This window comes from Oleiagrimonas soli (genome assembly GCF_000761445.1).
Classification (GTDB): Bacteria; Pseudomonadota; Gammaproteobacteria; order Xanthomonadales; family Rhodanobacteraceae; genus Oleiagrimonas; species Oleiagrimonas soli.
This window is the reverse complement of sequence record NZ_KN196470.1, coordinates 111,999-169,372: the sequence shown is the minus strand read 5'-3', so window position 1 is coordinate 169,372 and position 57,374 is coordinate 111,999. Positions and strand designations below refer to the sequence as shown.

General features: G+C 64.9%; 55 protein-coding genes (1 of these 55 only partly in view). 27 read left to right on the top strand and 28 right to left on the bottom strand.

Annotated features, from left to right (window positions below; genetic code table 11):
* Positions 1–2,286: DEAD/DEAH box helicase (locus LF63_RS00800; protein WP_235205238.1), on the top strand; the 2,286-nt coding region annotated here is incomplete at its 5' end.
* Between the two features lie 57 nt (positions 2,287–2,343).
* Here LF63_RS00800 and LF63_RS00795 read toward each other — a convergent pair.
* The 3 genes from LF63_RS00795 to LF63_RS00785 form a co-directional block, all read right to left on the bottom strand.
* Positions 2,344–3,045 carry a murein L,D-transpeptidase catalytic domain family protein gene (locus LF63_RS00795; protein WP_425477057.1) on the bottom strand — a complete coding sequence of 234 codons (702 nt, stop codon included), beginning with the start codon at positions 3,043–3,045 and terminating at the stop codon, positions 2,344–2,346.
* A 118-nt stretch (positions 3,046–3,163) separates the two neighbouring features.
* A complete protein-coding gene (locus tag LF63_RS00790) occupies positions 3,164–4,180 on the bottom strand; it encodes a L,D-transpeptidase family protein (RefSeq protein ID WP_043098972.1) in 1,017 nt (338 codons plus the stop codon).
* 148 nt (positions 4,181–4,328) lie between these two features.
* Positions 4,329–5,012 (bottom strand): HAD family hydrolase, encoded by a 684-nt coding sequence (locus LF63_RS00785; protein WP_043098971.1) that lies wholly within the window; start codon positions 5,010–5,012, stop codon positions 4,329–4,331.
* Between the two features lie 298 nt (positions 5,013–5,310).
* On the opposite strand from LF63_RS00785, the gene LF63_RS00780 reads away from it, so the two are divergent.
* The 7 genes from LF63_RS00780 to LF63_RS00750 all read left to right on the top strand — a co-directional run bounded on the left by LF63_RS00780 (position 5,311) and on the right by LF63_RS00750 (position 17,271).
* Entirely contained in the window at positions 5,311–6,315 is a 1,005-nt protein-coding gene (locus tag LF63_RS00780) for a LacI family DNA-binding transcriptional regulator (protein WP_043098969.1), read from the top strand.
* A gap of 193 nt (positions 6,316–6,508) precedes the next feature.
* Positions 6,509–9,082 carry a glycoside hydrolase family 3 protein gene (locus LF63_RS00775; protein WP_081945020.1) on the top strand — a complete coding sequence of 858 codons (2,574 nt, stop codon included), beginning with the start codon at positions 6,509–6,511 and terminating at the stop codon, positions 9,080–9,082.
* Positions 9,083–9,322: 240 nt separating this feature from the next.
* On the top strand, positions 9,323–12,376 hold the full coding sequence (locus LF63_RS00770; RefSeq protein ID WP_043098965.1) for a TonB-dependent receptor: 3,054 nt from the start codon (positions 9,323–9,325) through the stop codon (positions 12,374–12,376).
* 120 nt (positions 12,377–12,496) lie between these two features.
* Positions 12,497–14,041, top strand: coding sequence for a tryptophan halogenase family protein (locus LF63_RS00765; protein ID WP_043098963.1), 1,545 nt, complete (start codon positions 12,497–12,499; stop codon positions 14,039–14,041).
* Between the two features lie 3 nt (positions 14,042–14,044).
* Complete coding sequence (locus tag LF63_RS00760) at positions 14,045–14,737, top strand: SapC family protein (RefSeq protein WP_043098962.1); 693 nt, start codon at positions 14,045–14,047, stop codon at positions 14,735–14,737.
* A complete protein-coding gene (locus tag LF63_RS00755) occupies positions 14,730–15,737 on the top strand; it encodes a cupin-like domain-containing protein (RefSeq protein WP_043098960.1) in 1,008 nt (335 codons plus the stop codon). Before LF63_RS00760 ends, LF63_RS00755 begins: the two co-directional genes overlap by 8 nt.
* A gap of 16 nt (positions 15,738–15,753) precedes the next feature.
* Positions 15,754–17,271: a tryptophan halogenase family protein gene (locus tag LF63_RS00750; protein WP_043098958.1), complete on the top strand. Its 1,518-nt coding sequence runs from the start codon at positions 15,754–15,756 to the stop codon at positions 17,269–17,271.
* An 80-nt stretch (positions 17,272–17,351) separates the two neighbouring features.
* Here the strand turns inward: LF63_RS00750 and LF63_RS00745 are convergent, their stop codons facing one another.
* From LF63_RS00745 to LF63_RS00725, 5 genes are all read right to left on the bottom strand, one after another.
* Positions 17,352–18,185: a pirin family protein gene (locus LF63_RS00745; protein ID WP_043098956.1), complete on the bottom strand. Its 834-nt coding sequence runs from the start codon at positions 18,183–18,185 to the stop codon at positions 17,352–17,354.
* Between the two features lie 189 nt (positions 18,186–18,374).
* Positions 18,375–18,878, bottom strand: a complete 504-nt coding sequence (locus LF63_RS00740) for a hypothetical protein (RefSeq protein ID WP_152569195.1) — start codon at positions 18,876–18,878, stop codon at positions 18,375–18,377.
* Between the two features lie 34 nt (positions 18,879–18,912).
* On the bottom strand, positions 18,913–19,593 hold the full coding sequence (locus LF63_RS00735; protein ID WP_043098952.1) for a YecA/YgfB family protein: 681 nt from the start codon (positions 19,591–19,593) through the stop codon (positions 18,913–18,915).
* On the bottom strand, positions 19,590–20,360 hold the full coding sequence (gene xth / locus LF63_RS00730) for an exodeoxyribonuclease III (RefSeq protein WP_043098951.1): 771 nt from the start codon (positions 20,358–20,360) through the stop codon (positions 19,590–19,592). Before xth ends, LF63_RS00735 begins: the two co-directional genes overlap by 4 nt.
* 36 nt (positions 20,361–20,396) lie before the next feature.
* Entirely contained in the window at positions 20,397–22,439 is a 2,043-nt protein-coding gene (locus tag LF63_RS00725) for a M3 family metallopeptidase (RefSeq protein ID WP_043098949.1), read from the bottom strand.
* Positions 22,440–22,516: 77 nt separating this feature from the next.
* On the opposite strand from LF63_RS00725, the gene LF63_RS00720 reads away from it, so the two are divergent.
* From LF63_RS00720 to LF63_RS00710, 3 genes are all read left to right on the top strand, one after another.
* The gene (locus LF63_RS00720; protein WP_161782308.1) at positions 22,517–24,247 is read left to right on the top strand and encodes a patatin-like phospholipase family protein; all 1,731 of its coding nucleotides are present in this window, start codon (positions 22,517–22,519) and stop codon (positions 24,245–24,247) included.
* An 18-nt stretch (positions 24,248–24,265) separates the two neighbouring features.
* Positions 24,266–24,796: a gamma carbonic anhydrase family protein gene (locus LF63_RS00715; protein WP_043098947.1), complete on the top strand. Its 531-nt coding sequence runs from the start codon at positions 24,266–24,268 to the stop codon at positions 24,794–24,796.
* A gap of 67 nt (positions 24,797–24,863) precedes the next feature.
* On the top strand, positions 24,864–25,931 hold the full coding sequence (locus tag LF63_RS00710; RefSeq protein ID WP_043098945.1) for a proline iminopeptidase-family hydrolase: 1,068 nt from the start codon (positions 24,864–24,866) through the stop codon (positions 25,929–25,931).
* Between the two features lie 40 nt (positions 25,932–25,971).
* On the opposite strand, the gene LF63_RS00705 is transcribed toward LF63_RS00710, so the two are convergent.
* From LF63_RS00705 to LF63_RS00690, 4 genes are all read right to left on the bottom strand, one after another.
* Positions 25,972–26,940 (bottom strand): energy transducer TonB, encoded by a 969-nt coding sequence (locus LF63_RS00705; RefSeq protein WP_152569194.1) that lies wholly within the window; start codon positions 26,938–26,940, stop codon positions 25,972–25,974.
* A 130-nt stretch (positions 26,941–27,070) separates the two neighbouring features.
* Complete coding sequence (locus LF63_RS15070; protein WP_081945019.1) at positions 27,071–27,322, bottom strand: YkgJ family cysteine cluster protein; 252 nt, start codon at positions 27,320–27,322, stop codon at positions 27,071–27,073.
* Between the two features lie 7 nt (positions 27,323–27,329).
* Positions 27,330–28,166, bottom strand: a complete 837-nt coding sequence (gene aroE, locus LF63_RS00695) for a shikimate dehydrogenase (RefSeq protein ID WP_043098941.1) — start codon at positions 28,164–28,166, stop codon at positions 27,330–27,332.
* Between the two features lie 45 nt (positions 28,167–28,211).
* Positions 28,212–28,772, bottom strand: coding sequence for a lipocalin family protein (locus LF63_RS00690; RefSeq protein WP_052394467.1), 561 nt, complete (start codon positions 28,770–28,772; stop codon positions 28,212–28,214).
* 126 nt (positions 28,773–28,898) lie between these two features.
* Here LF63_RS00690 and LF63_RS00685 point away from each other — a divergent pair, with 126 nt between their 5' ends.
* Complete coding sequence (locus tag LF63_RS00685; protein WP_043098939.1) at positions 28,899–29,132, top strand: hypothetical protein; 234 nt, start codon at positions 28,899–28,901, stop codon at positions 29,130–29,132.
* A 54-nt stretch (positions 29,133–29,186) separates the two neighbouring features.
* Here LF63_RS00685 and LF63_RS00680 read toward each other — a convergent pair whose 3' ends face one another.
* Positions 29,187–30,665 (bottom strand): RimK family protein, encoded by a 1,479-nt coding sequence (locus tag LF63_RS00680; RefSeq protein WP_043098937.1) that lies wholly within the window; start codon positions 30,663–30,665, stop codon positions 29,187–29,189.
* 181 nt (positions 30,666–30,846) lie between these two features.
* On the opposite strand from LF63_RS00680, the gene rimI reads away from it, so the two are divergent.
* Complete coding sequence (gene rimI / locus LF63_RS00675) at positions 30,847–31,317, top strand: ribosomal protein S18-alanine N-acetyltransferase (protein ID WP_043102761.1); 471 nt, start codon at positions 30,847–30,849, stop codon at positions 31,315–31,317.
* 41 nt (positions 31,318–31,358) lie between these two features.
* On the opposite strand, the gene LF63_RS00670 is transcribed toward rimI, so the two are convergent.
* Genes LF63_RS00670 through LF63_RS00655 form a run of 4 tightly spaced genes read right to left on the bottom strand, consistent with a single transcriptional unit; the run spans position 31,359 to position 33,319 of the window.
* The gene (locus LF63_RS00670) at positions 31,359–31,709 is read right to left on the bottom strand and encodes a hypothetical protein (RefSeq protein WP_043098935.1); all 351 of its coding nucleotides are present in this window, start codon (positions 31,707–31,709) and stop codon (positions 31,359–31,361) included.
* Positions 31,710–31,762: 53 nt separating this feature from the next.
* The gene (locus tag LF63_RS00665; RefSeq protein ID WP_043098932.1) at positions 31,763–32,182 is read right to left on the bottom strand and encodes a putative signal transducing protein; all 420 of its coding nucleotides are present in this window, start codon (positions 32,180–32,182) and stop codon (positions 31,763–31,765) included.
* A gap of 5 nt (positions 32,183–32,187) precedes the next feature.
* Entirely contained in the window at positions 32,188–32,607 is a 420-nt protein-coding gene (locus tag LF63_RS00660; RefSeq protein WP_152569193.1) for a hypothetical protein, read from the bottom strand.
* Between the two features lie 28 nt (positions 32,608–32,635).
* Positions 32,636–33,319 carry a hypothetical protein gene (locus LF63_RS00655; protein ID WP_043098928.1) on the bottom strand — a complete coding sequence of 228 codons (684 nt, stop codon included), beginning with the start codon at positions 33,317–33,319 and terminating at the stop codon, positions 32,636–32,638.
* A 99-nt stretch (positions 33,320–33,418) separates the two neighbouring features.
* Here LF63_RS00655 and lptM point away from each other — a divergent pair, with 99 nt between their 5' ends.
* The 7 genes from lptM (at position 33,419) to LF63_RS00620 (ending at position 38,847) form a co-directional block, all read left to right on the top strand.
* Complete coding sequence (gene lptM, locus LF63_RS00650) at positions 33,419–33,604, top strand: LPS translocon maturation chaperone LptM (RefSeq protein WP_043098927.1); 186 nt, start codon at positions 33,419–33,421, stop codon at positions 33,602–33,604.
* A gap of 6 nt (positions 33,605–33,610) precedes the next feature.
* On the top strand, positions 33,611–34,453 hold the full coding sequence (gene dapF, locus LF63_RS00645) for a diaminopimelate epimerase (protein ID WP_043098925.1): 843 nt from the start codon (positions 33,611–33,613) through the stop codon (positions 34,451–34,453).
* Positions 34,454–34,523: 70 nt separating this feature from the next.
* Positions 34,524–35,204 (top strand): DUF484 family protein, encoded by a 681-nt coding sequence (locus tag LF63_RS00640; protein ID WP_043102759.1) that lies wholly within the window; start codon positions 34,524–34,526, stop codon positions 35,202–35,204.
* 5 nt (positions 35,205–35,209) lie between these two features.
* On the top strand, positions 35,210–36,109 hold the full coding sequence (gene xerC, locus LF63_RS00635) for a tyrosine recombinase XerC (protein WP_043098923.1): 900 nt from the start codon (positions 35,210–35,212) through the stop codon (positions 36,107–36,109).
* A gap of 100 nt (positions 36,110–36,209) precedes the next feature.
* A complete protein-coding gene (gene hslV / locus LF63_RS00630) occupies positions 36,210–36,764 on the top strand; it encodes an ATP-dependent protease subunit HslV (protein WP_043098921.1) in 555 nt (184 codons plus the stop codon).
* 78 nt (positions 36,765–36,842) lie between these two features.
* A complete protein-coding gene (hslU, locus tag LF63_RS00625) occupies positions 36,843–38,195 on the top strand; it encodes an ATP-dependent protease ATPase subunit HslU (protein ID WP_043098920.1) in 1,353 nt (450 codons plus the stop codon).
* Between the two features lie 55 nt (positions 38,196–38,250).
* Positions 38,251–38,847 (top strand): hypothetical protein, encoded by a 597-nt coding sequence (locus LF63_RS00620; RefSeq protein WP_235205232.1) that lies wholly within the window; start codon positions 38,251–38,253, stop codon positions 38,845–38,847.
* A 686-nt stretch (positions 38,848–39,533) separates the two neighbouring features.
* On the opposite strand, the gene LF63_RS00615 is transcribed toward LF63_RS00620, so the two are convergent.
* The gene (locus tag LF63_RS00615; protein ID WP_043098916.1) at positions 39,534–41,771 is read right to left on the bottom strand and encodes a S9 family peptidase; all 2,238 of its coding nucleotides are present in this window, start codon (positions 41,769–41,771) and stop codon (positions 39,534–39,536) included.
* 141 nt (positions 41,772–41,912) lie between these two features.
* Entirely contained in the window at positions 41,913–42,593 is a 681-nt protein-coding gene (locus tag LF63_RS00610; protein WP_043098914.1) for a glutathione binding-like protein, read from the bottom strand.
* A 524-nt stretch (positions 42,594–43,117) separates the two neighbouring features.
* On the opposite strand from LF63_RS00610, the gene LF63_RS16445 reads away from it, so the two are divergent.
* On the top strand, positions 43,118–43,354 hold the full coding sequence (locus LF63_RS16445) for a helix-turn-helix transcriptional regulator (protein WP_221265681.1): 237 nt from the start codon (positions 43,118–43,120) through the stop codon (positions 43,352–43,354).
* 229 nt (positions 43,355–43,583) lie between these two features.
* On the top strand, positions 43,584–44,117 hold the full coding sequence (locus LF63_RS15645) for a hypothetical protein (protein ID WP_152569192.1): 534 nt from the start codon (positions 43,584–43,586) through the stop codon (positions 44,115–44,117).
* 173 nt (positions 44,118–44,290) lie between these two features.
* Here the strand turns inward: LF63_RS15645 and LF63_RS15060 are convergent, their stop codons facing one another.
* Complete coding sequence (locus LF63_RS15060; RefSeq protein WP_235205340.1) at positions 44,291–44,509, bottom strand: XRE family transcriptional regulator; 219 nt, start codon at positions 44,507–44,509, stop codon at positions 44,291–44,293.
* Positions 44,510–44,955: 446 nt separating this feature from the next.
* Here LF63_RS15060 and LF63_RS15640 point away from each other — a divergent pair, with 446 nt between their 5' ends.
* Complete coding sequence (locus LF63_RS15640) at positions 44,956–45,525, top strand: hypothetical protein (RefSeq protein ID WP_152569191.1); 570 nt, start codon at positions 44,956–44,958, stop codon at positions 45,523–45,525.
* 82 nt (positions 45,526–45,607) lie between these two features.
* Here LF63_RS15640 and LF63_RS15055 read toward each other — a convergent pair whose 3' ends face one another.
* From LF63_RS15055 to rpmH, 8 genes are all read right to left on the bottom strand, one after another.
* On the bottom strand, positions 45,608–46,222 hold the full coding sequence (locus tag LF63_RS15055; RefSeq protein WP_052394459.1) for an Eco29kI family restriction endonuclease: 615 nt from the start codon (positions 46,220–46,222) through the stop codon (positions 45,608–45,610).
* Complete coding sequence (locus LF63_RS16425) at positions 46,219–47,433, bottom strand: DNA cytosine methyltransferase (protein ID WP_043098913.1); 1,215 nt, start codon at positions 47,431–47,433, stop codon at positions 46,219–46,221. Before LF63_RS16425 ends, LF63_RS15055 begins: the two co-directional genes overlap by 4 nt.
* An 11-nt stretch (positions 47,434–47,444) precedes the next feature.
* Positions 47,445–47,858, bottom strand: coding sequence for a very short patch repair endonuclease (locus LF63_RS15050; protein ID WP_052394456.1), 414 nt, complete (start codon positions 47,856–47,858; stop codon positions 47,445–47,447).
* 24 nt (positions 47,859–47,882) lie between these two features.
* Complete coding sequence (locus LF63_RS16440) at positions 47,883–49,199, bottom strand: tyrosine-type recombinase/integrase (RefSeq protein ID WP_081945017.1); 1,317 nt, start codon at positions 49,197–49,199, stop codon at positions 47,883–47,885.
* A 178-nt stretch (positions 49,200–49,377) separates the two neighbouring features.
* Positions 49,378–50,730, bottom strand: a complete 1,353-nt coding sequence (gene mnmE / locus LF63_RS00595) for a tRNA uridine-5-carboxymethylaminomethyl(34) synthesis GTPase MnmE (RefSeq protein WP_043098912.1) — start codon at positions 50,728–50,730, stop codon at positions 49,378–49,380.
* A gap of 46 nt (positions 50,731–50,776) precedes the next feature.
* On the bottom strand, positions 50,777–52,567 hold the full coding sequence (gene yidC, locus LF63_RS00590) for a membrane protein insertase YidC (RefSeq protein WP_052394453.1): 1,791 nt from the start codon (positions 52,565–52,567) through the stop codon (positions 50,777–50,779).
* Positions 52,568–52,677: 110 nt separating this feature from the next.
* Entirely contained in the window at positions 52,678–53,031 is a 354-nt protein-coding gene (rnpA, locus tag LF63_RS00585; RefSeq protein WP_081945016.1) for a ribonuclease P protein component, read from the bottom strand.
* 11 nt (positions 53,032–53,042) lie between these two features.
* On the bottom strand, positions 53,043–53,177 hold the full coding sequence (rpmH, locus tag LF63_RS00580) for a 50S ribosomal protein L34 (RefSeq protein ID WP_043098911.1): 135 nt from the start codon (positions 53,175–53,177) through the stop codon (positions 53,043–53,045).
* A 185-nt stretch (positions 53,178–53,362) separates the two neighbouring features.
* Between rpmH and dnaA the strand changes: the two genes are divergently transcribed.
* The 4 genes from dnaA to gyrB form a co-directional block, all read left to right on the top strand.
* Positions 53,363–54,691 (top strand): chromosomal replication initiator protein DnaA, encoded by a 1,329-nt coding sequence (gene dnaA / locus LF63_RS00575; protein ID WP_043102752.1) that lies wholly within the window; start codon positions 53,363–53,365, stop codon positions 54,689–54,691.
* A 211-nt stretch (positions 54,692–54,902) separates the two neighbouring features.
* The gene (gene dnaN / locus LF63_RS00570) at positions 54,903–56,003 is read left to right on the top strand and encodes a DNA polymerase III subunit beta (RefSeq protein ID WP_043098910.1); all 1,101 of its coding nucleotides are present in this window, start codon (positions 54,903–54,905) and stop codon (positions 56,001–56,003) included.
* Between the two features lie 88 nt (positions 56,004–56,091).
* Positions 56,092–57,171, top strand: a complete 1,080-nt coding sequence (recF, locus tag LF63_RS00565) for a DNA replication/repair protein RecF (RefSeq protein WP_043098908.1) — start codon at positions 56,092–56,094, stop codon at positions 57,169–57,171.
* 124 nt (positions 57,172–57,295) lie between these two features.
* Positions 57,296–57,374 carry the 5' end (the start) of a DNA topoisomerase (ATP-hydrolyzing) subunit B gene (gene gyrB / locus LF63_RS00560; RefSeq protein WP_152569190.1) on the top strand. It continues 2,330 nt past the right edge of the window, so the window shows 79 of its 2,409 coding nt (coding positions 1–79); the start codon lies at positions 57,296–57,298; its stop codon lies off the right edge, out of view.

Sequence of the window (57,374 nt, the reverse complement as noted above, 5' to 3'; positions counted from 1 at the left end):
AGCCTCGCGCCGGAACCCGTGCTGACGCTGCGCGCGCTGACGCGCCACGCGCGACTGGCCGCCGGCACGCCGCCACTGGCCTACGCGCGACTGGCCTTCGACTACGGCGGCGAGCGCCTACCCAGCCGCGGCGGCGAACCGCACGTGCGCCGCGTGCGCGACGGCAAGCTGATCGAATTCACCCGCCAGCGCGCCGACGAACTGGCCGCGATGGAACGTCTGGAAAACGCCGGCCTGACCCCCGCCGTCGACACCGAAGGCCTGCCATGGGACTTGGCCGACACCCTGCCCGACGACGCCTGGCTGTTCCCCGGCACCGGCCACACCGGCGCACTGGAAGTGAACACGCCCGCACGCTGGATGGCGCTGCGCGGCAAGCTCGAGGACGACGGCTTCCTGCTCGACTACGACGCCAGCTTCCCGTTCGAGGTGCTGGAAGGTCCGGTGCACTGGTACGGCGAGGCCAGCACCGGCCGCGATGACGACCGCTTCGAGCTGGAGATCGGCATCGAGGTCGACGGCCAGCGCGTCAACCTGCTGCCGGTGGTGGCGCAGGCGCTGGGCGAACAGCAGATCAGCCTGACGCCGGCCACCAACGAGGCCGAGGACGCGGTCTGGTACGCGCCGGTCGACGACCGCAAACGCGTGCCCGTGCGCCTGCGCGAGCTGCGCGCGATGCTGGCGCCATTGGCCGAATACCTGGAGAAGCCGCGCACCCGCCTGCGCCTGCCGAAAGTGCAGGCCGGTCGCCTCGAGGAACTGGCGCGGGCACTGCCGCCCGACGGCAAGCTGGACGCGCCACGCGCGCTGCGCGGCTTCACCAGCCGCCTGCGCGAAGCCGCCGAGCGCGCCACCGACACCGTGCCCGAAGGCATCCAGGCCACGCTGCGCGACTACCAGCGCGAAGGTCTGCGCTGGCTGAACGCGCTGGACGAAGCCGGCGTCGGCGGCGTGCTCGCCGACGACATGGGCCTGGGCAAGACCCTGCAGCTGCTCGCGCACCTGCAGACCCTGAAGGAAGCCGACCGCCTCAAGCATCCGGCGCTGATCGTGCTGCCGACCAGCCTGATCCCGAACTGGCAAGCCGAGGCAGCGCGCTTCGTGCCCGCGCTCAAGGTGCTGACCCTGCATGGCCCGCAGCGCAGCGACGACTTCGCGCGCATCGGCGAACACGACATCGTGCTGACCAGCTACGCCCTGCTGCCGCGCGACCTCGACACACTGAAGAAACAGCGCTTCGAGCTGGTGGTGCTGGACGAGGCACAGCAAGTCAAGAACCCGCGCACCCAGGCGCGCCGCGCGCTGCTGAAGCTACAGACCGGCCGACTGCTGTGCCTGACCGGCACGCCGCTGGAAAACCACCTCGGCGAATTGTGGTCGCAGGTCGATCTGGCCGTGCCCGGCCTGCTCGGCGACGAGCGCGCGTTCCGCCGTCACTATCGCGGCCCGATCGAGAAGCAGAACGATCAGGCCTGCCAGCAGCGCCTCAACCAGCGCATCGCGCCGTTCATCCTGCGCCGCACCAAGGCCGAAGTCGCCTCCGAACTGCCGGCCAAGACCGAAATCACCCGCCGCGTGGTGCTCGACGGCAAGCAGCGCGAACTGTACGAAAGTCTGCGTCTGTCGCTGGCCGACGAGCTGCGCGAAGTCATCGCCCAGCGCGGCATCGAGCACAGCGGCATCATCGTGCTCGACGCGCTGCTGAAGCTGCGCCAGGCCTGCTGCGACCCGCGCCTGGTCAAGCTCGAAGCCGCGCGCGGCGTGCGCGAATCGGCCAAGATGGACCTGCTGCTGGACATGCTGCCGGCGTTGATCGCCGAAGGCCGCAAGGTGCTGCTGTTCAGCCAGTTCACCGAGATGCTGAAGCTGATCGGCCGCGAACTCGACCGCAAGCGCATCCGCTACGTCACCCTCACTGGCGAGACCCGCGACCGCGCCGAACCCGTGCGCCGTTTCCAGGAAGGCGAGGCGCCGCTGTTCCTGCTCAGCCTCAAGGCCGGCGGCGTCGGCCTCAACCTCACCGCCGCCGATACCGTGATCCACTACGACCCGTGGTGGAATCCCGCCGCCGAGGCCCAGGCCGCCGACCGCGCGCACCGCATCGGCCAGGACAAGCCGGTGTTCGTCTACAAGCTCATCACCACCGGCACGGTCGAGGAACGCATCGAAACCATGAAGGTGCGCAAGGCCGAGCTGGCCGCCGCCGTGCTCGAAGGCGGCGGCAGCCGCGACCGCCTGAAGTTCGATCAGGACGACCTCGACGCCTTGCTGGCCGGCGACGGCTGATCGCAGACACGGCCGGAGGCGGACTTCATGTTCGGCGACGCTGTCGCCAAGCCGCGCTCAGGGCGCGAGGGCCGACGACGCGCCCGTCGATGCATCCGGGCAATCCGCCAGCGTCGGCGCATCCTGCAGCCAGTCCTTGTCGGGATAGTAGGCGAACACCACCGACTGCTTGCGAATGGCGTCGATCAACGGCTTGGCGACGGACTTGCGCACAGCCGGGCAACCCCAGCTGCGGCCGAGTCGGCCCTGCGCCTCGGCGAACTGACGGCTGACGTAGCTCGCGCCGTGGATCACGATGGCGCGCTTTTCGGCCTGATCGTTGAAGCGGCCATCCAGGCCCTTCAGGCGCAGCGAATAGCCGTTGTGGCCGACGTAGGTGCCGTCGGTGACGAAGGTGCCCAGACTCGACATCAGGCTGCCTTCGCGGTTGGAGAAGTGCCTGGCGTACTGCCCTCCGGTGTTGCGGCCATGCGCCACCAGCACATGGAACAGCACCGTGCGGTGCGGCAGATCGAACACCCACAACCGGGGCGTGGTCGAGGGCAGGGAATAGTCGATCACGCTCAGCGTGCGCACCGTGCGGTGCCGGCTCACGCATTTGAGCGCGCGCGTGGCCAGGGCGATGACCCGCGGGTTGGCCTGTGGGGCGGCACGCGCCAGATCCACGGCGAGCGCACGGTCCGATCCGCGATCGGACGCCTGCGCGAACGCGCCCGTGCCCGTCAGTACGAGCAACACGACAAGGCGGAACCACGACAGGCGCGGACGGAGAATATGCATGCTGGGGCGCGACAAGGTGAACGTGCTTATGGCTTATATGTTACCCAGATCCGTCTCCGAGCAGCCTGAGACGCTGTGAATCCGGCGTGGCGTCGGCTCAATGCGCCGGGCGGTGATCGGTGTCGACGGACCCGGATTGCAGCAACGCGCCATAGTGCGGGTCCGGCGCCCGACCGTATCCCGGCAGATCGGTCACGAGGACTGTCGCGCCCGGACGGAGCATGGCGCGCAACCCGCGGCCGAACGCTTGCGGCAGCCGGATCTGCCGCGCCATCCGCTCGGGATCGGGCACCGGCCCGGCGCCGAGAATGCGGTAACCGGTCCAGCGATGCTCCGCTGGGGTCTTCGCAACGTCGTCGGAAGCGGCGCCCATGACGTAGAGCAGCATGCCGCGCACCGGCGCGTCCGAAGCCAAAGTTACCGGGGCATGCGCGACCAGCCGGCCGTTGCGCAGGACATAGGCGATGCCGTCGGCAGTGCTGACGACGATGCTCACGGGCGCGTCCGTGTCGTCGGCGTCCTGCATCGGAAACGCGTTGCTGGAATCTCCGAGCAGCAGGACGGGCTGCCCGGCCAGATCGATCGGCGCCACGGCGGAAGGATGCACGACCGTGGCCGGTGCCACGCGCGCATCGGCCACCACCACCACATCGCCGCGGCGCGTGGCGCCGTACAGACGACTGGCGAAGGCCGGCGGCAAGCGGACGCAGCCGTGCGATGCGGCGCGCCCTGGCAGTGCGCCCGCGTGCAACGCCACGCCATCCCAGGTCAGGCGCTGCATGTACGGCATCGGCGCGTCGTCGTAGAGGTTCGAGTAGTGCTCGCGCTTCTTCTGGAGAATCGTGTACACGCCCGTCGGCGTTTCGTAGCCGGGCTTTCCGGAGCTGATCGAGCTGACGCCGATGGCCACGCCGTTGCGGTACGCATAGAGCTGCTGCTCGTCGAGGCTGATCACGATCACCAGCGGTCCCGCGGGCGCCAGCTCGGGATGCCAGAAGTAGCCGGACGCGGCTTGTTGCGTCGCGGAAGACGCGGCGGGCGCGGCCAGCGCCAGCATGACGCCGAGGATCGCGGCCGCCCCAATGGCGCGAACCGCGTCGGCCGACGCCGTCATCGCTCTTTTCGCGTGGAGCCATGCTGCCTTCATGCGTCCAGACTACGCGCATGCCGATCCGGCGTCTCGCCGCACGTCGCACCGGCATGCCTTCGGACCCAAGGCTCCACCGCCTTCCGACGGGGGCCACAGTCCCTGACGCCGCGCATCAACGCCGCGCCGCCACCTCGTCGATGTGCAGCAGCAGGTCCGCCGGGTCCTCGTACACGCGGAACGCGCCCGCGCTCTGCAGTTCCTCGGCGCCGTAGCCGCCGGACAGCAGGCCGACGCCGAGGCCACGCGCGCGCTTGGCGGCGAGCATGTCCCAGATGCTGTCGCCGATGATCAGGGCGTCGTGGATGTCCACGCCGAGGCGCTCGGCGGCGGCCAGGAACAGGTCCGGGTCGGGCTTGGCGAAGCGCACCTGATCGCGCGTCACCACCGGCACGCGCTCGGGATCGACGCCCAGCGCCTGCAGGTTGTGCGCGGCGGTCTCCATGCGGCCGCTGGTGGCAACCGCCCACGGCAGCTGCTGCTCGGTGAGATAGGCCAGCAGCTCGCGCGCGCCCGGCAGCGGTCGGATCGCGCCTTCGCCGGCCTGGCGCTGGTAGGCCTCGGCGTGAAAGCGACGCAGTCGCTCGACGCGCTCCTCAGTGATATCGACGCCGGTCTCGCGCAGCAGGATGTTGGTGAACAGGCCGCCGCTCATGCCGATCTTGCGATGGATGCGCCACACCGACAGCTCGATCCCCTCGCGGTCCAGCGCCTGCTTCCACGCCAGAACGTGCTGGTAGACGCTGTCGACCAGGGTGCCGTCGAGGTCGAACAGGAAGGCGGTGTCGGGGCGGGGCATGCGGTTTCTCCAAAACATTCCGGGGGACTCCATGATCGCGCAGCAGGATGAAAGCGCAATGGCGTGACGCGGCGTCCACCGCCGCGATTCACGTGCCGGCATTGTCTCGTGCGAAGGCGGACGCTCGCGGCACAATCGGCGACATTTACGCCATTTCGCGGCCTGTAGACGACATTGATCGCCATACGCGGCCGATCGCCGCAGTTCGCACCCGTTCGACCCGTTCGCCTTGTGCTGGCGAAAGTTTGAACGCATAGTGCCGCCTGCGGCCTGACCGGCCACGTCTGGAAAGCCACACATGCGGGTACGTCTCGAAGACGTCGCACGCGCTGCGGGTGTTTCTCCCAAGACCGTCTCGCGCGTGCTCAACGACGAAGCCAACGTCCGCGAATCCACACGCGAACGCGTGCGGGCCGTCGTGGCCGAACTCAACTACCGCCCGCATCTGTCCGCCCGCAGCCTGGCCAGCAATCACTCGTACATGGTCGCCACGCTCTACGACAATCCGTCGTCGAGCTACCTGACCGAGGTCCAGGACGGCGTGCTCGAAGCCTGCGATCAGCGCCACTACAGCATGCTGGTGCGTCCGCTCGATGCCGAGGCGCCGGACTTCGTCGAGCGCGTGGACACCCTGATCTCGGCACACCGTCCCGACGGCCTGGTGCTGACGCCACCGGTCAGCGATCACCCCGAACTGTTGCAGCGGCTGCACGAACGCGGCGTGATCTACGCCAGCGTGTCGCCCAAGCAGCGTGCCGACACCATCGGCGTGTACATGGACGAGCAGGAGGCCGCGCGCGAAATCGTTCGGCATCTGATCCAACTCGGCCACCGCCGCATCGCCCACGCCATCGGCCATACCGTGCACGGCGCCGGCGCATGGCGTCTGGCCGGTTACCGGCAGGCGCTCGCGGATGCGGGCATCGCCATCGAACCGGCGCTGGTGGTGCAGGGCGATTTCTCGTTCGACTCCGGCGTGCAGGCCGCGCGCCAGCTGTTCGCGCTGGACAGGCCGCCGACCGCGATCTTCGCCGGCAACGACGACATGGCCTCGGGCGTGCTGTGGGCCGCCAACGAGCACGGCCTGTCGATTCCGCACGATCTGTCCGTGTGCGGCTTCGACGACGTGCCGATTTCGCGCCAGGTCTGGCCGACCCTGACCACCGTGCACCAGCCCGCCCGCGACATGGGCCGCATCGCCTGCCAGCAGCTGCTCGATGTGCTGCGCGGCCGCAGCGGCGGACACATGGTGCAAGTGCCGTACGCGTTGAAACTGCGCGCTTCCACGGCGCCGCCGCGCTGAGTCCCGGGCGACTCACTCAGTCGCGAAAAGTCTGTAACTGATCGTGAAAGCGGATGTAACGGCAGATGTAACTTCTGTCATTCAGGTTTGACAGCGCTGTCATACGGGAGTAAACATCGGCCCCACGCATCCGCAGACCTCGGGGAGGAGGCTGCGCGCGTGGGGAGGGGCATCCGGTGACAAGCGCCCCGAAATGGACCAAAAATCGGGGATTCTCGTGCGTTCCAGCAGTGCTTGTTTTCGTGCCTCCGTGCGTCTGGCGTTCGCCTGCGTGCTGTTTTCGCTGGTCGGCGTCGCGTCGGCCAAGGACGCCCAGCCAGCCGCCGCTTCCACCACGGTGCACCCGCAGATCTGGCCGCAGGTCACGCCTGCGCTGCCACCCGATCCGGCGCTGGAGCAACGCATCCGCGATGTGATGGCGCACATGACGCTGCGGCAGAAGGTCGGTCAACTGGTCATGGCCGACATCACCACCATCAAACCCGAGGACCTGGCGACCTACCCGATCGGCTCGGTCCTGGCCGGCGGCAACAGCGGCGCCTACGGCGACGAGTTCGCCTCGCCGGCGAAGTGGCGCAAGCTGGTCGACGCCTTCCACCGCGCGGCGATGAAGAATGGCAGCTCGGCGCATCCGGCCATCCCGGTGCTGTTCGGCATCGACGCCGTGCACGGCAACAACAACCTGGTCGGCGCCACGCTGTTCCCACAGAACAGCGCGCTGGGCGCGACCCGCGACCCGGCGCTGGTCAAGGCCATCGGCGCAGCCACCGCCGCCGAGACCCGCGCCGTCGACATCGACTGGACCTTCGCGCCGACGCTGGCGGTGCCGCAGAACGACCGCTGGGGCCGCACCTACGAAGGCTTTTCGCAGAATCCGTCCGTGGTCGCCGAGCTGGGCGCCGCCGAAGTGCGCGGCCTGCAGGGCGATCCGGGCAGCAAGGACTTCCTGGGCGCACATCACGTGATCGCCACGGCCAAGCACTTCCTCGGCGACGGCGGCACCCACGACGGCAAGGATCAGGGCGATACCGAAGTCAGCGAACAGGTGCTGCGCGACGTGCACGGCGCCGGCTACGTGTCGACCATCGGCGCCGGCGTGCAGACCGTGATGGCCTCGTTCTCCAGCTGGAACGGCGAAAAGATGCACGGCAACTACGGCCTGCTGACCGAAGTGCTGAAAAAGCGCATGGGCTTCGACGGTCTGGTGGTCGGCGACTGGAACGCGCACGGCCAGCTCGAAGGCTGCACCAACGCCAGCTGTCCGAAAGCGATCAACGCCGGCGTCGACGTGCTGATGACGCCGGAGGACTGGCGCGCGCTGTTCGCCAACACGCTCAAGCAGGTGCAGGACGGCCAGATTTCAACGGCGCGTCTGGACGACGCCGTGGCTCGCGTGCTGCGGGTGAAGCTGCGCGCCGGCGCGTTCGACCGCCAGGCGGCCGACGCCGGCAAGACGCCGCTGTCGGTGATCGGCTCGCCGGCCCATCGCGCGCTGGCGCGCCGCGCCGTGCGCGAGTCGCTGGTGTTGCTGAAGAACAAGGGGGGCATCCTGCCGCTGAACCCGCATCAGCGCGTACTGGTCGCGGGCGACGGCGCCAACGACGTGTCCAAGCAGTCCGGCGGCTGGACCATCACCTGGCAGGGCACCGGCGTGACGCCGGCCGACTTCCCCAACGCACAGTCGATCTGGTCCGGCCTGAAGCAGCAGATCACCGCCGCCGGCGGCCATGCCGAACTGGCGATCGAAGGCGCGTACAAGACCAAGCCCGACGTCGCCATCGTGGTGTTCGGCGAGAACCCGTACGCCGAGTTCCAGGGCGACCGCAAGAACTTCGCTTTCGACGACAACCGCGGCCGCGATCTGGACCTGATCAAGAAGCTGCGCGGCGAGGGTATCCCGGTCGTGGCCGTGTTCCTGGCCGGTCGCCCACTGTGGGTGAACCGCGAAATCAACGCGTCCAACGCCTTCGTCATGGCCTGGCTGCCGGGTTCGGAAGGCGGCGGCGTGGCCGACGTGTTGCTGCGCAAACCCGACGGCGCGGTGCAGTACGACTTCCACGGCAAGCTGTCGTTCGCCTGGCCGCGCACCGCGGTGCAGGTGGCGCAGACGGCGGACGATCCGCAGTATCCGTTCGGCTTCGGCCTGACCTACGAAGACCGCGACAACGCCGGTCCGCTGCCGGAGAAGTCCGGCCTGGTCGGCCAGCAGTACCCGACCGGGCTGTACCTCGATCACGGCAAGGCGATCGGCAAGTTCCGCCTCATGCTGACCACGCAGGCCGGCGTGCCCCAGGCCGTGACCAGCGTGCCGTCGCAGAGCGGCGACGGCGCGGTGCGCGTCACCGGCGTCGACTTCAAGGCACAGGAAGACGCGCGCCGCGTGGTGTGGAAGAAGCCCGGCGGCACGCTGGCGCTGACCACGCAGACGCCGGTCGACCTGGAACGCCAGACCAGCGGCGACGTGATGCTGGTCATGACCCTGCGCGCGGATGCCGTCCCCGCCGCCGGCACGATCACGCTCGGCGTCACCCAGGCCGACGGCGCCACCGTGCGCGTGCCGTTCCGCGCCGCGCTGGCGAAGTTACCGCCCAAGCACTGGATGACCGTCGCGCTGCCGCTGAAGTGTTTCCGCGAAGCCGGCGCGCACATGGGCTCGGTGGCCGCGCCGTTCGTGCTCACCAGCGATGCGCCGCTGGACCTGACGCTCTCGAAGATCGAACTGAACTCACATGCGGACAACGTGCTCGCCTGTCCCGCCGCGCACTGACGCGACGGCGCCGCACCGCATCCACGCCGCGAACCGCATCCCGGGGAATACACCGCAAACCGCAGCACGCATCAAACCGACAAGCGCCCACCGATCCACTCACAAAAAGCACGGGGCGCGCCACAGAAGATCGAAAGATCGAAGGAGGGGAACCATGAGCAAGATCCACCGATCCACGGTGCACAGCGCACCCGCTCCGGACGGCCAGACCGTGCGGCGGCATGCGCGGGGAGGCCACGCATGAAGCCGTACAAGCATCTGCCGCATCGTCGTCTGCTGGTTTCGGCCGTGCTGATGGCCCTGGCCGGCACGGTCTCGGCGCAATCGACGCAGACCGCGAACGACAGCAACAACACGCAGGACTCGTCGTCCATCGCCGCCAAGGCCAAGGCTAAGGCGAAGAACGATCCGACCAAGCTGCAGGCCGTGGTCGTGCAGGGCAGCATCTCGGCGTCGCTGCAGTCGTCGATGAACCTCAAGCGCTATTCCGACGGCATCGTCGACGGCATCGTCGCCGAGGACATCGGCAAGTTCCCCGACACCAACCTGGCCGAAGCGCTGCAGCGCGTGTCCGGCGTGTCCATCGACCGCGTCAACGGCGAGGGTTCCAAGGTCACCGTGCGCGGCGTCGGTCCGGACTTCAACCTGGTGCTGCTGAACGGTCGCCAGATGCCGACGGCGGACATCAACGACACCAGCGCCTCCAATTCGCGCGCGTTCGACTTCTCCAACCTCGCCGCCGAGGCGATCTCGGAGATCGACGTCTACAAGACCAGCCACGCGGACACCCCGACGGGCGGCATCGGCGCGACCATCAACATCAAGACGGCGCGTCCGTTCGACCATCCCGGCACGCACGGCAGCTTCGGCGTGAAGGGCGTGTGGGATACCTCCAACGGCAACGTGCCCGGCAACCTGAAGCAGGGCAACAACCTGACGCCGGAAGTCTCCGGCATCTTCAGCACCACCTCGGCCGACGGCCGCTTCGGCGTGGGCGTCAGCGGCAGCTACCAGGTTCGCGACTACGGCTTCAGCCAGGTCAAGACCGACAGCGGCTGGCGCACCTTCCACGGCGACGAGAACAACTGGGGCACGATCCCGCAGCCGGGTCAGCCGGGTTCGGAAAACATCACCAACCGTCCCGGTCCGAACGACGTCTACTCGGTGCCGCAGAACCTGAACTACAGCGTCAGCGGCGTGCGCCGCAAACGCACCAATGGACAGGTGGTCTTCCAGTACAAGCCGACCGACAACCTGGTCACCACGCTGGACTACACCTATTCCGAGCAGAAGGTGCAGCAGCAGCGCAACGAGATGTCGGTGTGGTTCAACTACGGCCCCTCGGCCAGCTCCTGGACCGACGGTCCGGTCGCCGCGCCGCTGGTGTATTCGGAAATCATCAACCCGGCCACCAGCGATCTGGCCATGGGCGGCGGCGAAAGCGCCACCAAGAACCAGAACAAGTCGCTGGGCTTCAACGCGGCGTGGAAGGTGACCGACAATCTGAATCTCGGTCTGGACATGCACCACTCCACGGCGGTGGCCGAACCGGACAGCCCGTACGGCTCCAACAACGTGCTGGGTACCGCCGGCTTCTTCCGCGGCACCACCACGGCCGACTACAGCGGCAGCTTCCCGGTGCTGAACGTGCAGCTGCCGGCCGGCATGACGCAGATCGACCCGTCGCAGATGCTGGTCACCGGCTCGTCGTTCCGCAACAGTTACCAGAAGATGAAGATCGACCAGATCCAGTTGTCCGGCGACTTCACCTTCCCCGACTACTCGCGCCTGGACTTCGGCATCGACCAGACCGACATGCACGATCGCTCGGCGTTCTCCAACGTGCAGCTGGACACCTGGGGCGGCGCTACCAGCGCGGCCGATTATCCCGACTCGGTCTGGCATCTGGACCACATGGGCCAGTACTTCGACCAGTTCAGCCGCCACAACGACCCGAACTTCACCGACGCCTTCTTCACCTGGGACTTCAACCAGGTGCGGCAGCTGGCGGCCGATGCCTGGGCCCGGGCCGGCAACGACCCGAAGGACTATCAGGCGTCGCCGATCTACACCACCGACCGTCGCGTGCACGAGAAGACCCGCAGCGCGTACCTGCAGTGGAGCCAGAGCTGGGACACGGCCATTCCGATCCATCTGGCCGTCGGCGTGCGCTACGAGAAGACCGACGTCGACTCCGCGGCCCTGGTGCCGACGCCGACCGGCATCTCGTGGGGCTCGGTCAACGAGTTCAGCCTGCTGCAGAGCGGCTCGGGCTTCACGCGCCAGAGCGGTTCGTACAGGTACTTCCTGCCCGACATCGATCTCAGCTTCGACCTCACCGACAGCATGAAGCTGCGCTTGGCCTACGGCGAAACCATCGGCCGTCCGGGCTGGGGCGACATCCAGGGCGGACAGACGCTGGATACCCTGGTGCGCGTCAACGGCGGCACCGGCTCCTCGGGCAATCCCGGCCTGAAACCGCTGCTGTCGCACAACATCGACCTGTCCTATGCGTGGTACTACGGTGACAACAGCTACTTCTCCGTCGCGTACTTCCGCAAGAACATCGACAACTACATCGGCACCACTCAGGTGACCCAGCAGCCGTTCAACCTGCACACGCCGGTCGGTGGCGACTACTGGAACGCCGCGCTCAGCGGCGGCTGCGCCTCGACGGATCTGCAGTGCATCCGCAACTACATCTTCACCAACTTCGCCGGCTCCCCGGGCGTCACGGTGACAGGTACGGATACCACCGGCAACCTGACGGGCACCATCGTCGGCCAGCCGGGTGATCCGATCGCGGACTTCCGCGTCACCACGCCGGCCAACCAGAAATCGGCCTCGCTGGATGGCTGGGAATTCACGGTGCAGCAGATGCTCGGCAAGACCGGCTTCGGCGTCGCCGCGAACTACACCATCGTCAACTCGGGCCTGACCTATGACAACTACATCATCGGTCAGCAGTTCGCGCTGGTGGGCCTGAGCAACTCGGCCAACTTCGTCGGCTTCTACGAGAAGGGTCCGTGGCAGGCGCGCATCGCGTACAACTGGCGCGACAAGTTCCTCAACAGCGTGTTCGACGGCGCGGGCCCGAACCCGATCTACACCGCTCCGTACGGCCAGTGGGACATCAGCGCCACGTACAACGTGACCGACCGGTTCTCGCTGTCGCTGGAAGGCATCAACGTCACCAACCGTGTCCAGCGCCAATACAGCCGCAACATCCACCAGCTGGAATACGCTACGCAGACCGGGCCGCGCTACATGGTGGGCGCGCGCTACAAGTTCTGATGCACGACCGCCCACCGACAGCCTATGCTGCCGGTGGGCACGTTGTTCCGCGGGCCGCAGCATTCAGGCGGCCCGCTTGTTTCGTGAGGTACGCCATGATGATGTCGCAGGAAACCCTGGATGAGTGAGGCGATCACGCGGATCGTCGTGGTGGGCGGCGGTTCGGCCGGCTGGCTCACCGCCGCCGTGCTCGCCGCCGAACACGGCGCGACGGGTGCCGTCGCCATCACCGTCATCGAGTCGCCGGACGTGCCCACGGTCGGCGTCGGCGAAGGCACCTGGCCCACCATGCGCGACACCCTGCGCCGCATCGGCGTGACCGAGACCGACTTCATCCGCGCCTGCGACGCCACCTTCAAACAGGGTTCCCGGTTCATCGGCTGGGTCGACGGCGGCGATGACGACGCCTACCTGCATCCGTTCGTGCTGCCGCAGGGCTTCCTCGACGCCAATCTGGTCGCCGGCTGGCTGCAGAGCGACGCGCCCTACGCCGACCTGGTCAGCTTCCAGCCGCACCTGTGCGCGGCCGGCAAGGCGCCTAAGCAATTCGCCACGCCCGAATACGCGGCGGTGGCGAACTACGCCTATCACCTGGACGCCGGCAAATTCGGCATCTTCCTGCGCACGCATTGCACCGAACGGCTCGGCGTGCGCCATCTCGCCGATCACGTGCTGGCGGTGAACGCCGCCGACAACGGCGACATCGCCTCGCTGCAGACGCGCGACCACGGCGCGCTGGAAGGTGACCTGTTCATCGACTGCAGCGGCGGCCGCGCGCTGCTGCTGGGTCAGCACTACGGCATCGAATCGATCGGCGTGCGCGACGTGCTGTTCAACGACCGCGCCATCGCCGTGCAGGTGCCCTACGCCTCGGCCGACGCGCCGATCGCCTGCCAGACGATATCCACCGCCCAGCGCCACGGCTGGACCTGGGACATCGGCCTGTCCGCACGTCGCGGCGTGGGCTTGGTCTACGCCAGCGAGCACAGCGACGACGACGCGGCCGAAGCCGCCCTGTTCGACTACATCGAAGCTTCCGGCGGGCCGTCCGCGGCGCAGCTGCCGACGCCCGCGCGCATCGCCTTCGCGCCCGGCTACCGGCGCGTGTCGTGGCATCGCAACTGCGTCGCCGTCGGCATGGCCGCCGGCTTCGTCGAACCGCTGGAAGCCTCGTCGCTGGCGCTGGTCGAACTGGCCGCCACGGCACTCGCGGACCAGCTGCCGGCCACCCGCGCCGACATGGACCTGATCGCGCGCCGCTTCAACGACGCGTTTGCCTACCGCTGGCAGCGCGTGATCGATTTCCTCAAGCTGCACTACGCGCTGTCGCAACGCGACGACTCGGACTACTGGCGACGTCACCGCAACGACGACACGCTGCCCGACTCGCTGCGCGATCTGCTGCAGCTATGGCGCACCCAGCCACCTTCGCGCCACGACCTGGTGCGGGTCGAGGAAGTGTTCCCCTCGGCCAGCTACCATTACATTCTGTACGGCATGGGTTTCCGACCGCAGTTGCGCGCCGGCCGTGCCTCCGACCACGTTCGCCGCGCGGCGACGCATTTCCGCGAAGCCGCCGACCTCGCCCGCCGCATGTTGCCGGCGCTGCCCACCCATCGCGAACTCATCGACCACGTTCACGCCCACGGCCTGCCGAAGATCTGATCCATGACCCAGCACGTCCTGCTCAACAACATCGACCACCGCGACCTGAAGGTCGAGACCGCGCGCGGCGCGCAGTACGGCGACAACATCATGGCCGCGCTGACCTACCCCGGCGAATTCCGCAACGTGCAGGCGCACTACCCGATCGTGTTCCAGAAAGACGCCCACGGCGATTTCCAGCCCGTGGCGTTGTTCGGACTGGAAGCCGAGCAGAACCTGTTCCTGCAGGGCGACGCCTGGGACGCCTACTACGTGCCGCTGTCGGTCGAGCGTCAGCCGTTCCTGATCGGCATGTCCGACGGCGAACCGATGGTGCACATCGATCTCGACCACCCGCGCGTGACCGCCGGCAGTGGCCAGCCGCTGTTCCTCGAACACGGCGGCACCACCGAATTCCTCGACCGCATCAGCGCGATGCTGCTGGCCCTGCACGAAGGCCTGCAAGCCACGCCGGCCTACATCGCCGCGCTGCAGAAATACGAACTGCTGGAATCGTTCGTGCTCGACGTGCAGACCGACGCCGACAACCACGGCCGCCTGGCCGGCTACTACACCATCCACGAGGAACGCCTCGCCGCACTCGACGGCGCGGCGCTGGGCGAACTGGCCGCCGCCGACCACCTCGAACCGACCTACATGGTGCTGGCCTCGACCGCCCGCTTCCGCGACCTGATCGAACGACGCCGCCATGCATGATCCGGTCGAGGAACGCCACGGTCTGGACCCGCTCGCGCTGCCGGACGAAGTCCTCGGCAGCACGAAACCGCTGCTGCTGCGCGGACTAGTGGCCGACTGGCCCATGGTGCACGCCGCGCGGCGCTCGGCCGCGGACGCCGTGGACTACCTGCGCCGCTTCGACCGCAACGCGCCCGTGATGGCGTTGGTGGCGCCGCCCGAGAGCGGCGGGCGCTTCTTCTACAACGACGATCTCAGCGGCTTCAATTTCCAGCGCCAGCAGGCGCCGCTGGCCGCGGTACTGGGCAAGTTGCTGGACACCGCCGAACAACCGGACCCGCCCGCCATCTACGTCGGCTCGACCACGCTCGACACCTACCTGCCGGGCCTGCGCGAAGACAATCCGATCGACCTGGACCGGCTGGAACAGAAGCTGGCCAGCATCTGGATCGGCAACCGCTCGCGCATCGCCGCGCATCAGGACCTGCCCGACAACCTGGCCTGCGTGGTCGCCGGCCGTCGCCGCTTTACGCTGTTCCCGCCCGACCAGTTGCGCAATCTCTACATCGGCCCGCTGGACTTCAATCCGGCAGGCCAGGCGATCAGCCTGGTCGATTTCCACCATCCCGACCTCGACCGCTTCCCGCGCTTCGAGGAAGCGCTGGCGCACGCGCAGGTGGCGGAACTGGAGGCCGGCGACGCCCTGCTGATTCCCAGCATGTGGTGGCACCACATCGAAGCGCTGGACGCCTTCAACGTGCTGATCAACTTCTGGTGGCGCAGCGTGCCGGCGTACATGGACACGCCGATGAACACGCTGATGCTGGCGCTGATGACCATCCGCGACCTGCCGCCCGAACAGCGCCGCATCTGGCAGGAAACCTTCCGCCACTATGTGTTCGAGCCGGACGATGCCACCGCCGAACACATTCCCGAACCCGCGCGCCGCGTGCTGGCGCCGATCGACGAGAACGTCGCGCGCGAACTGCGCGCACGCCTGCTGCAGCGACTGAATCGCTGATCCGGAGTCCCTTGCGATGAATCACGCGTCCGATGCCACCGCCGCCCGCAAGCCCGTCCGCCGCGTGGTCATCGCCGGCGGCGGCACCGCCGGTTGGATGGCCGCGGCGGCGCTGTCGCGCACGCTGGGCAAGGTGCTCGACATCACCCTGGTCGAATCCGACGCCATCGGCACCGTCGGCGTCGGCGAGGCGACCATCCCGACCCTGGTCACCTTCCACCGCCTGCTCAACATCAACGAGCAGGCCTTCATGGCCGCCACCCACGCCACCATCAAGCTCGGCATCGCCTTCGAGAACTGGCGCGACGTCGGCAAGGACTACATCCACTCCTTCGGCCTGACCGGCAAGGACCACTGGACCGCCGGCTTCCAGCATTTCTGGCTGAAGGGTCGTGAGCGCGGCCTGGCGCGCGACTACGGCGACTACTGCATGGAGCTGCGCGCCGCGCAGGAACGCAAGTTCGCGCACCTGCCCGACAACGGCATCAACTACGCCTTCCATCTCGACGCCACGCAATACGCGCAGTTCCTGCGCCGCTTCAGCGAGGAGTTCGGCGTCCAGCGCGAAGAAGGCCGCATCGCCGAAGTGCGCATGGCCGACAACGGCGACATCGCCGCGCTGGCGATGGAGGACGGCCGCCTGATCGAGGGCGACCTGTTCATCGACTGCACCGGCTTCCGCGCCCTGCTGATCGGGCAGGCGCTGGGCGTGCCCTACGAGGACTGGTCGCACTGGCTGTTCGCCGACAGCGCGCTGGCGGTGCAGACCGAATCGGTGCGCGACGCCATTCCGTACACGCGCTCGATCGCCGGCGACGCCGGCTGGCAGTGGCGCATCCCGCTGCAGCACCGCTGCGGCAACGGCATCGTCTTCGCCAGCCGCTATACCGACGAAGCCACCGCGCACGACACCCTGATGGGCAGCATCGAAGGCGCACCGCGCACCGAGCCGCGACTGATCCGCTTCAAGCCCGGCCAACGCGCCCGGGCCTGGGAGCGCAACTGCGTCGCGCTGGGTCTGTCGAGCGGATTCCTGGAACCGCTGGAATCGACCAACATCCACCTGATCCAGCGTGGCATCACGCGTCTGCTGCAGTCGTTCCCGCACGTGATCGAGCAAGTCGACATCGACGAGTACAACCAGCAGGTCGCGAACGAGATCACCCACATCCGCGACTTCGTGATCCTGCACTACAAGGTCACCGACCGCCGCGACACGCCGTTCTGGCGCGACTGTGCAGCCATGGACATCCCCGACACGCTGCGCCACCGCATCGAGCTGTTCGCCGAAACCGGCCGCGTGTTCCGCGTGCCCAACGAACTGTTCGCGGAGAACTCGTGGATCCAGGTCATGCTGGGCCAGGGCATCGTGCCGCGCCAGCGCCACCCGGCGCCGGACATGATGGGCGACGAGGAACTGCAGCATTTCCTCGAAGGCATCCGCCGCCATGTCGAGCACACCGTGCAGCGGCTGCCCACGCACATGGACTACATCCGCAGCTATTGCGCGATGCAGCGGGTTGCCAGCGACTGAAGCGAAGCCTTCACGCGCCGCACGAAAAAGCCGGCATGCCTTGCGACATGCCGGCTAGCTGGGAGCGCACGCGGATCGGCTCAAAACTTGCCGTTGCGGAAGTCCTCGACGGCGTCGATGATCTGCTGCTTGGTGTTCATCACGAACGGACCGTAGCGCGCGACCGGCTCGCGCAACGGCTTGCCGGCCACCAGCAGCACGCGGGCCGCCTCGTCGCCGGCGTTCAGCACGACCGCGTCGCCGTCGTTGAGCACTGCCAGCTCGCTGCGGTCCAGACGCTCGTCGGCCACCTGCACGCCGCTACCCTCGAACACGTAGGCAAACGCGTTATGCCCGGCCGGCACCGGCACAGTCAGCGACGTGCCCGCTTCGAGCGCGATGTCCAGGTACAGCGGCTGGGTCGCGATGCCGTTCACCGGACCGTCGACCTCGCCGAAGCGACCGGCCACCACGCGCACCTTCACGCCTGCGTCCGGCGCGACCTCGGGGATCTTCTCCGGCGCGATGTCCTGGTAGCGCGGCGCGGTCATCTTGTCCTTGGCGGGCAGGTTCACCCACAGCTGGAAGCCGCGCATCAGGCCTTCTTCCTGCTCGGGCATCTCCGAATGCACGATGCCGCGCCCGGCCGTCATCCACTGCACGCTGCCCGATTCGAGCAGGCCGCTGTTGCCCTGGTTGTCGCCGTGGCGCATGCGCCCGTCGAGCATGTAGGTGACGGTCTCGAAACCGCGATGCGGGTGCTCCGGGAAACCGGCGATGTAGTCGTCGGCCGCGTCGGAACCGAATTCGTCCAGCAGCAGGAACGGATCGAGCATCTCCAGCGTCGGCTGGCCGATGACGCGGGTGAGCTTGACGCCGGCGCCGTCGGACGTGGGCCGGCCGCGAACGCGCTGCTTGATGGTGCGGGGAATCATGAGGGGCTCCTGATGGAACGTTGTTGCCGTCCAAGATGCGCCCGAATGTGCGCCGAAACCAGTGCTCGGGGCCGAACTCATTGTTCACAAAAATAGTTCAATGTCTCGTTTGATCTTTTTTTGTGTCGCTACGCGAACACTGCTGCCGAGAGACCGCCAGCATGCCCACGGTCCCGGCCGGGGCACGCCTCAACGCGTATGCGCGGGAGATCCGTTGGATGCACTTTTCCGAAAGTACTCGGCAAGCGGGTTGCTCGGCGGAGCCGCCGAAGCAATCGCCTCGGCGAGTGCGCGGCGACGATCGCCGGAAACCATCAGGTACACCGAGGCATTGCCCGACTTGCGCTGAATGATCGTGCACGGCCAGCCACTCAGATTCCCCGACCCGACGCGCCCAATGTCCCACCATGCAACGAAGTCGTGGAATCCGGAGTAACGCGGCGCCTGTATCCCCTCGCTGGTGACGGTCACGCGTCCCATCCACCCGAACAGGAACACGAACGAACCCAGAACCACACCAAACGCCACTGCAACGGCAGCGCCCGTCAAGACGTCGTGCATCGACAGAGAGACGCTTTCTCCGCCCATCATGCGCATCACCCATGTCACGACCGCAAGCAGCACGACGATGAGGCAACCCTGCTTCACACCCCAGCGGATGCAGTATCCGAAACTGCTGTGGAAACGTTGCAATGGGCGACCGTCCATAGCGCCTAACAACTGATCTCTAGTGCAGCGAATGCCCGTCGCGCTGGCGCGGCGGTTTCTCCGAGATGCGGCTTTCGTCCGGCTGGCGTTCGTGCGCGGCCTGGCGTTCGGCGTCGCTGGGGGCCTTGTCGTGCCAGTAGCGCGCCACCGAGAGCAGCACGTCGGGCAGGCGCACCAGGCAGGCCTCGTATTCCTCGTCCGACAGCTTCTCGAATTCGGCGTCGCTGGCCAGCACGCCTTCGTCGACGGCCAGTGCCATGATCGGGCCGAGCAGCTCGATCAGCTCGACGTCCTCGGCCAGGCGGTGCTCCCAGAAACCGGCGCGCAGGTCGATGCCGCGGCTGAAGCCCTCGCACCAGCCGGCCGCGCTCAGCGCCGGGCCTTCGACGTCGTCCATCTCGCCGAGGATCGGCTCGTAGGCGTCCACGTCCAGTTCGGCGCCGATGGAATCGTTGAGCTTGGCCAGCAGCGCCAGCACGCGTTCGCCCTGTGCCGGGTCGGCGAAAGGCGCATGCAGCACCTCGGGCAGCCATTCGTCGGGCTGCGCCGGTTCGGGGCCGACGGTCAGCGCGGTGAGCAAACCGTGCACGCCGTCCAGCAGCAAATCGCCTTCGTTGGCGGTGTTGCGCAGGAAGACGTCGAGCTCGTCCAGCTCGGTATGGGTCAGCGAGCTCGGCCAGTCGGTGGATGTGCTTCTCATCGGTCCTCCAGCTCCAGCGTCACCGGCGTGTGATCGGACGGACGCTCCCAGGTGCGCGGCGTGCGCTCGATCGCGGCGGCCCGGGCGGCGGCCTTCAGCGCGTCGCTGATCAGGATCAGATCGATGCGCAGCCCCATGTTGCGCCGGAATCCGGCCTGGCGATAGTCCCACCAGCTGAAATGACCGTCGCCATCCTCGAACAGACGGAAACTGTCGGTCAGGCCGAGATCGGTGATCGCCTTCAGCGCGTCGCGCTCGGGCACCGAGCACAGGATCTTGTCGCGCCATGCTTCGGGATCGTGCACGTCGCGGTCGTCCGGCGCGATGTTGAAATCGCCCAGCACCACCAGTTTCGGGTGGCGGGCGATCTCGCTCTCCAGAAAATCGCGCATGCGCGCCAGCCAGTCGAGCTTGTAGTCGTACTTCTCGTCGCCCACGGCCTTGCCGTTGACCACGTACAGATTGACCACGCGCACGTCGCCGACCGTCACCGCGAGAATGCGCCGCTGCTCGTCGGTGAGGTTGGGCGGGTCGGTAACGACGTCGACCAGCGGTTCGCGCGACAGCACGGCGACGCCGTTGTAGGTCTTCTGTCCGGAGAAGGCGACGTCGTAACCCATCGCCTTGATCTCGTCGACGGGAAACTTGTCGTCGGTGAGCTTGGTCTCCTGCAGCGCGACGACGTCGGGCTTGGACTCGTCCAGCCACTGCTGCAGATGCGGCAGCCGGACCTTCAGCGAATTGACGTTCCAGGAAGCAATTTTCATACGTGCATTGTACGGCCTTGCTGCGCGCGAGGCGTCTCAGGCCGCCAGACCGTAGCTGCGCAGCAGCGCGGCCGGTTCCGGCGCGCGGCCGCGGAAGGCGACGAAGCTTTCCAGCGCCGGCCGCGTGGCACCGACCGAGAGAATCTCGCGACGGAAGGCTTCGCCGGTTTCGCGGTCGATCACGCCGGCCTGCTCGAAGCGCTCGAAGGCGTCGGCCGACAGCACCTCGGCCCACAGATAACTGTAGTAGCCGGCCGCGTAGCCGCCCGCGAAGATGTGCGTGAAGGCATGCGGAAAACGCTGCCACGCCGGCGGATGCAGCACCGCGACCTGCCGGCGCACCTGCTCCAGCACCGCCATCGTGCGCGCGCCACGCTCGGGGTCGTAGTCCAGATGCAGGTGGAAGTCGAAGAGGCCGAACTCCAGCTGCCGCACCAGGAACAGGCCGGCGTGGAAGTGACGCGCGTCGAGCATGCGCTGGAACAGATCGTCGGGCAGGCGCTCGCCGGTCTGGTAGTGCCTGGCGAACAGGTCCAGCGCGTCGCGGTTCCAGGCGAAGTTCTCCATGAACTGGCTGGGCAGTTCGACGGCGTCCCACTCGACGCCGTCGATGCCGCCGATGGACGGCAGGTCGACCTCGGTCAGCAGGTGATGCAGGCCGTGGCCGAATTCGTGGAACAGGGTCAGCACGTCGTCGTGCGTCAGCAACGCCGGCGCGTCCTCGGTCGGCGGCGCGAAGTTGCAGGTCAGGTAGGCCACCGGCAATTGCAGCGTCTCACCGTCGCGGAAGCGCGAACGGCACACGTCCATCCACGCGCCGCCGCGCTTGCCCGAGCGCGCGTACAGGTCCATGTAGACGCCGGCGAACACGCGACCGTCGGCATCGAGCACGTCGTAGTAACGCGCGTCGGGATGCCAGGTGGCGACGTCCTCGCGCGGCTTCAGCGCGATGCCGTAGAGTCGCTGCGTGACCGCGAACAGGCCGTCGATCACCGACGGCAGCGGGAAGTACGGCTTGATCTGTTCTTCGTCCAGCGCGTAACGCTGCTGGCGCAGCTTCTCGGCGGCATAGCCGGTATCCCACGGCTCCAGGTTGGCCAGGTCCAGATGCTCGGCGGCGAAGGCGCGCAGCGTGTCCAGCTCCTTGCGCGCGACCGGCTTGGCGCGCGCGGCCAAGTCGGCGAGGAAGTCGAGCACGGTCTGTGTCGATTCGGCCATCTTGGTCGCCAGCGATTCCTCGGCGGCGTTGGCGAAACCGAGCAGCTGCGCGGCTTCGTGGCGCAGCGCGAGCAGCCGCTCGATGCGTTCGGAGTTGTCGTAGGTGCCGGCGTCCGGTCCCTGGTCGGAAGCGCGCGTCTGATAGGCCCAGTAGACCTTCTCGCGCAGCTTGCGGTCGTCGGCGTAGGTCATCACCGCCTGCACCGCCGGCTGCTTGAGGGTGACCAGATAGCCGTCCAGATCCTGCTCCTTCGCGTACTGGCGCAGCACCGCGCGACCGGATGCGGGGATGCCGGCCAGATCGCGTTCGTCGGTGATGTGATGTTGCCAGGCGTCGGTGGCGTCGAGCACCGCGTTGGCGAAGGCGGTGCCCAGCTTGGACAGCTCGTTGGCGATGGCGCGGTAGCGGCTGCGCGCCGGTTCTTCCAGCGCCACGCCGGACAGCCTGAAGTCGCGCAGCGAGTGCTCGATCAGCGCGCGTCGGTCGGCCGGTAGCGCGTCGCCCTCGGCGTCGGCCACCGCCTTGACCGCTGCGTACAGCGCGCGGTTCTGGCCCAGTTCGGCGGAGAAATCGGTGATCTTCTCCAGTGCCGCGTCGTAGGCCTCGCGCAGGGGCTTGCTGTCGGCCACGGAATGCAGATGCGAAACCGGCGACCAGACCGTGTTCAGGCGCTGCTCCAGGCGTTCCTGCGCCAGCATCACGCGCGCGAAGTCGTGCCTCGCGCCCTCCGCCGTCATCGCCGCGATCGCGCCGCGGTAATCGGCCAGCACCGCTTCCACGGCAGGCAGCACGTGTTCGGGGCGGATGGCGTCGAACGCGGGCAGGGCAGCGTCGGCTAGCAGCGGGTTGGCGGTGGTCATGCGCGCGGGCACTCGGTGGGAAGGGTGGCTCCAAGCGTGGTGATGCGGCGACGGAAATTCAAGCTACGATGAAGGGCATGTCGCCCGGATCCCTCGATACCGTCACGCTGCTCCGAAACACCCTGGTGTTCGGCGAACTGGCGGACGACGTGCTGGCCTCCGTGGCCGAACACATGGAGCCGCTGACCCTTTCCGGCGGCAACCTGCTGTACGCCGTGGGCGAACCGTCCGACGCGCTGTACGTGCTGCGCTCGGGCAGCATCGGCGTGTTCCGTCCGCCGCGCGCCGGCGGCACGCCGCACCTGGCCGGCGTGGTCGGCAGCGGCGAAACCCTGGGTACCGTCGGCCTGCTGCTGGACCAGCCCAGCGCGGTGACCGCGCGCGCGCTGCGCGACACCGAACTGCTACGGCTGTCGCGCGCCAGCTTCGAGGCGCTCAGCGAACGCTACCCGCAGGCGATCCTGGGCGCGGCGCAGTCGGCGCTGCGCGATCTGCTCAAGCGCGGCGGCGACGAACCACGCATCCTGCCGCGCACCTTCGCCCTGCTGCCGCACGATGCGTCCGTGCCGGTGCGCGCGATGGCCGAGCGGCTGCGCCACGCGCTGCTGCCCTTCGGCAACTGCCTGCTGATCGACGAGGCGCTCGGCGCCGAACGCAGTCCCGCCTGGTTCGCCGAGCGCGAGCGCGAGATGCGCTTCGTGCTGTACGTCGACGAAGGCCGCGACGAACACTGGCGCGACCTGTGCCGCCGCCAGGCCGACGCCCTGCTGCTGGCCGTGCGCAGCGATCGCGCACCCGCTCCATGGCCGGATCGCGCCGAACTGCTGCGCCACGCCGATCTGGAACGACCTCGCCACCTGCTGCTGATGCATCCGGACGAGCGCATCGAACCGGGCTGCGCGCGGCGCTGGCTGGCGGTCGTCGACAACGTGTCGCAACACCATCATCTGCGCGGCGCGGCCGACATCGAGCGCCTGGCCCGATTGCTGGCGCGACGCAGCCTGGGGCTGGTGCTGTCCGGCGGCGGCGCACGCGGTTTCGCCGCCATCGGCATGGTGCGCGCGCTGCGCGAACACGGTTATGACGTCGACCGCGTCGGCGGCACCAGCATCGGCGCCATCGTCGCCGCCGGCGTGGCGATGCAGTGGGACGACGCGACCATGCACGCGAACTACCGCCGCGCCTTCGTCGACGGCAAGCCGCTGCGCGACTGGACCCTGCCGCTTATGGCGCTGAGCCGCGGCGAACGCACTTCCCGCCTGTTGCAGCGCTTCTTCGGCGACGCCGACATCGAGGACCTGCCGGTGCCGTTCTTCTGCGTGTCCTCCGATCTCACCGACGGCGTCGCCGCGGTGCATCGCGAGGGCAAGCTGTGGCGCTGGCTGCGCGCGTCGAGCGCGGTGCCGGGTCTGCTGCCGCCGGTGCTGCACGACGGCCACGTGCACGTCGACGGCGCGGTCATCAACAACCTGCCGACGGACGTGATGTACGACCGCGGCATGGCCACCATCGTCGCCTGCGACATCCGCGCCGACGACGTGCTGACCAGCGCCGTCGACCGCGACTGGCAACCCGGCATCTGGCGGCAGTGGATGCAGCGCGACCTGTATCCGTGCATGGGTTCGATCCTGCTGCGTTCGGGCATGGTCAACGCCGAGGTCTCCGCCAACCAGCGTCGCGCGCTGGCGACGCGGGTGATGCGCCCGCACGTGGAAAACATCGGTCTGCTCGACTTCAAGGCTTTCGACCGCGTGGTCGAGGCCGGCTACCGCGCCACCCTGCAGGCGCTTTCCGAACCGATCGGCTGACTCGCTACACTGGCGCGCATGAACAACGTGCGCAGCTATCTCGATCTCACGCCCGTGCTGGGCGAACGCGTCTACGTCGATCCCGCGGCGACGGTGATCGGCGACGTGCATCTGGGCGACGACGCGTCGATCTGGCCGGCTGCGGTGCTGCGCGGCGACGTCAACGCGATCCGCGTCGGCGCGCGCACCAACATCCAGGACGGCGCCGTCGTCCACGTCACCCACGACGGTCCGTTCACGCCGGGCGGTTTCCCCTGTCTCATCGGCGCCGACGTCACCATCGGCCACGGCGCCGTGATCCACGCCTGCACGCTCGAAGACGCCTGCCTGATCGGCATGCACGCCACCGTGCTCGACGGCGCGGTGGTGAAGCGGCATGCCTTCGTCGGCGCCGGCGCGGTGGTGCCGCCGGGCAAGGTCGTCGGCGAAGGCGAACTGTGGCTGGGCAATCCGGCCCGCTGCGTGCGTACGCTCGATGCCGAGAGCATCGAACAGCTGCACTATTCGGCCGCGCATTACGTGAAGCTCAAGGATCGCTACCTGGGCTGATGCGTCCGCTCGCGCCGCGTCATCGCGCGGCGTACGATGCGGACACACGCACTCGGGGAGAGGGCTCATGCAACGATTCGGCGTATTCGCCTGCGCGGCCGCCCTGGCCGTCGCGTTCCTGTCCGCCGCCCTGCCGGCACGCGCGCAAGCGCCGGCCAAGGCGCCGCCCGCCAGCTACTTCGACCACAGCGGCTACGCCGACGCCTTCAGCGGCGGCGTGCGGATGATTCCGATCACCACGCCCGACGGCACCTTCCGCGTGTGGACCAAGCGCGTCGGCAACAACCCGCGCATCAAGGTGCTGCTGCTGCACGGCGGCCCGGGCATGACCCACGAATACCTGGAAGCCTTCGACAGCTTCTTTCCCGGCCAGGGCATCCAGTACTACTACTACGACCAGCTCGGCTCGTTCTACAGCGACCAGCCCAAGGACACCAAGCTGTGGACGCTGCCGCGCTTCGTCGACGAAGTCGAGCAGGTACGCAAGGCGCTGGGGCTGAACAAGGACAACTTCTACCTGTACGGCCATTCCTGGGGCGGCGTGCTGGCGCTGCAGTACGCGCTGAAGTATCCGCAGCATCTGAAGGGCCTGATCGTCTCCAACATGATGGCCAGCGCGCCGGCCTACGACGCCTACGCGCACAAGGTGCTGATGCCGCAGATGGACCCCAAGGCGCTGGCCGAGATCCTGAAGCTGGAGAAGGCCGGCAAGACCCACGATCCGAAGTACATGGATCTGCTGATGTCGAACTTCTACGTCAAGCACGTCCTGCGCCTGCCGCCGGAGCAATGGCCGAACCCGGTGATGCGCGCGATCAGCCACGTCAACGAAACCATCTACACGCTGATGCAGGGGCCGAGCGAGATGGGCCTGAGCGGGCGGCTGGAACACTGGGACGTCAGCCAGCAGCTCAAGAACATCGCCGTGCCCACGCTGACCATCGGCGCGCGCTACGGCACCATGGACCCGAAGTACATGCAGTGGATGGCTTCGCAGGTGCAGCACGGGCGCTACCTGTACTGCCCGCACGGCAGCCATCTGGCGATGTACGACGACCAGAAGATCTACATGGACGGCGTGATCCGCTTCATCGAGGACGTCGACGCTGGACGCTTCCCGGCGCGGACGCACTGAGCGCCATAAGCGGGCGCCGGCACGCGCCCGCACGACGGTCCTACAGCCGGAACAGGATGCGACTCTGCACCTTTTGCGCGACGGATTTGCCGTCGCGCTCGGCCGGCTTGTATTCCCAGTAGCGCACCGCGTTGAGCGCGGCGAGGTCGAAGATGTGCCGCGGCTCGGCCGCGACCACGTGCGCGTCGACGACATGACCGTCCACGTCGACGGTGTAACCGACGTCGACCCAACCCTGACGATGCGCACGCCGCGCCGCGGCGGGATAGGCCGGCTGCACGCGACGCAGCAGCAGCGGCGGCGTGCGCTGCACGGGCGGCGCAGGCGGCGGCGTCTGCTTGGCGAGTTGCGGTGCGGCCGAAGGTTGGGCGGTCGGTGGCGGGGCTGGCTGCGGCGACGCAGGCGCGGCGACTTCCGCATCCGGTGTGGATGGCGGCGTCGACTCCGGCGCCGACGCGACGCGCTTCGCGACCGGCTTGGCGCGCGGCGGCGCGGGCGGCGGCGTCTGCGCGATCTTGCGCTGCGCGTCCAATTTCGCGCGCAGGATGTTCAAGGAATAGTTGGTCGGATCGGCGCGGTCGAGCAGGGCGATCTCGCGTTCGGCTTCGTCGAAGTGTCCTGCGTTGATGCTCTGCTCGGCCGATTCCACCGCGAACGGGAACAACTCGCGCAGCGCCGACGACACCACCGGGTTGTGCGGCTGGCGCTTGCGCGCTTCCAGATAGTAGGCGAAGGCATTGTCGCCCTGCGGCGCCAGCAGACGATGCTCGGCCAGCGCACGTCGCGCCGCCGCCAGCAGAGCGGCGTGACCCATCGTGGCGACCTGCACGCTGCGCTTCGGCGCGGTGGAGGCGACCGCGGGGCCGTTGCGCACGGCGCGTTCGGCGGCATCGCGCTGCTTCCAGCGGTGTACCAGCACGCCGGCCGCCGCCAGCACGATGACCAGCAGGGAAAGCAGGGGGAACGCTGCGCGGCCGCGCATGCGATGGATTCGACGGAGATCGGACATGGACGTTCGTTACGGCAACAGGGGGGACGTACGCGGCATGCATCCGTGACGGATGTGCCGGGCGATGCGCGGCGAGGATAGGGCGCGCGTGTTGCGCGCAGATTGCGCATGCGTTGCGCGACGGCGCGGATCAGCCGGTGCGCTGTTCCAGGTCGCTCAGATAGGCCAGTGCCTCGTCGCGATGCGCGCCGCACATCGTCGGTTCCGGTCGCAGGTTGCCGCACACTGCCGGTCGTCGCGGATCGCCGAACAGCGCGCAGCGGTAATCGTCCATCAACTGCACACAGGGGATGCCAGCCGGCTTGCCGTGCGGCATGCCGGGAATCGGGCTGGAGATGGACGGCGCGATGCAGCACGCGCCGCAACCGGGGCGGCAGTCCACGAGCGACTCAGACGCCGTCGGCGCGCAGCGCGTCGTAGACCGGATCGGTGTCCGGTCGCCGACCGTGCCACAGCTCGAAGCTGTCGGCGGCGGTCTCGACCAGCATGCCCAGACCGTCCAGCGCGAAGCGCGCGCCGGCCGCCCGCGCCCAGGTCAGAAACGGGATCGCCGCCTTGCCGTAGGACAGGTCGTAGCACAGCGCGCGCGCGCCGACGATGGCGAACGGCAGGTCCAGCGCCTGTCCCTGTACGCCCGCCGAGGTGGCGTTGACGATCAGGTCGTAGCTGCCGATGGAATCGAGGTCTTTCCAGTAGCGCGTGTGCGCCCGCGCCGGCTCGCCGAGCCGGTCGGCCAAAGCATCGGCGCGCTCCGGATTGCGGTTGACGATGGTCAGCGTGTCGACGCCCGCGTCGAGCAACGCCCAGGCCACGCCCTGCGCCGCGCCGCCCGCGCCCAGCAGCAGCGTGTCGTGACCGCGCAGGTCGAGGCGATGGCGCTCGGTGAGATCGCGCACCATGCCGGCGCCGTCATTGTTGTGCGCGGCAAGATCGCCGTTGGCCTGCGGCGTCAGCACGTTGGCCGCGCCGGACCGCGCCGCCGCTTCGCTGTGGGTGTCGGCCAGCGCCAGCGCGGCGTGCTTGTGCGGCACCGTGACATTGGCGCCGGCGCCGCCGTGGGCGAAAAAGTCGCGCACGGCGGCGGCGAACGTAGCCGGTTCGGCGTCGATGATCTCGTAGTTGAGCTCGATGCCGAACTGGCGCGCGAACGCCTGATGGATCCGCGGCGACAGCGAATGTGCGACCGGGTGGCCGAAGACGGCGTAGCGCGATGCGGTTTCGCTCATGCGTGCCCCTGCTTGCGAGATCGACTGCACGCGATTGTAGCCGGCTTACTGGTAACCGGGTTGCCCGACCTGCGCCGCGGTCTGCGGCACGCGCTTGAGTTGATCGACCGGAAAGCCCTGCGCGCGCGCCTGATCGACGTACTGCTGGTAGACGTCGTCCGGCATCGTGGTGTCGCGCGCCATGATCCACAGCAGGTCGCGGTCGGGCACGCCGACCATGACGTAGCGGTACTGCGGATCGAGCGCGAGGATCAGGTAGTCGGACACGAACGGCCAGATGATGCGCACCTTCCAGTGCGCGGCGTCCTTGGGATCGGGCAGCCAGCCCTTGCCGTGCCAGGCGTCCGGCGCGCGGTCGAAGCCCTTGCGGAAGTGATAGGTGATGGCGATGTCGCCGTCCTTGCGGCGATGGTACTCGTCGGCGGTGGCGACCTTGCCCTTCTCCAGGAAGTTGGGAATGTTGGCGATCACGTGCCAGGTGCCCATGTAGCGGTCCAGGTCGACGTGGCTGACGGTCTTGGGCATCTGCGCCGGTTGCGAAGCGCAGCCGGCCAGCGCCATCAACGCCGTCAGGGCAAGCAGGTGGGACAGGAATCGTGTGCGCATGCGGAAACTCCCTCGCGAATGGGCCTGCCTGCAGATACGCGCCAACGCCGCGCGCAGATGCATGCGCCGTCGCAGCCCGTGAGAAACGCCGCGGGCAGGCTGTGTGCACACGGAGGAGAAACCGTCATGCACACGTCCATCACCCCGCGCCGCGCGCGCGCCTTGATTGCCCTGATCTGGATGGCCTGCGGCCTGTTATTGCTGCTGACCCCGCTGGCCTGGCCGAACCGCGTGTTCGGCTTCAGCACGGTGTTCTGGCTGGTCGGCGCGCCGGCCTGTTTGCTGATCGCGTTGCAGCCGCGCTTGCCGCTACGTCTGCTGGCGCCGGCGCGTGCGCGGCGAACGCAGCGGCGCGGTTGATCGCCGCACGTCCGCGGTCGGCGCGCCGTGCGCCGCCGCTGCACGTGGCGAAGATCAGTCGGTCACGCCCAGACGCTTGCGCTCCAGCCGACGCACGAATTCCTGGATGATGCGGCGATACAGATCGTCGCCCAGGTAGGCGTCCTCGACGCCCGAGTCGATCGACGGGTTGTCGTTGACCTCGATGACCACCGCGCGTTCGGCCGTCTGTTTCAGATCGACGCCGTACAGGCCGTCGCCGATGGCGTTGGCCGCCTTCACCGCCAGGCGCACGATGTCGCTCGGCGCCTCGCGCACCGGCATGGTGCGGAAACCGCCCGACTTCGGGCCGGTGCCGCCGTGGTTGTAGATCTGCCAGTGACCGCGCGACATGAAGTACTGGCAGGCGTACAGCGGTTCGCGATTGAGCACGCCGATGCGCCAGTCGTATTCGGTGTACAGGTACTGCTGCGCGATCAGCAGGGCGCTGTGCGTGAACAGCTCGGCCACCGTTTTCTTCAGCGCCTCGACCGTCTCCACCTTGACCACCCCGCGCGAGAACGCGCCGTCGGGGATCTTCAGCACGATGGGAAAGCCGAGCTTGTCCGGCAGCGCGTCGAGGCTGCCGGGGTCGTCGCGGTAGAGGATTTCCGTGTTCGGCACGGCCAGTTTGCGCGAGACCAGCAGGTCGTGCAGGAAGATCTTGTTGGTGCAGCGCAGGATCGATGCCGGGTCGTCGATCACCACCATGCCTTCCTGTTCGGCACGGTGCGCGAAACGGTAGGTGTGATGGTCGATGGACGTGGTTTCGCGGATGAACAGGCCGTCGTACTCGGCCAGCCGCGCGTAGTCGTTGGGGCCGATCGGATCGACCTCGACGCCGAGCTGCTTGCCGGCCGCGATGAACGCCTTCTGCGCGCCGCGATTGGACGGCGGCATGGCCTCGTCCTTGTTCACCAGCATGGCGATGTCGTAGCGGTAGCGCCGGCGCGCGCGCGGCTTGCGCCACAGCTTGGTGGCAAAGTGATCCAGCGCCTGCGCGAAGGCGTCTTCCTGCGCGTCGTCCAGGGTGTGCAGACCGACCGGACGGATCGCGCCGATCTGCCAGGCGCGCTCGCGGCGGAACTCGATGCGCAGCAGCGGACACGGAAACAACTCGAACACCTGCCGCGCCAGATCCTGCAGCAGCGGATGCGCGGTCTGGCCGAAGTAGACCAGGATGCCGAAGTCGATGCTGTCGCGTTCGCTGCCCTTGAGCACCTGCGCCAGCTTCTGGTTCAGATCCTCGATGTCCAGGCCGTACAACGCGCGCCGGCGCAGTCCGTTGATGGTGCGCACCGAAGGAATCACGCGATGCCCGCGCGCCTCGGCCAGCAACGACACGTAGTAACCGCTGCCGAGGTACTTGTAGCTACGGCAGAGATTGATGACGTGCGTGCGTTCGCTGCTTTCCGGCGGCTCGCGCAGGTAATCGTGGGCAGCCACCACCTGCGTGGACGGGTAGTACGCCCCCCAGTCCGAGGGGTTCTCGACGACGATGACCAGCCGACTCATGCGACCTCGCTGTTTGCGTTCACGCCGGACGGCAAGGAACGCGATCCGGTCGCCGGCCGCGGACGCGGCCATGCCGCGCAGTGTGGCACGACCGCATGCACGCGCAAGAGGTTTTGCCGCGCTTCGACAGCACGCGTTCAAGATGCTGGGCGCGACCGCACGACCCGCGTACAGTGCGCGCATGTCCGACCCGACACCGCCCGTTCGCCTCCGTCCCGCGCAGGACGGCGACCTCGACGCCCTGCTGGCGCTCGAGGAACGCAGCTTTGCCGGCGACCGCCTCAGCCGTCGGCAGTACCGTCGCCATCTGCACAGCGCCACGGCCTGCATTCTGGTCGCGACCCACGAGCATCGACTGATCGGTTCGGCCTTGCTGCTGTTCCGCCGCACCAGCCGGGCGGCGCGGCTGTATTCGCTGGCCATCGACGCGGCCGCCCGCGGCCAGGGCATCGGACGTCGGCTGCTGGATGCCGTGGAACAGCAAGCCCGCCAACGCGGCTGCGACCGCGTGCGTCTGGAAGTGCGCGCCGACAACGCCGCCGCGCGCACGCTCTACGAACGCTGCGGCTACGCGCGATGCGGGCAACGCGCGGCGTATTACGAGGACGGCGCGAATGCGTTGCTGTACGAAAAACGGCTTTCGCCTCACTGAGGCGACGGCTTCACCGCGCGGTGCATTCCCCGTGCGACCGGTCACGGATCGTCCTGACCGTCGATCCGGACGATGCGATAGGCGGGCGGACCGAAGCTTTCCGGCTGCACGTCCACCCGCACCCGTGCACCGACCCGCACCGGCCGGGACCCCGGCGCATAGAATGAAACGACACGTCCATCGGCGAGCTTGACGACCACGACGACGCGAGTGCGGCCATCCAGAAGATTGTTTCCGGATTCCGTCATGCCGGACGATTCGACGATGCCCTCGACCTGCCTGAGCGGTCCTTTCGCATGCCGGTAGTAGGGCAGCATTTCGATGACGGAGATGCAGACCAGGACCGTCAGGATGGCGAACGCAAGCAGCGCCTGTTTTGCTTTCTGCAACATCCGCCCTCCTTTACATGAAACCTGTACCGCCTCTCATCTTCAAAAGAGACGCTTCACTCCTGGCCCCAACGCCACTGGCCACCGCAGTTTCTGCATATGAACAAGCTGCGCCGCGAGGGATAGGCGGCCAGGAACAGCACGATGACCAGGGCACCGATGCGCCGATGCAGCGGCATCGTGCGCTTGAAGTCCATCGAGCCGCAACGCGGGCAGTGCTCGCTGCGTATGCCGAGATCTTCGTTCAACTGCTGCTCTAGCACGCCGGTCCGATAGTCGGTCAGCAGTGCGCGCGCGGACACGAGCAAGGGCGCAGGCACCTGCACGGCGGTGCCGCCCAGCGCCAGGGACATGGGCCAGTTGGCGATGGCGTGATGGGCGTGGGCCACCGTGGCTGGAAGGCCTTCCGCCTCAAGCAGGGCCCGCACCACGTAGGCTTCCCACGGATCGAGGAAACGCGCGAGCGTCACCAGCATCGAAGTCAGGATCCGCTGGCGTCAGGCTGCGCGTCGGCGTGCTTCAGCGAACCGTTGAGCGATACCACGCGAATGCCGAGCCAGAACAGCAGGACCAGCGCGTAGAGGTTGATGCCCAGCCGCACACCGCCGAACCAGCCCATCGCGACGATCACGCTGAAGCCGAGCGTGAAGGAAAAGTGGAAGTTCGGCGCGGCGACATGGATCAACTGCACCGCGAAGAACAGCAGGCCGAGCACGCCGGCCCATCGTCGTTCCCGGAACCATCCGATGCCGGCCGTCAGACCGACCAGCACCAGCGCGAAATTGAGGACCAGAAACAGCGCGGGAAAACCGAATCGGGAAGCCACCACGAACGTCCACACCGCACCCAGCGTGCTGTGCAGCACCAGAATGCCCGCCATCACTTTGTCTTGTGCCGCCATCCATGTGCGCCCCCTGACGCTGTTGTGATCAGTGCCCGCCGCGCAACCGTGCCTTGGTCGCCGCATCCGGCCGCGCCACCAGCGCGCCGCTGGCCATCAGGCTGACGTGGTACACGCCGCCGTCGACCAGCGGAAGATACACGCCGCTGCCGAATACGGTGTCGACCATCGGCAGGTAGTCCGGATACTGACGGCGCAGATTGAACAGATCCAGCGCGCCGGCCTGGTTCAGATCGATGATGGTGGAACGCGCGTCGCGCGCCTGGCCGATGTCGTCGTAGCGGCCGGACAGGCGATCCAGCCGGTACAGCGGCGGCGCGCCGGCCAGCACCGCCGGCATCTGCCATTTCACCACCACGGCTTCGAGCCGGAAGTCGTCGCCGTTGAGGGGCAGCGTCTCGGTCTCGCCATCGGGACGCGTCAGGGTCAACTGCCAGAACTGCGGCGACTCGCGGTGCGCGACCATCGTCGCCACCGGCGTTTCCTGACCCAGCACGCGATAGCCGCGCAGCGCCAGACCGCCGCCGGTGGCCAGCAGCGCCAGCGTAAAGAACAACAACAGCAGCAGCGCGCGCCAGGAAGCCGCCATGCGCCGACCCTCGCGCCAGCGGCGACGGCAGGACACGCCATGACCGATGGTCAGCAGCAGCAGCACACCGGCCGCGATCAACAGCAGGGTGGCGGGCAGTTGCAGCATCTGGGTCCAGTTCAAGCGACAGTTCCCCGCGCAGCGGCGCAATGACGCCCATCATACCCACGTGCGCGACGCCGCGACGCGTATACTGGTCGCGGATTTCGAGGAAGATCGTCCATGCGTTCACTGATGTTCATGCTCGCCGCCGGCGCGCTGTGCCTACTGTCCGCCTGCGGCAACAAGGGACCGCTGTACCGACCGCATCCGGTCGCACCGGCGGCCGCCACGACGGCGATGACGCCCGTCGCACCTGCTTCGATGACGCCGCCGGCGTCGGCTTCCAGCGCCGCGTCCGACGACTGAACCCGCATGCAGCTGGCCTTCACCAAGATGCATGGTCTGGGCAACGACTTCGTCGTGCTCGACTGCCGGCAGCGCCCGATGCCGCTGTCGACCAGCGACATCCGCACGCTCGGCGACCGCTACACCGGCATCGGCTTCGACCAGCTGCTGAGCATCGAGACCGTCGCCGACGGCGACGACTGCCGCTACGCCTACGGCATCTGGAACCGCGACGGCCAGGCCGTCGGCCAGTGCGGCAACGGCGTGCGCTGCGTCGCCGCCTGGCTGCATCGTGAAGGTCTGCTGGCGCTGCACGAGGACGTGCGCCTGCGCAGTCCGTCCGGCCCCGTGCTGGTGCGCCTGCTCGACCCGCTGACCGTGGCCGTGGACATGGGCGAACCCGCTTTCGAGCCGGCGCAGGTGCCATTCGACGCGCCGCATCGCGCCGCGCGCTACCCGCTGGATCTGGACGGCGCGCCGATCACCATCGGCGCGGTGTCGATGGGCAACCCGCACGCGGTGGTCGAGGTCGACGACGTGCGCGCGACGGCGCTGGAACGCCTCGGCCCGCAGATCACCGCCCATCCGCGCTTCGCCGAAGGTTGCAACACCGGTTTCGCCAAGGTGATCGACGAAGCCCACATCCGTCTACGCGTGCACGAGCGCGGCAGCGGCTGGACCCAGGCCTGCGGCAGCGGCGCCTGCGCGGCGATGGCCGTGCTGCAGATGCAGGGCCGGGTCGGTCGCGAGGTCGAAGTGCGCCTGCCCGGCGGCCCGCTGCAGATCGCCTGGAAGGGTCCCGGCCACACGCTGTGGATGACCGGCCCGGCGGCGTTCGTGTTCGAGGGACGCTGCACCCTGCCGGAATGAATTTACCGCGCGACTTGTTCCGTGCCGTACGGACGTCGCACACTTGCCGCATGCCAACGCGGAGCACGACATGGCCGAGATGACCCTGAAAGATGGCTTGCAGGCGATGGACATCGCCGAATACCTGCGCAAGCACCCGCAATTCCTCAAGGACTTCCCCGACCTGGCGATGAGCCTGACGGTGCCCCGCGAACACGGCCCGGCGGCGTCGCTGGCCAGCTATCAGCTGGACGTGCTGCGCGGCAAGAACCGCGATCTGGAGCGCCGCCTGGCGGACCTGATCGAGATCGCCGCCGAGAACGAGCAGCTGATGGTGCGCGTGCACTCGCTGACGCTCGGTCTGGTGCGCGCAAGCAGCCTCGCCGACAGCGCGCGCCGCGTGGTCGCCGGACTGACCGAGGATTTCGACACCGACCTGGTGCGCCTGGTGCTGCTGCGTGAGCATGAGGGACTGCCGCAGGCCGACTGGCTGCTGGTCGAAGCCGGCGGCGCGGCGGCCCTGCCGGCCTTCGCCGAGTTCTTCGCGCGCAAGGATCCGATGGTCGGCCGGCTGGCATCGGAAAAGCTCGACTATCTGTTCGGCGAACAGGCCGACAGCGTGCAGTCGGCCGCGCTGATGCGCCTGGGCGAACACGGCATGCTGGCCATCGGCAGCCACGACGCCAACCGTTTCCATCCCGGCATGGGCGCGGTGTTCCTGAAGCTGATCGCCGAGAGCGTCACCGCCGCCATCCAGCGCTACGCGGACTGACGGCCATGCCGCGGCCGGCCGAACAGGTGCACGCCTGGCTCGAACGCCTGCGCATCGAGCGGGCGCCGTCGCCGCATACCCTGTCCGCCTACCGCCGCGACAGCGACAAGCTGCTGGCCTGGATGCGCGACCGCGAGATCGCCGACTTCGCCGCGCTGAGTCCGGACCGCATGCGCGCCTTCGTCGCCGCCGAGCACCGCAAGGGCCTGTCGCCGACCAGCCTGCAGCGCCTGCTGTCCTCGTGCCGCAGCCTGTTCCGTCAGTTGATCCGCGAGGGCCAGCTCGAACACGATCCCAGCGCCGGCGTGCGCGGCCCGAAGACGCGCCGCAAGCTGCCGCAGGTGCTGGACACCGACGACGCCACGCAATTGGTCGAGACGCCCATCGAAGGTCCGCAGGGCCTGCGCGATCGCGCCATGCTGGAGCTGTTCTATTCGTCGGGCCTGCGCCTGTCCGAGCTGGTCGGCCTGAACTGGCGCGACCTGCAGCTCGACGACGGTCTGGTGCGCGTGCTCGGCAAGGGCAGCAAGACGCGCATCGTGCCGGTCGGCCGCCACGCCATCCGCGCGCTCGAAGCCCTGCGCGACAGCCTCGACGCCGCGCCCGAAAGCCCGGTCTTCCGCGGCCGCAACGACGCTCGCATCAGCCCGCGCACGATCCAGGCGCGGATGCAGAAGCTGGCGTTGGAACGCGGCCTGGCCCAGCGCATCCATCCGCATCTGCTGCGCCACTCCTGCGCCAGCCATCTGCTGGAATCGTCCGGCGAGCTGCGCGCGGTGCAGGAACTGCTCGGCCACGCCGACATCGCCACCACGCAGATCTACACGCACCTGGACTTCCAGCATCTGGCCAAGGTCTACGACGCCGCGCATCCGCGCGCCAAGCGCAAGCACGGCGATTCCTGAATCGCCCGGCCGCGCGGCGCGCCTGCGCCGGAAGTCACCCTTGGAAACGCCCGGCGACAACCCATGTTTCGTTTCTCCCCAGACACGAAACGGCTTGTTCATGGACAGTTTTCACGCCACCACCATCGTTTCCGTCCGCCGCCACGGCAAGGTCGTCATCGGCGGCGACGGGCAGGTGACCCTCGGCCACACGGTGATGAAGGCCAATGCGCGCAAGATTCGCCGCCTGGGCAAGGACGGCATGATCCTGGCCGGCTTCGCCGGCGCCACCGCCGACGCCTTCACCCTGTTCGAGCTGTTCGAGGACAAACTGGTCAAACACGGCCACAACCTGACCCGCGCCGCGGTGGAACTGGCCAAGGAATGGCGCACCGACCGCCGCCTGGGCAAGCTCGAGGCGATGCTGGCGGTCGCCGACCACACCAATTCGCTGCTGATCTCCGGCAACGGCGACGTGCTGGAGCCCGAGGACGGCCTGATCGCCATCGGTTCCGGCGGCCCCTATGCGCAGGCCGCGGCCCGCGCGCTGATGGAAGGCTCCGACCTCGATGCACGCACCATCGTGGAAAAGGCGCTGAAGATCGCCGGCGACATCTGCATCTACACCAATCACAACACTTCGATCGAAGAACTGGAGATCGGCGCCAACGCCTGATCCCGTCCGATCCGCGCGCGTGCCCGGCACGCGCCGCCCCCTTCACGACACATCCGACGGCCTGCCGGCAAGAAGCCCATGACTGAACTGACTCCCCGCGAAATCGTCAACGAACTCGACCGCTACATCATCGGCCAGAACGACGCCAAGCGCGCCGTCGCCATCGCCCTGCGCAACCGCTGGCGGCGCATGCAGCTGGAACCGGCCATGCGCAACGAGGTGACGCCGAAGAACATCCTCATGATCGGGCCCACCGGCGTCGGCAAGACCGAAATTGCGCGACGACTGGCGACGCTGGCCAACGCGCCGTTCGTGAAGGTCGAGGCGACCAAGTTCACCGAGGTCGGCTACGTCGGCAAGGACGTCGAGTCGATCATCCGCGACCTGGCCGACCAGGCCTTCAAGCTGACCCGCGAGCAGGCCACCAAGCGCGTGCGCACGCAGGCCGAGGACCGCGCCGAGGACCGCATCCTCGACGCCCTCTTGCCGCGCCGACAGGCCAGCGCGCCGAACGACTGGAGCCAGGACCAGGCCTCGCCCAAGGCCATCGACAGCGATACCCGGCAGAAGCTGCGCAAGCAGCTGCGCGAGGGTGCGCTGGACGAACGCGAGATCGAGCTCGACGTCAGCATGAACGTCGGCGTCGAGATCATGTCGCCGCCGGGCATGGAAGAGATGAGCCAGCAGCTGCAGCAGATGTTCGCCAACATGGGCGGCGGCAAGACGCAGAAGCGCAAACTGACCATCGCCGCCGCGCGACCGCTGCTGATCGAGGAAGAGGCCGGCAAACTGGTCAACGAGGACGAAATCCGCGCCGCCGCGGTCGAGTCCGCCGAGCAGAACGGCATCGTGTTCCTCGACGAGATCGACAAGGTCGCGCAGCGCTCCGAATACGGCGGCAGCGCCTCGGGCGTCAGCCGCGAGGGCGTGCAGCGCGACCTGCTGCCGCTGGTGGAGGGCTCGACGGTGTCCACCAAGTACGGTCCGATCAAGACCGACCACATGCTGTTCATCGCCTCCGGCGCATTCTCGCTGGCCAAGCCCTCGGACCTGATTCCCGAGCTGCAGGGCCGGCTGCCGATCCGCGTCGAGCTGTCGGCGCTGTCGGTGGACGACTTCAAGCGCATCCTGCGGGAACCCAACAACGCCCTGACCAAGCAGTACGTCGCGCTGCTCGGCACCGAGGGCGTGGAGCTGACGTTCGAGGATTCGGGCATCGACCGGCTGGCCGAGGTCGCGTTCCAGGTCAACGCCCGCACCGAGAACATCGGCGCGCGCCGCCTGCACACGGTAATGGAACGCCTGTTGGAGACGATCTCCTACGAAGCTACCGACAAAAGTGGCGAAAAGTACGTCATCGACGCCGAATACGTCGACAACACGCTGGAAAGCCTGGTCGAGGACCAGGACCTCAGCCGTTACATTCTTTAACGAGCGCCCCGGCGCACGGTGCTAGAATCACTCGGTTATGGGAACCGTTCATCGCATGCAGAACCGGGGCCAGCGCGCCCGTCTGCGCCAGGCCCAGCAGCAACGCCAGCTAATCCGGCTGTGGCGCGGCGACATGGAGCACGGCAGTTTCTCCGGCTACGTGGCCGGCGTCGGCCGTGAATTCTTCCTGCTGCACGTGATCGGCGACGGCATCAGCGACGACGGTCTCTACGCGATGCGTCACCGCGACGTCACCGAGCTGGAGCTGCCGGATCGCCACGCCCGGTTCATCGATCGCGCCGTGGTGCTGAAGGGCATCGCCCCGCGTCAGCCGCTGGATTTCCCGCTCGACGACGTCACCCAGGTGATCAAGGCCGCCGCCAAACGTGCGCCGGTGATCGGGGTGCACGTCGACAGCGAGGACGAAGCCGAGGTCTGCTACATCGGCCGCCTGCTGCAGAGCGACGACGACGGTTTCGGTCTGCAGGAGATCAGCCCCGACGCCGAATGGCTGCGCGAGGTCTCGCAGTTCGGCTGGGACGAGGTCTCCACCGTGAGCATGCACGACCCCTACGCCAGCGCCCTGCTGGCGGTCGCCGGCCCCGCGCCGGCGCTGGAGCCGGGCGACGCCGGTATCGGGCATCTGTCCTGATTCGGGATTCGGGATTCGGGATTCGGGATTCGGGATTCGGGATTCGGGATTCGGGATTCGGGATTCGGGATTCGGGATTCGGGATTCGGGATTCGGGATTCGGGATTCGGGATTCGGGATTCGGGATTCGGGATTCGGGATTCGGGATTCGGGATTCGGGATTCGGGATTCGGGATTCGGGATTCGGGATTCGGGATTCGGGATTCGGGATTCGGGATTCGGGATTCGGGATTCGGGATTCGGGATTCGGGATTCGGGATTCGGGATTCGGGATTCGGGATTCGGGATTCGGGATTCGGGATTCGGGATTCGGGATTCGGGATTCGGGATTCGGGATTCGGGATTCGGGATTCGGGATTCGGGATTCGGGATTCGGGATTCGGGATTCGGGATTCGGGATTCGGGATTCGGGATTCGGGATTCGGGATTCGGGATTCGGGATTCGGGATTCGGGATTCGGGATTCGGGATTCGGGATTCGGGATTCGGGATTCGGGAAAAGCGTAAATCCCATCTTCTCGTCATCCCGGCGCAAGCCGGGACCTAGTGACTTCATCGCACCAACACGGCGCTGGGTCCCGGCTTGCGCCGGGATGACGAGCATCGGGAGAAAACCGTGCTGCAATGGCACGGAACCCAGGTCCCCGCCGGTTCACCGCATTCCCAGTTCCCCTGTCCGATGCACGCCTATGGCTTGTGCTCGCCGCGAGCACCCTTCACCGTGCGCTCGAAGAAATCGTCGATCAGGTGATACACATGCGCGCGCTGGCCGGGCAGGTTCAGGCCGTGCTTGCCGCCGGGGTAGGTCATCAGGCCGAACTGGATGCCACGCTTCTGCAGCGCAGACATCAGCTTGGTCGAGTTGAGGAACAGCACGTTGTCGTCGGCCATGCCGTGCGCCAGCATCAGCGGCGCGGTCAGGCCGTCCAGCCACGCCATCGGTGAACTGCGCGTGTAGCCGGCCTCGTTGTCCTGCGGGCGACCCAGGTAGCGCTCGGTGTAGAAGGTGTCGTACAGGGTCCAGTCGGTGACCGGCGCCACCGCCACGCCGCCGGCCAGATCGGCCGAGTCCTTGGCCAGCATCATCAGCGTCATGTAGCCGCCGTAGCTCCAGCCGAACACGCCGATGCGCTTGGCATCGACCCACGGCTGTTGCTTGAGCCAGTCGATGCCGGCGATCTGGTCCTCGACCTCGGCCACGCCGAGCTGGTGGTAGATGGCGTCGCTGAACCTGCGCCCGCGACGCGCCATGCCGCGGTTGTCCAGGGTGAACACCACGAAGCCCTGCTGCGCCATGTACTCGGCGAAGTCGTCGACCCAGCCGCGCGTGACCATCTGCGCGTGCGGACCGCCGTAGAAGGTGTCGAACACCGGGTATTTCTTGTTCGGATCGAAGTTCAGCGGCTTGTACACGCGGTAGTACAGGTCCTGCCCGTCGATGGCCTTGATGTGACCGAATTCCGGCGTGACGTGGCTGTCCATGTACGGCCAGTACGGGTGGTTCTCGTCGAGCTTGTTCTCCTCGATCCAGGTCACGAAGCTGCCGTCGGCGCGGTGCACGCTGACCTGCGGCGGCGTGTTCGGATCGGAGAAGGTGTCGACGTAGAAGCTGCCGTCGGGCGCGAAGGTCGCCACGTGGGTGCCGTCACGCTGACTGATGCGCTGCGGGTTGTCCGCGTCGCTGCCGTCCAGCTTCAGCGCGTAGACCTGGCGGTCGGGCACGAAGTCGCGGTTGGCGCTGACGTAGACCAGCCCCTTCTTCTCGTCGACGGCGAGCAGGCCGTCGAGATTCCAGTCGCCGGCGCTGATGGCGTGCTTCAGCTTGCCGTCCAGGCCGTACAGATAGAGGTGGTGATAGCCGCTGCGATCGCTGCCCCAGATGAACGTGTCGCCACCGGGCAGGAAGCGTAGGTCGTCGTTGAGGTCGATCCAGGTGCGGCTGGTTTCGGTCAGCAGCACGCGCTGCTTCAGCGTGGCCGCGTCGACCAGGCGCAGTTCCAGTTTCTGCTGGCTGCGCGGCATCCACTGGTAGCTGAGCCGCTTGCCGTCCGGCAGCCATTTGACGCGGGTCAGATAGATGTCCGGATCGGCGCCGAGGTCGATCCAGCGCGTCGCGCCGCCCTTGGGCGACACCAGGCCAAGCTGCACGAGCACGTTCGGATCGCCGGCGAACGGGTAGCGCTGGTCGACCATCGCGGTGTGGTCGGCATAGATTTCCATGCGCTGCGTGACCGGCACCGGCGCCGCGTCGTAGCGCTCGTAGGCAATGGATGAATCGTCCGGCGCCCACCAGTAGCCGGTGCTGCGCGCCATTTCTTCCTGCGCCACGAACTCGGCCTCGCCGTTGTGCACGGTGCCGCCGCCGTCCTGGGTCAGCTGCGTGCTCTGGCCGCTGGCCAGATCGATCACCCACAGGTTCTGGTCGCGCACGTAGGACACGTAGTGGCCCAGCGGCGAAATCTTCGGGTCGATGGCGTCGCCGCCGGTGTCGAGCTTGGTCACCGCGGTCGCCGCCGACGCGCTCAGGTCGTACAGGTACAGCGTGCCGGCCACCGGAATCAGCAGTTTCGTGCCGTCGTGCGACCATTGGTAGTCGAGGATGCCGCGCAAACCGGCGGTGCGTTCGCGTTCGCGGCGCGCCTTCTCGGCGTCGGACAGATGGCGGTCGCCGCCCAGCGAGCGCGAATCGACCAGCATGCGGGTGCGCTGATCGGCGAGGTTGTATTCCCACAGGTCGAAGGTGTGCTGGTCGTCGGCCTTGGCACGCAGGAAGGTCACCCGCTGGCCGTCCGGCGAGACTTTCAGGCCGCGCACGGTGGCGCCGGACAGGCTGCCGCCGTCGAAGATGCGTTCGATGGTGAGTTTCTTGGCCATGACGGGACATGCGGCAACCGTCAGCACGGCGGCAAGCAGGAATGCGCGCATCGATACACCTTGCGTTGCGGGAACGAAGGCACGATTAAAACGCGAGCGGCGCGCCGAGGCCAGCCCAGCGCGCGAACCGGCTTCGCGCACGAGCCGCGTCGGACGTCGCCAAGCCGTCCGACGCGTGCTCGAACGACGCGCTCAGCGTTGCCCGAACAAGTGCTTCCTGGCTTCCGCGCTGGTGGTGTCGGAGCGGTACGGCGCGCCCACCGCATAGGCGCGCTGCGTGGCTTCGCGCGCGGCGATGGCGTCGAACCAGCGCTTCAGATCCGGGAATTCGGCCAGATCCATCTGCTGCGTTTCATGCGGCACGATCCACGGGTAGGCCGCCATGTCGGCAATCGAGTAATCGTCGCCGGCAATGAAAGCGCGGCCGCGAAGGCGCTGGTCGAGCACGCGGTACAGCCGATGCGTCTCGTTGACGTAGCGCTCGATGGCGTACGGAATCTTCTCCGGCGCGTAGCGGTTGAAGTGGTGGTTCTGGCCCAGCATCGGACCCAGCCCGCCCATCTGCCAGAACAGCCATTCCAGCGTGACATTGCGCGTACGCAGATCGTCGGACAGGAACCGGCCGGTCTTTTCGGCCAGATACAGCAGGATCGCGCCGGACTCGAACAACGAGATCGGCAGACCGCCGTCGGCCGGCCTGTGGTCGACGATGGCCGGCATCTTGTTGTTCGGCGAGATGGCCAGGAACGCGGGCGTGAACTGCTCGCCCTGGCCGATGTTGACCGGATGAATGGTGTAGGGAAGACCGGCCTCTTCCAGGAACAGCGTCACTTTGTGGCCGTTGGGCGTCGGCCAGTAATACAGATCGATCACGTGCGTCTCTCCTTGCCAGGGCAGCTCTCTCCCTTTTCACGACATGGCGGGAAAAGGCCGCGGCCTCAAGCACGCGATCGGTGAACAGTCATTTTCCGATGCAACAAGTCTTATAGTCATGTAAGCTTCTGAAATACATGAATTTAAATTTTTGATAAAATTTTTGTGGTCCCGTAGGTGGTCCCGTTTGACGGGCCTTGACCCGCAATGATCCCCACCTTCATCCGTTGCACCACAGCACCTTCATTTATGTTTCGTTCATCTTTATATCGTGTTCGACCTTCGATCCCTTTTCTAAACATTCAGGAAATCGCTCAAAAATAAGATCAATAGTACGTCGAACTCAAGACAGTCCCGGTCCGAAAATCTCTTTAGAAAAAATTCAAGCGTTAATTTTCTTAGTTGTGGATGAATCTCAATCTGTTCAAGGTCTTCCATAACAAAATTTCTATGTGCATCATTTGCCTCGTCTTCGCAGACCCATGCTCGCATTCGCGATTATTTGAATTTTTAGAGGTAAAAATATGACAATAAATATGCACAATAAAAAAGAAAAATACGGGCGATCACTATATCTTGCTGAACGACCCCGTCTTTTGAGGCTACCCAAGGTAATCGATTTGGTTAATTTATCTCGATCGCAAATTTATAAGATGATATCTGGAGGTAAATTTCCGAGGCAGATAAAATTATCCGAACGCGCGGTTGCTTGGCGAGAGGATGAAATTTTAAATTGGATTAAAAAACTTAATCCACATTGAATTCAAAAAGCAATAAAAATACGAATCAATACGCTAAGCTGTAGATTACACTAAAAATTCATCATCCGGTTCACACAAGTTAATCCGATATAAATAGTTATATCGCATCATTACGTGGTCTATGATAATCCATGCCACGCTTGCGTATCCACTGATGATCCATACCTTTGCGCGCTCACGCGAGCAAGCCTAAGTGTTATCTAAATTATTATACAAAAGGATTAACATCATGGATTATATCACAAAATTCAAAAGCCATTCATACGCTAAAACTTTCGTAGAATCGTTTGGGCCATATAAATTCTTTCTCACCCTAAGTTTCCAGAAAGATATTAACAAACACGACGCAAAGAATATGGCAGCTAAGGTGATCCGCAGAATGAACAAGTTCATCTATGGAAGATATTATAAGAAATATAATTCCCACATAAAGGGGGTGTGTGTTTTAGAAGAGGCGCCAATTTTCAGGCCTGTATCATGTCTGAGCAAAGGCAACGCGCATTTCCATTTTTTATTTCAGGAGATCATAGAGAAAGATGGCACTAAGCTGGCTTTGGACAAGCTGAAGGATACATTCATCCGCGCTTCTAATACATTGAACCCTGTTTATGGGAAAAAGTTCGTCAGCAAGGGTAATATGGATGTACAAATCGTCAAGGATGCAGCTGCGGCAATGCAGTATGTTTGTAAGGAGTCTAGAAACTCAAATTGGTTGATAGAAGATCACATCTATGCGCTTCATCCTGATGGTTTAGCTGGTTAATTAGGGGTCCACAAAATTACTACAATGAATAATTTATTTCCTCGTTAATTCAATGCTTTAGATATCGTGCTAGATGAATTAAGTTACCCATGATTTTGACCATTGATCCAGGTGAGAGGGTATCAACATACTTATATTATTTCTTCGATTATCAGATTTTCAATAGATCATATTCATCTTATGATTTCCAAAATTTTATCCTTCTTGCTTTTTGGTAACTTTTCATATTCAGCTAAAAATTCGGCTAACCTATCATCCATAGTATAAAAGTATGCGACTGGTTTACTTAGGACTCGTCCTATTTGCGCCAGCATAGCCACATTCGGAACATGTTTCCCGCGCTCATATTGATTCATTCGGGTTGAGGCTCCTGAAGGGTCCAACCCTGCCATGATCCCTAGCTCCCGCTGCGACAGTCCTGCAGCCAGCCTGGCTTGCTTGAGGCGTATAGCGACTATATCGAGCTTTGTACCCTGTGATAGACCAGGCATGCCTGTAGTTCTCTAAGAACATGAGGCCTACAGGCTCAATGCTTCAGGGTTGACCGGATACTCAGGAATCCTTAGTATTTGATCGTCTGACGTTGCCCGCGATGTATGTCGGGCTTCTCTTATCTACGGATTCGTGAAGGAAAAGATATGGCTCTTTACCAAGTGAAGATGGGTCGTCCAGGGGGCGGCAGCGGTACTTTCGTAGTTGAACTTCACGCTTCTACGCCCGACGAAGCTCGTCGTACAGCTGAATCACAGAACCCGGGTTATAAAGCTCAAGCAGTTCATAAAGTCTGATTCATTTATTTAACCCGACCGCAAAGAATCTTATCGAAGGGGAAATTATCGTGACTGGATTGCTTATCCTTTTGCTTGTAAGCGCTTCGGCAGTATGGGTATACCTAGATGCGAGCAGGAATGAAATTGGTCACGATCCAAATAGATCGGGATTATTCAACATGTCCGCCGGAGCCTGGGGGTTAGCCTCTCTCCTAATCTGGATTATAGGATTTCCAGCTTACATAATTAAACGTAAATCATTGGTCGAGCATGCTAAATCGAACCCACATCCAGTAAAAAATAGGTTACTGAAATCATTTGGTTTTGCGGCAACAGGGCTATTGTTAATAGCTTTTACTGTATTCAATCAACCAGCTCAGGCTCTTCCATCCTGCACTGATCCACATGTAACCAATCTCCTCATGAATGTGCTCAGAACCTCTCCTGCAGGACGATCGGGGATCATTTTTTCCCAAATCAATGATTCTTCCGAATTACACTCAAGTGTGAATGGTGACTTTCGTATGTGTAGAGCGAGTGTGATCGCGGATGGGAGCGACGTCGATATCCAATATTCCGTAAAATGGCAAGATAAAGATCATACTGCTTTTGTTGTAGAAACATTAAGGGCTGACTAACTAGTCAGCCCTTAATGTTTAGCACATTGCAAAATTCAACTATGCGCTATGTTGAATAAGTCAGCGAACGTTCTCCTGAAACCTAGATCAGATTGTTTGATAAAAATTGGACTACTTCTTGTGCGATTTGTTCTTGAGTTTCACTTCGTGGTTCCAAGTTTTCCGCCCAATGCCTTCCTGGATGCAAAACATCCCACCTCGGCCTGACCCCTTTATGGCGCCCTTTACCTGGATTGTGGTTTCCGAAGCCATCAACCACTTTGTTCCATAACGGCACATATCTTGATATGACTAGATTTTCGCCCAATGGAATCCAAGTATCCTCAACCAGAAGAAATCTACAGCTAAAGTCTTTTATATTCAGATTGCTTGCTGAGCGGATGCTATCCGCATGTTCTGCAAGACGTTTGTAGAGAACTTTTCCAGGCGGACTGCTCAGATTCCCTCCTGTTCGACCACCTTTTGGAATGGCTTTTCCTACATAAATTGGGATTAATGAATTTATTCCATTTCGGTTACGCTCAGATAGCGCTTTATACGGAGCAAAATCACCATGGTAGTAGATAGCATATATGCCGGCTCCCACAAATGCCTCAATAGAACACAGGGTGTAAAGCTCCGCCTTCTCAAGCGCATCCGCGACACTCTCTCCGAGAGCCAATTTATCGAGAGGATTGAACGGTACTACGTTGCTCATGCCGCACCCCTGTTGCGTGAACTCTTAGTGTGCGAGAGTTCTGAAAGCGCCAGTTGCTCTAGGACAGACGAGGCAACCCGCTGAGCTAGCAACACCGGCACAGCGTTGCCTAACTGGCGCATTGTCTCAGTCCACGATCCATGGAACCTAAAGCCGTCTGGGAAAGTTTGCAACCTTGCGCTCTCTCTCACTGAAAAGTAGCGCACAGTCCCATTTTCCCTGACAAGCATATTCTCGCCACCTGGGACGCCATGATCTCCAGCCTTGAGAGTCTTAGCTGGCAGATCGTATGGGCTTCCGGTATGACCTGGATAGACTTTGGCGCCAGGCTGAAGTCTATGATCTGAGATCATACGTGCAGAGTCAGTACGGGGCTCTGGAAGGCCTTCTAAAGCGTCCCGAACCGTTTTCCATGGCAACTCGGGAGGTGGTACATCCAAGGATCGCAACTTTTTGACTCTCGCTTGATACTTCTGCGGAACAGGCGGACGCCGCTTTGAACTAACACCATGCCGATCCCAGTAATCCCCAGTAACCCATTGCGAATAGAGCAACGCATCGAGGCTATGCGTTGGCGAGGGGAAATTCCATTCGATACCTAAATCTGCGCGGAAGCCGACAATAAAAACTCTCTCCCGCCTCTGGGGAACACCATAGTCAGCGGCATTTACTAGAGTCGGTACTACGTTGTATGTCAGTGATTTTCGCTTACGTCTTCCTGACGTCCTCTCCGCTTGAAGCCGAAGTAGATGATCGAACCATGCCTCTTTCTTTTTCTTTGCAACTTCGGGGAATTCGAGTTGAAGGAGTATATATTGGTAATAATTAGCGAATGATGATCGCGTCAACCCTTTGACATTTTCAACAATGAAAGCTTTAGGGCAAAGCTGTCGGACAATATCAACGGTTGCTGGAAACATATCGCGCCCATCATCGTGAGCGCGATGCTTCCCACCCATTGAGAACGGTTGGCACGGCGGGCCTCCGGCCACTAGATCTACGGATGATTCTATAGACGACCAGTCGTAGTCCCTGACGTCGCCTTCATAGAGAGGCCAGTTACGTACCAAAGGGTAATCCCGCTTCTGATTCTCTCGTACGGTATCACACGCCCATTTATCCCACTCGGCTACAGCTAGTGGTTCGAAGCCCGCTAGCTCACACCCCATCGCTAGCCCCCCTGCACCAGCGAATAATTCTATCGACTTCATCTCAACCCCTCTTATTCCTTCAAAAATAAATCTAAACGCTTTGCAAGCAAGTCATGATCCAGCTTCGTTTCACACTCCCAAATGACTAGGATTTCCCATCCACTAGCCCGGAGTTCACGACAGTGCCTCGTGTCTCTTTGGCGATTTCCTTCGAGCTTCGCTAACCAAAAATCTTTACGAGACTTAGGGAGTCTCGCGAGCGAGCAACTTTCATGTCGATGCCAAAAACAGCCATGCACAAAGATCAGCTTCTTCCGGCTCGGAAAGACTAAATCTGGCTTTCCCGGCAACCGCCTGTCATGCAATTTGTATCTGTATCCCATTCGATGGACTAGCCGGCGAACAAGCATTTCCGGAGTCGTGTCCTTGGATTTGACCTTGGACATTACTCTGCTTCTCTCAGCTGGATTCAAACTGTCTGACATGCTTGTGTAGAAACGCAATCCCGTCTAGTTCATCGCAAGCCTATTCAATAAGTATCGCCTTAGACTGTCGTCATTACTTGCTCTATCCAGTATCCGTGAGACCTCTCCGTCAAGCTCCCGTTGCTCAAAACACTCGTCAGAAGAATCCGTGAGCATATGAATCAGGTGGCTCTCCCATCTCAGAAGGGCTTCGTACCGCTGATCCAGCAACTCCGATCTATCATAGACACCCACCACACCAGTAGGCCGATGATTCAGGCAAAGCTCGGCTACACTGGTTGAGACGCCTAGCTCCGCAAGATACGTGCGAACCGTGCGCCTCAGATCATGGATTACCATACCTGGCGGAAGCCCATTAATACCCCGAAGCGCTGCGTTAAGCGCTGAACTCGATAATGGCTTTTGGCCATGACCTTTGCTAGAAGGAAGAACCCATTCGCTTCCTGCCGAAAGTTCCTGCAGCTCGATAAAGATTGCAGTCACCTGATTCGACATCCTGTGCCGTATCGGTGTCCGATTCTTACTGTTCTCTTTGGGGATATCCCACACTCGATTTTCGAGATCAACGTCAGTCCACTTAGCCGCTAGCAGCTCCCCTTTGCGCACCGGTAATAAGAGGAGCAGACGTAGCGCTAATTTCTGAGGTTTTGAAATGCTACTAGTCTCAATAGCATGCAACCACATGGGAATTTCTTCCGAAGTCAACACCCGATCACGATGCCGTACCGCTGCTATATGCTGAGGGTCTATTCCAGCTACGGGGTTCGCTATCACCATTCCTCGGCTCAATGCATAGTCAAATACTCGCTTCAACACGCTTCTAACCCTGCGCGCGGCTTGTCCATGGCCTCGCGAACGCACTTTTTCTATACATGTCCACAACGCTGTCCGATCGATGTCAGAAGGGACCATCTTGCCGATAACCGGCAAAATATCTCGCTTCAAATACGTTTCGTCTTGGCGAGAATTTTTGTTGGACGGGCGGAGAATTTCATCTATCCACCTTTTCGCAACGTCCTCAAAATTTGCCGTATTCGCTGATCTGGCTTTCGCATTTCTCTTCTCCTCCGCTGGAGAAATACCCCGATGAACTAGATCAACCATCTCGCGGTAGCGTTGCCTAGCGGTCGCAAGACTCATGTTGGGGTAGAAGCCAATCGTGACCTTCTCCCGTTTGCCATGAATTCTGTATCGATACCGGAACGAAAGTCTCCCTGTGGGCATGACCTCGACGGCGAACCCTTCATATCGAGGACTCTTCTCATAGACGGTGTAACGCTTTGTCCTCGGGTTGCTTCGAAGACTTTCTAGATACCGATCTGTGAACGCTTTAACTGCCATGAGAAACGGGACCACCAGTTGATTTGTTCAACTTAGCACAGATGCGGGTCCCATAGGTGGTCCCAAAATTGGGGAGCTTTCACTAGATGTCCCTGGAAGTCTATGGACAATAAAAAATATATTAATCAATACTTTATATTTGATACACGGACAAAGATGGACAACTGTGGACAAATTTCTACTTGCCGATGCAGAACGATCCGAAAATCGCGCCCAGCAGATCGTCGGCGTGGTAGTCGCCGGTGATCTCCGACAGCGCGCGCTGCGCCTGGCGCAGTTCCTCGGCGACCAGTTCGCCGGCGCGGGTGCTGGACAGGGTCTCGTCGGCCGCGGCCAAGTGCGCGGCGACCGCTTCCAGCGCCAGCACGTGGCGGCGGCGCGCGCTGAACGCGCCTTCGATGTCGCTGCCGGCCTGTCGGCGCAGCAGCCGGCGCAGGCCGTCGAGTCCGTCGCCGCTGCGCGCGGACAGCCACAGCCAGTGCGCGTCGGTGCGTTCTTCGTGGCGCGGCTCGCGGCCGTCGCGGTCGATCTTGTTGACGACGACCACGCGCACCGCGCGCTCGGGCAGGCCGGCGAACAGCGCCTGATCGGACACGGCGTGCGCTTCGTCGGTGACCAGCAGCGCCAGATCGGCACGGCTCAGATGTTCGCGCGCACGGCGCACGCCTTCGCGCTCGACCGGATCGTCGCTGTCGCGCAGACCGGCGGTGTCGAGCAGTTCGATGTGGCTGCCGTCGAGATCCAGACTCTCGCGCAGCACGTCGCGCGTGGTGCCGGCGATATCGGTGACGATGGCGCGCTCGGCGCCGGCCAGCGCGTTCAGCAGGCTGGACTTGCCGACGTTGGGCCGACCGATGATGGCGACGCTGAGGCCATCGTTGAGACGCACGCCGCGGCGGGCTTCGGTGAGCAGACGGTCCAGCTGCGCGCGCACTTCGCGCATCTGCTCGGCGATGGCTGGGTCGGCCAGGAAGTCGATCTCTTCCTCGGGAAAGTCGATCGCCGCCTCGACGTGCACGCGCAGCGCGATCAGCGCTTCCAGCAGCATCTGCACGCGTTCGGAGAACACGCCTTCGAGCGAACGCAGCGCCGCGCGCGCGCCGCTTTCCGAGCGCGCCGCGATCAGGTCGGCGACGGCCTCGGCCTGGGCCAGGTCCAGCTTGCCGTTGAGGAACGCGCGTTCGGTGAATTCGCCCGGCCGCGCCAGCCGCGCGCCCAGCGCACAGACGCGGCGCAGCAGCAGGTCGAGCAGCACGCGGCTGCCGTGGCCCTGCAGTTCCAGCACGTCTTCGCCGGTGTAGGAATGCGGTGCGGGGAAGTGCAACAGCAGGCCGCGATCGATCAGCGCGCCGTCGTCTTCGCGGAACGAGGCCAGATGCGCGTGGCGCGGTTCGGGTTCGCGGCCGAGCAGGGTGGCGGCGATGGCCGCCGCGCGCGGACCGGACACCCGCACCACGCCGACGCCGCCCGCGCCGGGCGCGGTGGCGATGGCGGCGATGGTGTCGTTGTCGGCGTGCGTCGGGGTGTTCACGGAGCACGATCATGGCGCAGCGCGAACGGCTGCGCCATGGCTGCGATCAGGCCGGCTTGAGCTTCTTGCCGCCTTTGCCGCCCTTGCCGTTGTCGGCGGCATCGAACTGGCGCATCACCCACCACTGCTGCGCCACGCGGCACAGGCCGTTGACCAGGTAGTACAGCACCAGGCCGGACGGGAAGAAGGCGAAGAACACCGGGTAGATCACCGGCATCCACTTCATGATCTTGGCCTGCGTGGCGTCCATGCTGGCCGTCATCGGCATCAGGCGCTGGGTCAGCAGCATCACGCCCATGTACAGGATCGGCAGCACGAAGTACGGGTCGGCGGCGGACAGATCGTGGATCCAGCCGATGAACGGCGCCTGGCGCAGCTCCACGCTTTCGCGCAGCACGGTGTACAGGGCGAAGAACACCGGAATCTGCACCAGCAACGGGAAGCAGCCGGCGACCGGATTGATCTTCTCCTTCTTATACATCTCCATCGTGGCTTGCTGCAGCTTCTGCTTGTCGTCGCCGTAGCGCTCCTTGAGGGCGTCCATGCGCGGCTTGAGCTTGCGCATCTTCGCCGCCGAGCGGTACTGCGCGGCATTGAGCTTGTACAGCAGCACGTTGATCAGCAGCACCACCAGGATGATGGCCAGCCCCCAGTTGCCGGTCAGACCGTGGAACCAGGTCAGCAGCATGTGCATGGGCGCGGCGACCACGGTGAACATGCCGTAGTCGACCGACAGGTCCAGACCCGGCGCGATGCCGCCCAGTTCGTTGCGCAGCTTCGGACCGACGTACAGACGCGACTGGCTGCTGGCGGTGGCGCCCGGCGCGACCTGGAAGCCCGGGCCCAGCTCGCGGATCAGGTAGCGCGGGTTGCTGCCGTCGACGACGTGCGTGCTGAACTGCTGCGCCTTCTTCTCCTGCGGCAACCACGCGGCCATGAAGTAGTGCTGCTCCATCGCCATCCAGCCGCCGGTGACCTTCTTGTTCAGCGCGTCCTTGGCGAAGTCGTCGAACTTGATCTTGTTGAACTTGTCCTCCGGCCCGTACCAGGCCGCACCGAAGAAGCTGTAGCGCGACTGGTCCGACCACTTGGCCAGGAAGTTGGTATGCACCGGCTCGGGCGGCACCACGCGTTGCAGCTGGCGGTACGGCCAGCCGGTCCAGGCCTTGGCGCTGCCGTTGTCGACCTGCTGGTCCAGACCCACCACATAGCTGCCGCGGGTGAAGGTGTAGCGCTTGACCACTTTCACGCCGCTGGCGTCGGTCCAGGTGAGGTCGACGTTCAGCGTTTTCTGGCCGGGCTGCAGGGTGTAGCTGTCCTGCGCGGCGTGGAACATCGCGCGCTGATCGGGCGCGGCGCCGTCGCGGCTGAGCAGGCCGCTCTGGGCGACGAAGAAATGGCTTGCGCTGTCGCTGAACAGCTGCACCGAGTCCTTCGACTTCAGCTTCGCCGGATACTTCAGCATCGCGCTGCGGATGATGCTGCCGCCGCGGCTGTCGATGGTCAGACGCAGCACGTCGGTGGTCACGGTGACCAGCGGGCCATGCGTGTCGGCCGGGGTCTTCGCCGTCGCGGCCTGTATGTGCTGCTGCGGCGCGCTGGGCACGCCGGACGCGGAGGTCGGCGCCGCCGATGTCGCGGACGCGGCGGGCGCGCCGTCCACGCTGGGGACGCTGGCGTCGAGGTCGGACGAGGAAGGCGTCGCGGCGGATGCACTGGACGCAGCCGCGGCGGGCGCGGGCGTTGCCGGCGTGTGGTAGTCGTGTTGCCACTGGGTCCACAGCAGGTAGCCGACGAAGGCCAGCGCCAGGAGCAGGAACGAGCGCGTTTGGGGCATGACGAGTGATCCGGTGTCGGTCGCAAGGAATCTGCGGCCCGTGAGCCGATCCGCCTGGATCGGCAGAAACGTAGGTCAGCCCGCGATTGTGCCGGGCGCGGGCCGGCGCATCAACGTGCGCGCTGCCGCAGGCGTTCCCACAGACGGTCCAGTTCGGCCCGCAGTTCGGCGCCGGGGCAGGCGGCGGCGGACGGATTGGCGACCACCAGCACGTCCACCGGCGGCAGCGCCGCGCGGGCGTGACGGAACGATTCGCGCACGATGCGCTTGATGCGGTTGCGGTCGACGGCGCGCTTGGAGACGCGGCGCGAAACCGCCTGCCCCAGACGCGCAAAGCCGACCTCGTTGTCCCGGTAGCGGATGCGGAAACATTCGCTGCCGAGACGCCCGGTCGGCTTTCGCAGTGCGGCAAAGTCTGCGGCGCGGCGTAGCCGCGACGAAGGCGGCATGCCGGCGTCAAGCATGATCGACCCGCTTACGGGATCAGGCGCTTGCGACCCTTGGCGCGGCGCGCGTTGATGACCTTGCGACCGTCGGCGGTGCGCATGCGGGCGCGGAAACCGTGGGTACGGGCGCGCTTGAGCTTGCTCGGCTGGTAAGTCCGCTTCATGGCGTGCTCCAGAACTGATACAGGGAAAAAGACGCGGGAGTATGCGAAGCAAAACGCCTTCTGTCAAGCCTTTCGTGCCTCTTTCGGGGCGCCTCCACGCGCACGGAGCCGCGCGCGCATGCTGCTAGACTGGTGGCTTGAACTGCGCGTCCGGCGCATTCGCGAACGATGTCGGTGAAGTGTACATGAGTGATTTATGGCGGCGCTGCCTGGAGCGCCTGGAAGGCGAACTGGATGCCGAGGACCTCAACACCTGGCTGCTGCCGCTGCAGGCACGCGAGGACGAAGGCGCCCTGCGGCTGTTCGCACCCAACGCCTACACACTCGACGTCGTGCGCAGCGACTATCTGGAACGCATCCGCGCCGTACTGGAGCATCTGAACGGCGGCGCGGTCAACGTGCACGTCAGCGTCGGCTCGGCCGGCGCGCCGCGCGCCGAGAAGCCGGCTTCCGCGCCGGTCGTGAACGGCAACGCGTCCGCACCCGCCACGCCCAGCCACAACCTCGATCCGCACTACACCTTCGAGACCTTCGTCGAGGGCAAGTCCAACCAGCTGGGCAAGGCCGCGGCGATGCAGGTCGCGCAGAATCCCGGCCGCGCCTACAACCCGCTGCTGCTGTACGGCGGCACCGGCCTGGGCAAGACCCATCTGATGCACGCGGCCGGCAACCTGATGTGCCAGCAAAAGCCGGGCACCAAGGTGTTGTATCTGCGCTCGGAGCAATTCGTCAGCGCCATGATCGAGGCCTTGCGCGCCAAGAACATGGACGCCTTCAAGCGCCGCTTCCGCTCGGTCGACGCGCTGCTGATCGACGACATCCAGTTCTTCGCTGGCAAGGACACTACGCAGGAAGAGTTCTTCCACACCTTCAACGCGCTGTTCGAGGGCAAGCAGCAGATCATCCTGACCTGCGACCGCTACCCGAAGGAAGTCGACAAGCTCGAACCGCGCCTGAAATCGCGCCTGGGCTGGGGTCTGTCGGTGGCGATCGAGCCGCCGGATTTCGAAACCCGCGCCGCCATCCTGCTGTCCAAGGCCCACGAGAAGGGCGTGGACGTGCCCGAGGACGTGGCCATGCTGCTGGCGCGACGCATCCGTTCCAACGTGCGCGATCTGGAAGGCGCGCTCAACACGCTGGCGGCGCGCGCCAACTTCTTCGGCCGCGCGATCAGCGCCGATTTTGCCCAGGAAACGCTGCGCGACCTGCTCAGCACGCATGCGCAGGCCGTGACGGTACCGAACATCCAGAAAACCGTGGCCGACTATTACCAGGTGCGCCTGTCCGACCTGCTGTCCAAGCGCCGCGTGCGCTCGCTGGCGCGGCCGCGGCAGTTGGCCATGACCCTGGCCAAGGAGCTGACCGAGCACAGCCTGCCCGAGATCGGCGAGGCGTTCGGCGGCCGCGACCACACCACGGTGCTGCACGCCTGCCGCACCATCCGCACCCTGATGGACAAGGATGTGCGACTGAAGCAGGACTGGGACCAGTTGATCCGTATACTCACAGGCTGAGAAGCTGTGGATAACCGGTGGACGTCGCCGAGCGCGAAAGTTATCCACAGGACGAACACAGTTTGCAAGCCGACAAGCACACCGGCAAGAACGAAGCAACAAATTGAATGTTAAGGGCTTTTTTGGCTTTTCCAGTCATCCACAGGACCAGCCACTACTGCCTTTTTCTTTAAACAACCCTTTTTTAGGATTGGGGATAAGGGGCACAGACATGCAATTCGGGATTCAACGTGAAGTGCTGCTCAAGCCGCTGCAACAAGTGGTAGGCGTGGTGGAACGGCGGCAGACGCTGCCGGTGCTGGCCAACCTTCTGGTGCAGGCGCAGGACGGCAAGGTGGCCTTTACCGGAACCGACCTCGAAGTCGAGATGGTCGCGAACATCGCGGTCGAAGGCGCCAGCGACGGCGAAGTGACGATTCCGGCACGCAAACTCTTCGACATCGTGCGCGCATTGCCCGATGGCGTGCATATCGATCTGGCGCTCAACGGCGAGCGTGTGGCGCTGAAGGCCGGACGCAGCCGGTTTACGCTCGCCACGCTGCCGGCTAGCGAATTCCCGACCATTGATGACATCGAGCTGGTCGAGCGTGTCAGCCTGCCCGAAGCGGTGCTCAAGGATCTGATGGACCGCACGGCCTTCGCGATGGCCAACCAGGACGTGCGTTATTACCTCAATGGCATGTTGCTGGATCTCAACGAAGACACCTTGCGTTGCGTGGCCACCGACGGTCATCGTCTGGCGCTGGCGGAAACGGCGCTGTCCTCCGGCGTCGGTTCGCGTCGGCAGATCATCATTCCGCGCAAGGGCGTGATGGAGCTGATTGGCCTGTTTGAAGCCGGCGACGGCGAGGTCGAGCTGGAATTCGGTCGCAATCATCTCCGCGTGCGTCGCGGCGAGGTGACGTTCACCTCGAAGCTGATCGACGGTCGTTTCCCGGACTACGAGGCGGTGATTCCGATCGGCGCCGACAAGGAAGTGCATCTGCAGCGCGACGCCCTGCGTGCCGCGTTGCAGCGTGCGGCGATTCTTTCCAACGAGAAGTATCGCGGCGTGAAGCTGGAAGTGAGCCCGAACAAGCTGCGCATCATCGCGCACAACCCGGAGCAGGAAGAGGCCGTCGAGGAACTCGAAGCCGAGACCGGCGTCGACGATCTGGCCGTGGGCTTCAACGTCGGCTATCTGATGGACGCGCTGGGCGCACTGGCCGGCGACAAGGTGCAGGTCAACTTGCGTGATGCGCAGTCCAGTTGTCTGCTGCAGTCGAGCGAGGACGATCGCATTCGCCACGTGATCATGCCGCTGCGCCTCTGATCGCGCCGCGTTCGCCGATCCGATCCACCCGACGCCGGGCGCGCTCTTTCACGAGGCGTCCGGCGTTTCCATATCCGGAGTCCATCGTTTGTACATCCGCCGCCTGCAGATCCAGGGTCTACGCAGCCTCGACGACGTTCGCATCGAACTGGCGGAAGGCCTGCACGTGCTGGTCGGACCGAACGGTGCCGGCAAGAGCAGCGTGCTGGAGGCGGTGTATCTGCTGTCGCACGGGCGTTCGTTCCGTTCCGGCGCGCGTGAGGCCCTAATTCAACGCGGACGCGATGCGCTCAGCATCTATGCCGAGGTCGCGGTCACCGAGGACCGAACGCACCGTCTCGGACTGGGGCGGCAATCCGGGCGCTGGCAGGCCCACATCGACGGCGAAGCCGGGCACACCATCGGCGAGCTGGTCGCGCATTGCGCGGCAATCTGTTTTGAACCCGGTTCGCACGCATTGATCGCCGGTGCGGCGGAGGAACGGCGACGTTATCTGGATTGGGGCGTGTTCCACGTGGAACACGCTTTCCTGATGCAGTGGCGCCGCTATCAGCGCGCATTGCGCCAACGCAATGCGACGTTGCGGGCCGCGCGGGTGCCCGACGCTGCGGCGCTGGAGCCCTGGGAAGCCGAAATGAGCCGTGCCGGCGAGGCCGTCGAAGCGGCGCGTCTGACGTATGTGGATCGCCTGCGACCTCACCTCGAACGTCATTTGCAAAACCTGCTGCCCGAACTCGGGGCGATCCGTCTCGAATACCGAAGGGGCTGGACCGAGGAACGCTCTTTGCAGGACACCCTCATCGAGCGGCGCGAGCGCGACGCTTACCGCGGACATACCGCAGCCGGCCCGCACCGCGCGGATTGGGCTTTAGTGTTCGAGCATGCGCCGATGCGCGAGCATCTGTCGCGAGGCCAGGAGAAACTCTGCGCACTGGGCTGCATGCTGGCGCAGGGCAGTCTGTACGCGGAAGAACATGGCGCATGGCCCATCGTGTGCCTTGACGATCTTGCGTCCGAACTCGATCAGGCACATCAGCGCAGCGTCGTTCAATCACTGGCCGGCGTGCGGGCACAAGTGCTGGTGACAGGCACCGAGGCCGTATCCGCGATGGACGGAATCGAGGTCAACCTGTTCCACGTGGAACAGGGCGCCGTGACCCGCCGATAAGCGCCGTTTCGCGCACAGAGCCGCACGCGGTGGCCCGATTCGGGCGCCTGCTATACTGGCCGGAATGGCTTCCTAGCCCCTGTGTTTTCACGCCCGGCAGCGTCCGGGCTTGCGGCAGTCAAGCATGAACCAAACCTACGATTCCAGCAGCATCAAGGTCCTCAAGGGTCTCGAAGCGGTGCGCAAACGTCCGGGCATGTACA

Bases quoted from the DNA above. Each gene is read 5' to 3' on its own strand.
- LF63_RS00735 (WP_043098952.1), bottom strand. From the start codon at position 19,593: ATGAGAAGCACATCCACCGACTGGCCGAGCTCGCTGACCCATACCGAG.
- LF63_RS00705 (WP_152569194.1), bottom strand. From the start codon at position 26,940: ATGTCCGATCTCCGTCGAATCCATCGCATGCGCGGCCGCGCAGCGTTC.
- LF63_RS00775 (WP_081945020.1), top strand. From the start codon at position 6,509: ATGGACCAAAAATCGGGGATTCTCGTGCGTTCCAGCAGTGCTTGTTTT.
- dnaN (WP_043098910.1), top strand. From the start codon at position 54,903: ATGCAATTCGGGATTCAACGTGAAGTGCTGCTCAAGCCGCTGCAACAA.
- LF63_RS00745 (WP_043098956.1), bottom strand. From the start codon at position 18,185: ATGATTCCCCGCACCATCAAGCAGCGCGTTCGCGGCCGGCCCACGTCC.
- LF63_RS15050 (WP_052394456.1), bottom strand. From the start codon at position 47,858: ATGTCAGACAGTTTGAATCCAGCTGAGAGAAGCAGAGTAATGTCCAAG.
- LF63_RS00780 (WP_043098969.1), top strand. From the start codon at position 5,311: ATGCGGGTACGTCTCGAAGACGTCGCACGCGCTGCGGGTGTTTCTCCC.
- lptM (WP_043098927.1), top strand. From the start codon at position 33,419: ATGCGTTCACTGATGTTCATGCTCGCCGCCGGCGCGCTGTGCCTACTG.
- LF63_RS00765 (WP_043098963.1), top strand. From the start codon at position 12,497: ATGAGTGAGGCGATCACGCGGATCGTCGTGGTGGGCGGCGGTTCGGCC.
- aroE (WP_043098941.1), bottom strand. From the start codon at position 28,166: ATGAGCGAAACCGCATCGCGCTACGCCGTCTTCGGCCACCCGGTCGCA.
- LF63_RS00685 (WP_043098939.1), top strand. From the start codon at position 28,899: ATGCACACGTCCATCACCCCGCGCCGCGCGCGCGCCTTGATTGCCCTG.
- LF63_RS00620 (WP_235205232.1), top strand. From the start codon at position 38,251: ATGCAGAACCGGGGCCAGCGCGCCCGTCTGCGCCAGGCCCAGCAGCAA.
- dnaA (WP_043102752.1), top strand. From the start codon at position 53,363: ATGAGTGATTTATGGCGGCGCTGCCTGGAGCGCCTGGAAGGCGAACTG.
- LF63_RS15055 (WP_052394459.1), bottom strand. From the start codon at position 46,222: ATGAGCAACGTAGTACCGTTCAATCCTCTCGATAAATTGGCTCTCGGA.
- LF63_RS00690 (WP_052394467.1), bottom strand. From the start codon at position 28,772: ATGCGCACACGATTCCTGTCCCACCTGCTTGCCCTGACGGCGTTGATG.
- LF63_RS00615 (WP_043098916.1), bottom strand. From the start codon at position 41,771: ATGCGCGCATTCCTGCTTGCCGCCGTGCTGACGGTTGCCGCATGTCCC.
- LF63_RS16445 (WP_221265681.1), top strand. From the start codon at position 43,118: ATGACAATAAATATGCACAATAAAAAAGAAAAATACGGGCGATCACTA.
- rnpA (WP_081945016.1), bottom strand. From the start codon at position 53,031: ATGCTTGACGCCGGCATGCCGCCTTCGTCGCGGCTACGCCGCGCCGCA.
- LF63_RS15060 (WP_235205340.1), bottom strand. From the start codon at position 44,509: ATGGCAGGGTTGGACCCTTCAGGAGCCTCAACCCGAATGAATCAATAT.
- LF63_RS00720 (WP_161782308.1), top strand. From the start codon at position 22,517: ATGTCGCCCGGATCCCTCGATACCGTCACGCTGCTCCGAAACACCCTG.
- LF63_RS00725 (WP_043098949.1), bottom strand. From the start codon at position 22,439: ATGACCACCGCCAACCCGCTGCTAGCCGACGCTGCCCTGCCCGCGTTC.
- xth (WP_043098951.1), bottom strand. From the start codon at position 20,360: ATGAAAATTGCTTCCTGGAACGTCAATTCGCTGAAGGTCCGGCTGCCG.
- hslV (WP_043098921.1), top strand. From the start codon at position 36,210: ATGGACAGTTTTCACGCCACCACCATCGTTTCCGTCCGCCGCCACGGC.
- LF63_RS00785 (WP_043098971.1), bottom strand. From the start codon at position 5,012: ATGCCCCGCCCCGACACCGCCTTCCTGTTCGACCTCGACGGCACCCTG.
- LF63_RS00760 (WP_043098962.1), top strand. From the start codon at position 14,045: ATGACCCAGCACGTCCTGCTCAACAACATCGACCACCGCGACCTGAAG.
- rimI (WP_043102761.1), top strand. From the start codon at position 30,847: ATGTCCGACCCGACACCGCCCGTTCGCCTCCGTCCCGCGCAGGACGGC.
- LF63_RS00680 (WP_043098937.1), bottom strand. From the start codon at position 30,665: ATGAGTCGGCTGGTCATCGTCGTCGAGAACCCCTCGGACTGGGGGGCG.
- xerC (WP_043098923.1), top strand. From the start codon at position 35,210: ATGCCGCGGCCGGCCGAACAGGTGCACGCCTGGCTCGAACGCCTGCGC.
- rpmH (WP_043098911.1), bottom strand. From the start codon at position 53,177: ATGAAGCGGACTTACCAGCCGAGCAAGCTCAAGCGCGCCCGTACCCAC.
- LF63_RS00710 (WP_043098945.1), top strand. From the start codon at position 24,864: ATGCAACGATTCGGCGTATTCGCCTGCGCGGCCGCCCTGGCCGTCGCG.
- yidC (WP_052394453.1), bottom strand. From the start codon at position 52,567: ATGCCCCAAACGCGCTCGTTCCTGCTCCTGGCGCTGGCCTTCGTCGGC.
- LF63_RS00660 (WP_152569193.1), bottom strand. From the start codon at position 32,607: ATGGCGGCACAAGACAAAGTGATGGCGGGCATTCTGGTGCTGCACAGC.
- LF63_RS00755 (WP_043098960.1), top strand. From the start codon at position 14,730: ATGCATGATCCGGTCGAGGAACGCCACGGTCTGGACCCGCTCGCGCTG.
- LF63_RS00770 (WP_043098965.1), top strand. From the start codon at position 9,323: ATGAAGCCGTACAAGCATCTGCCGCATCGTCGTCTGCTGGTTTCGGCC.
- LF63_RS15645 (WP_152569192.1), top strand. From the start codon at position 43,584: ATGGATTATATCACAAAATTCAAAAGCCATTCATACGCTAAAACTTTC.
- hslU (WP_043098920.1), top strand. From the start codon at position 36,843: ATGACTGAACTGACTCCCCGCGAAATCGTCAACGAACTCGACCGCTAC.
- LF63_RS00670 (WP_043098935.1), bottom strand. From the start codon at position 31,709: ATGTTGCAGAAAGCAAAACAGGCGCTGCTTGCGTTCGCCATCCTGACG.
- dapF (WP_043098925.1), top strand. From the start codon at position 33,611: ATGCAGCTGGCCTTCACCAAGATGCATGGTCTGGGCAACGACTTCGTC.
- LF63_RS00665 (WP_043098932.1), bottom strand. From the start codon at position 32,182: ATGCTGGTGACGCTCGCGCGTTTCCTCGATCCGTGGGAAGCCTACGTG.
- LF63_RS16425 (WP_043098913.1), bottom strand. From the start codon at position 47,433: ATGAAGTCGATAGAATTATTCGCTGGTGCAGGGGGGCTAGCGATGGGG.
- LF63_RS00715 (WP_043098947.1), top strand. From the start codon at position 24,266: ATGAACAACGTGCGCAGCTATCTCGATCTCACGCCCGTGCTGGGCGAA.
- LF63_RS00640 (WP_043102759.1), top strand. From the start codon at position 34,524: ATGGCCGAGATGACCCTGAAAGATGGCTTGCAGGCGATGGACATCGCC.
- LF63_RS00750 (WP_043098958.1), top strand. From the start codon at position 15,754: ATGAATCACGCGTCCGATGCCACCGCCGCCCGCAAGCCCGTCCGCCGC.
- LF63_RS16440 (WP_081945017.1), bottom strand. From the start codon at position 49,199: ATGGCAGTTAAAGCGTTCACAGATCGGTATCTAGAAAGTCTTCGAAGC.
- LF63_RS00790 (WP_043098972.1), bottom strand. From the start codon at position 4,180: ATGACGGCGTCGGCCGACGCGGTTCGCGCCATTGGGGCGGCCGCGATC.